The sequence below is a fragment of the Streptomyces sp. A 4/2 genome (genome assembly GCF_940670765.1).
In the GTDB taxonomy this organism is placed as follows: domain Bacteria; phylum Actinomycetota; class Actinomycetes; order Streptomycetales; family Streptomycetaceae; genus Streptomyces.
In genome coordinates this window covers 57,672-112,348 of sequence record NZ_CALNVW010000027.1, presented here as the reverse complement: position 1 = coordinate 112,348, position 54,677 = coordinate 57,672, and the positions used below count along the sequence as shown (strand labels likewise).

Below are 54,677 nucleotides of genomic sequence, written 5' to 3'. Positions count from 1 at the left end.
ACGATGGCTCACTCCGCACGCTTCCACCAGCAAGTGCGGGCATCATGTTCCTGTAATACAGGAACATGAGGGGGGTGTATATGCAGTCAAATTCGGGCGATACGGAACACCGTCACCCTCAAGGGGGGTTGTGCGAAGAGGGGAAACGCCTTTATGCCAACGCCCTGCGCACCGGCCGCATAGCCCGTTCCGAGACGGAGGGCACCGCCTGCCTCTTCGAGCTGGCACTTCTGCATCCAGACCCTGAGGACGCAGAGTGGTACCGGCCGGTTGCCCCGTCCGCAGCGCTGACTCAGCTAATACACCCCATCGAGCGGGAGATCCAAGAGCGCAGACGGCTCACCATCTCGCTGGCCGACACCTTTGAGCCATTCATGTCCATCACCCCGCAGGATCCGCCGACCACGCACGCCATCACGGTGCTCAACGGTCTCAACAACATCAACGCCACGCTGGACCGGGTGACCGCCGAGGCCCGCGAGGAGATCCTCACCATCCAGCCCGGCAGCGGCCGTAAGCCGCAGACCCTCCAGGAAGGGCTCCAGCGGGTCGCCCCCCTGCTCGACCTGGGCGTCAGGATGCGCACGCTGTACCAGCACACCGCGCGCCACCACCCGGCCACACTCGCCTACATGGAGCGGGTCGAGCCGTACGCCGTGGAGGTGCGGACGCTTGAGGAGATCATCGACCGGCTGATCATCGTGGACCGCCGGGTCGCCTTCATACCCGCCCGCAGCGACCGCCAGGTCGCCCTGGAGCTGCGTCACGAAGGTCTGGTCCAGTATCTGGTGGGCGTCTTCGAGCAGTTCTGGCTGCACGCCGTCCCCTGGGCCGAGCCCGTCGCGTACGCCCCCCAGCTCGACGGTGTCTCCGGCGCGCAGCGGGCCATCGCGAAACTGCTGGTCGAGGGCCATGTCGACGAGGCAATCGCGCGCCGGCTCGGAATGAACGTACGGACCTGCCGGGCCCATGTCGCCAAACTCTCCGCGTCCCTGGGCAGCAACAGCCGTGCCCAGCTGGGCTATCTCATCGCGCAGTCCGGAATCCTGGACCACTGACCACTGACCACTGACCGCTGCGGCCGGACAGCGGGAAGGGGGGGGCGGGCCATCACGGCCCACCACCCCTTCCTTCCGGAAATCCGGACCAACGCCCTCAGTCCGACGGCCTCTTGGGCCGCCACACCACCAGCGCGCTGGTCTGCTGCACGTCCTGGTACGGGACCAGGTCACGCCGGTACGAGGCGTGGACCTGGGCCTCGCGCTGCTGCATCGCCGTCGCCGCACCGTCCACCGCGGCGGACAGTTCGGCGACCCGGGCCTGCAACGCGGCGACCTGGTGTTCCAGTTCGATGATGCGCTTGATGCCCGCCAGGTTGATGCCCTCGTCCTGGGACAACTGCTGCACCGTACGGAGCAGTTCGATGTCCTGGGCCGAGTAGCGCCGGCCCCGCCCGGCCGTCCGGTCCGGGGAGACCAGGCCGAGACGGTCGTACTGACGCAGGGTCTGCGGGTGCAGGCCCGAGAGCTGAGCGGCGACCGAGATGACGTACACGGGTGACTCGTCGGTCAGTTCGTACCCCATTGAATTGTCACGACGCCGTCGGCCGTTCATCTCAAGCTCCCTTCGCAGCCTGGAACAGCTCCGCCCGCGGATCCTCTCCCGCAGTCGCCTCACGGTAGGTCTCCAGCGACTCGCGTGCCTTGTCGCTGAGGTCCTGCGGCACGGCCACCTCGACGGTGACCAGCAGGTCACCGCGGGTGCCGTCCTTGCGCAGCGCACCCTTGCCACGGGCGCGCATCGTACGGCCGTTGGGCGTGCCCGCGGGCAGTTTCAGCGTGACCGGGGGCCCGCTGAGCGTCGGGACCCTGACCTCGCCGCCGAGCGCCGCCTCCGCGAAGGTGACGGGCACGGTGACCGTGAGGTTGTCGCCCTTGCGGCCGAAGACCGGGTGGGCGTCGACATGGACGATCACGTAGAGGTCGCCGGCCGGACCGCCCCGCTCGCCCGGGGTGCCCTTGCCGCGCAGCCGGATCCGCTGGTTGTCGGAGACGCCCGCCGGGATCCGGACCTGCATGGTCCGGGACGACTTGGCGCGGCCGGAGCCCTTGCAGACGTCGCAGGGGTTCTCGGCGATGAGCCCGCGGCCCTTGCAGTCCACGCACGGATCGGTCAGCGAGAAACCGCCGCCGCTGCCGCGCGACACCTGGCCGGTGCCGACACAGGTCGGGCAGACCCGCGGTGTGCCGTTCTTGTCGCCGGTGCCCGAACAGGCCTTGCAGGGGGCCTGGCTGGACATCCGCAACGGGACCGTGGCCCCGTCGACCGCCTCGGTGAAGCTGAGCGTCACCTCGGTCTCGATGTCCTGACCGCGGCGGGGCTGGGTACGGGTGGTACCGGGACCGCCGCCCCGGTTGAACAGCCCGCCGAACACGTCCCCGAGCCCGCCGCCGAAGCCACCGGCTCCGGCGCCGCCCGGCTGTCCGCCGCCCGGGGTGCCCCCGAAGAGGTCCCCCAGGTCGAAGTTGAACGAGCCGCCGCCGGCCCCGGGTCCCGGCCGGTAGCCGCCGTTACCGAAGAGAGCACGCGCTTCGTCGTACTCCTTGCGCTTCTTCTGGTCACCGAGGACGTCGTTCGCCTCGGAGACCTCCTTGAAGCGCTCCTCGGCCTTGGCGTCGCTCTTGTTGGCGTCCGGGTGCAGCTCGCGGGCGAGCTTCCGGTACGCCTTCTTGATCTCGGCCTCGGTGGCGTCCTTCGGGACGCCGAGAACCTTGTAGTAGTCCTTCTCGACGAAGTCCTTGGTACTCATCCCCGACGTCCCTCCTTCCGGTTACTGCCTTCCTCGGCCCGCAGGGTGCGGGGTCCGGTTCCGCGCGGGCTCTGATCCACGCGGAACCGGGTCACGCGCTCTCCTCCGGGCCACCGCTGTCCTCGTCCGACGCATCGTCCTTGGCCTGGGCACCCGGCTGGGGCTCGGCCACCGCGACGCGCGCGGGACGGATGGTGCGCTCGCCGAACCGATACCCGGGCTGCAGGATCGCCACGCACGTGTCCTCGGTGATGTCCGGGGCGTACGAGTGCATCAGCGCTTCGTGGATCGTCGGGTCGAAGGGCTCGCCCTCCTTGCCGAACTGCTGGAGGCCCATCTTGGCGACGACGGTCTCCAGCGAGTCGGCCACCGACTTGAAGCCGCCGACCAGCTCGCCGTGCTCCCGGGCGCGGCCGATGTCGTCGAGCGTCGGGAGGAGCTCGGACAGCAGGTTCGCGATCGCGACCTCCTTGACCTGGACCCTGTCCCGTTCCACCCGGCGGCGGTAGTTCTGGTACTCGGCCTGCAGCCGCTGGAGGTCCGCGGTGCGCTCGGTGAGCGCCGTACGGGCCTGGTCCAGCTGGGCGACAAGCGCGGTTTCCTGGTTCTGCTGTGCGTCCCCGGCCGGGGCCGCCGGGCCCGACTCCTTCTCGGAGTCGGACCCGGCGGCCTTCGGCGCGGCGTCTTCGGAGGTCGCGCCGGAGGGGACGTCGGGCTTCTCCTCGAAGCCCGGAGTCTCCTCCGTCATGCGGCGCCTCCCTGACGGCCGTCCTTCTCGTCGTCCACGATCTCGGCGTCGACGACGTCGTCAGGAGCGTCGGTGGCCTGCTCCTGCGCGCCCTCGGCACCGGGGGCACCGCCTGCTGCGGCCGCACCCTCGGCGTTCGCGTACATCGCCTGGCCGAGCTTCTGCGAGACGGCGGCGACCTTCTCGGTGGCCGTACGGATCTCGGCGGTGTCCTCGCCCTTGAGCTTCTCCTTCAGCTCGGTGAGGGACTCCTCGACCTCCGTCTTGACGTCGCCCGGGACCTTGTCCTCGTTGTCCTTGAGGAACTTCTCGGTCTGGTAGACGAGCTGCTCGCCCTGGTTGCGCGACTCGGCGGCCTCGCGGCGCTTGTGGTCCTCGTCCGCGTACTGCTCGGCCTCTTCGCGCATCCGGTTGACCTCGTCCTTCGGCAGCGAGGAGCCACCGGTGACGGTCATCTTCTGCTCCTTGCCGGTGCCGAGGTCCTTGGCAGCGACGTGCATGATGCCGTTGGCGTCGATGTCGAAGGCGACCTCGATCTGCGGCACGCCACGCGGGGCCGGCGGCAGACCGGTGAGCTCGAACATCCCGAGCTTCTTGTTGTACGCCGCGATCTCGCGCTCGCCCTGGTACACCTGGATCTGCACGGACGGCTGGTTGTCCTCGGCCGTCGTGAAGATCTCGGAACGCTTGGTCGGGATCGTGGTGTTGCGCTCGATGAGCTTGGTCATGATCCCTCCCTTGGTCTCGATACCGAGGGAAAGCGGCGTCACGTCGAGGAGCAGGACGTCCTTGACCTCGCCCTTGAGGACACCGGCCTGGAGCGAGGCGCCGATCGCGACGACCTCGTCCGGGTTCACACCCTTGTTGGCGTCCTGGCCACCGGTGAGCTCCTTGACGAGCTCGGCGACGGCCGGCATACGGGTCGAGCCACCGACGAGAACGACGTGGTCGATCTCGGAGAGCTGGATGCCCGCGTCCTTGATGACGTTGTGGAACGGGCTCTTGCACCGGTCCAGCAGGTCGGCGGTGAGCTGCTGGAACTGGGCGCGGGTGAGCTTCTCGTCCAGGTGCAGCGGGCCCTCGGCCGACGCCGTGATGTACGGCAGGTTGATCGTGGTCTCGGTGGAGGACGACAGCTCGATCTTCGCCTTCTCCGCGGCCTCGCGGAGACGCTGGAGAGCCATCTTGTCCTTGGCCAGGTCCACGCCGTGACCGTTGGCGAACTGCTTCACCAGGTAGTCGACGACGCGCTGGTCCCAGTCGTCACCACCGAGGTGGTTGTCACCGTTGGTGGCCTTGACCTCGACGACGCCGTCACCGATCTCCAGGAGCGACACGTCGAAGGTGCCGCCACCGAGGTCGAAGACGAGGATGGTCTGGTCGTCCTTGTCGAGCCCGTACGCCAGGGCGGCGGCGGTCGGCTCGTTGACGATACGCAGGACGTTCAGGCCCGCGATCTCGCCGGCCTCCTTCGTCGCCTGGCGCTCGGAGTCGTTGAAGTACGCCGGGACGGTGATCACCGCGTCGGTGACCTTCTCTCCCAGGTACGACTCGGCGTCACGCTTCAGCTTCTGCAGGATGAAGGCGCTCATCTGCTGCGGGTTGAAGCTCTTGCCGTCCAGGTCGATCTTCCAGTCGGTGCCCATGTGGCGCTTGACCGACCGGATGGTCCTGTCGACGTTCGTGACTGCCTGGCGCTTGGCGACCTCGCCGACGAGCACCTCGCCGTTCTTGGCGAAGGCGACGACGGACGGCGTGGTCCTGGCGCCTTCGGCGTTGGTGATGACGGTGGGCTCGCCGCCTTCGAGAACGCTGACGACGGAATTAGTCGTGCCCAGGTCGATGCCGACCGCACGTGCCATGGTGAATCCTCCAGCTGACTTGAGTGGAACTGGCTCAAGAGTGCACGACAGATCCGGAGCAGTCAACTGCCCTGAGTCGGACAGACTCAACTTTTATCCCAACCTTATGCGCAATGGGCCATTGCCGCAGGTCAGACGGGTCGGGATCGACGAGATGGGCACCGGAGGCGCGCGACACGAGGGCGCGAGCCGGGTGCGACACGGGAGAGCCTACCGTCCGAAATGTCCGATGATTTAGCTTATTTCCGTTTGAATGCCCCTGAGGCAGGAGGGCGCTCGTCCGCGCCGCACGCCCCTGACTTTGATCGTCATCCGTTACCGCCTGTGCGCTGCGGCGTTGAACGACTCGTCAGGCTGTGAATCCTGCGGCTGACCCCCGATGTTCCAGTTACAGAGCTCCAAGGAGAACGCAATGTCTCGAATCGTGAAGGCCGCCGCCGTACTCGCGAGCGCCGGCGCCGTCCTGGCGGGCTCCGCCGGTCTGGCCGCTGCCGACGCCGGGGCCCAGGGTGCCGCTGTCGGCTCCCCCGGTGTCATCTCGGGCAACCAGGTCCAGGTCCCGGTCCACGTCCCGATCAACCTCTGCGGCAACACCGTGAACGTGATCGGCCTGCTGAACCCGGCGTTCGGCAACACCTGCATCAACGTCGACAACCACGACCACGGTCGCGGCCACGAGCACGGCCACGAGCACGGCCACGACGAGGGCGGCTACGGTCACGGTCACGGCGAGGGCGGCTACGGCGGCTGAGTGCCCCACGCGGCACCCAACGACACAAGAACGGCGGGACCCGCGTCCCGCGCCCTGCGGCCATCCCCTCCGGGGGGTGGCCGCAGACGTGTGCATGGAGGCGAGTGCGTGGAGGCGTGTGCGTGGAGGCGTGTGCGTGGAGGCGTGTGCGTGGAGGCGTGCGCCGAATGCCCGCCCGTGCACCAGCGGCTCCGCCCGCCAGGACCTGTCCGGCCGAGATCGGCCGGACAGGTTTTATGCGTAGCGGTAGATCCCCTGGTGGCTCATCAGCGACGACGGGGTGACGCCCCAGGGCGGCATCGGCTCGTCCAGGCCGAAGACCCGGCCGCTCTGCGGATCCCCGTCGGGGAGCTTCCCTGCGGGGAGGAACCCGGCCCGCGGATGCGCCTTCTGCCAGCGGTCCCAGACCAGGTCGCAGAAGGAGTGGTGCAGCCAGAAGACCGGATCGTTGGGCGAGGTCGCGCTGTTCATCATCCCGCCCACCCAGCGGTGCACCAGATTGTGGTTGCGCCAGGGCGGACCGCCGCGGAGCCCCCAGCCCTCGAAGGTGTTGCGGAACCCGTGCGGCACGGTGGAGTCCCACGGGGCCGCGTCGTAGAACGGCTCCTTCATGGCACGGGCCAGATCGGCCCTGGTGGGCAGCGGGACCGGGTTGGCGGGGCGGCCGAAGTTCCGGGTGAGGAACGGGTTGTCGGTCACCCCGACCCGGACCTCCCAGTTGCCGTTGCGGTACGCGAACGGCCCGGTCATGACCTGCTGGTCACCCCGGCGCCCGTCCCCGCCCAGGAAGTCGTCGCCCCACAGCGCGGCGGCCGGGGTGTTGTCGACGGTCCAGTCCCAGTACGGAACGGTCACCCCCGGCGCGACCGCCTGGAGAGCACGCTCGAAGTCCAGCACGAAGCGGCGGTGCCAGGGGAAGAACGTGGGCGCCATGTGGGCGACCCGCTCACCCTGGGAGCCGTCGGGCACGTAGTACTCGCCGTGCGTCCTGACGAAGTCGTCGTACTGCCCCGAGCGCTTGACCTCCAGGACCGCCGAGACGAACCGCTTCTTCTCGGCACCGGTGAGGTTCTTCTGGTTCTTGCGGACGTACACGGTGCGGCACCTTCCCCGGTCAGAACTGCTGCATGGACGTCAACGACAGCTGGGCGGTGCCCAGTTCGTCGACCGCGCCGCGCGCCACGGCGAGCGGTGTCGGGAACGACTCGTAGTGGTTCACCATGCTGAGGTAGCCCCCGTCGGCCCGCCGCATGACGTGCAGCGGCCGTCCGTCGACGGTGATCTCGACGCCCCCGGCGGACTCGACGCCCCGGATGCGGCGCCCCCGGTACATCTCGTCGAACACCTCCCGCAGCTCCGGCAGCGGACCCGCCGCCCCGGTGCGGTCGCCGTCCGCGATGCCCTCCGCGTTCACGATCGGGGCCAGCGCCCCGGCGGTCCCGCTCACGACACCTGCCCCGAACGCCGCCCTCAGCACCCCGCGGCGTGACAGATGCCGCAGCCACCCCGTCCTCGTCCTGCCGTGCGTCCGCACACTCATCCCGGCTCCCTCCGATTTCGGCCCGCTGAGCGGCGCGCCCCGCCGTGAGTGGTGCACGACGGACCGCGCCTCGTCGATGACATCGGTGACAACGAGGGCGCACCGGAACAGTTCTTCGCACCAGACCCGTCGGAGGGGCTCTGATCAGCCCTTACGGTCACGGTTCGCCCGTCCGGAGGAGTCCGCCGCCCCGTGCGGGGGAACCTCGCCCGCCCTGCGCGTACGGACGGACGGCGGCCCGCGCCGTACGCCACGATGACCGCCGGATCAGGGCCGGTCGGCCCGAGGGGAGGCTGAGGTGGAGAAGGTCCCGGCGCAGTCGGCCGTACGGCACACGGCCCGGCCGCAGCAGGAGATCGGCCTGGCGGATCCGGCGTTCTGGCAACTGCCGCCCGCCGCACGGCTCGACGCCTTCGCCTCGCTCCGGCGGCTCGACAGACCCGCGTACTTCGTGGAGCGCCCCGCCACCTGGCTCCGGCCCGAGCAGGGGTTCTACGCGCTGGTCACCCACGACGACGTGGTGCGGGCGAGCCGGCTGCCCCAGGTGTTCGCCAGTGCTCCCGGGGTCACCACGCCGGAGCCCGCCGGGTGGGTCAGGTTCCTGTTCGGCGATTCCATGGTCAACCTGGACGCCCCGCACCACACCCAGCTGCGCCGGGTCGTCTCGCGCGCCTTCACGCCGCGGCTGCTCGCCGCCGCCGACGAGGACATCCGCCGGGTCGCCGCGCGCATCGTGGACGACATGATCGCCGAACGGCCCGGCGAGTTCGTGGCATCGGTGGCCTCCCGGATGCCGTTCGAAGTCATCTGCAACCTCATGGGCATCCCGGAGCACTACCGTCCCGAGATCGCCGGACGGGTCGACCACGCCTCGGAGAACGTGGGGGTCGAGCGCGGTATCGCCACCCGCCTCCGCGTCCCCGGCCGGGGGCTGCGGGCGCTGGCCCGGATGCACCTGATGATGGCCACGCTGGGCCGCGAGCGGCGCCGGCGGCCCACCGGCGACCTCATCTCGGCCCTGGTCGGCGCGGACGTCGACGGCCAGGCGCTCGACGCCCGCCAGCTGGGGGCGTTCTTCTCGCTGCTGATGGTGGCCGGAGTGGAGACCACCCGCAACGCGATCACTCACGCGCTGGCCCTGCTGACCGACCACCCGGAGCAACGGGCCCTGCTCGCCTCGGACTTCGACCGGTACGCCGACGGCGCGGTCGACGAGATCCTGCGGCACTCGACGCCGATCATCCAGTTCCGCAGGACGGTACGGGCGGAGTACTCGCTGGGCGGGCGCACCTTCCGCCCCGGCGACAAGGTGGTCCTCTACTACGCGTCCGCCAACCGCGACGAGGCGGTCTTCCCCGACCCGGACGCCTTCGACATCACCCGCAGCCCCAACCCCCACCTGGGGTACGGGGGCGGCGGACCGCACTTCTGCCTGGGCGCCCATCTGGCCCGCCAGGAGATCAAGGCCCTCTTCCGCGAGCTGCTGAGCCGCCCGCGGGCGCTGCGCGCGGTGGGCGTCCCCGAGCTGGCCGGGTCGAACTTCGACAACCGGGTGCGCGCGCTGCGGTTCGCCTTCGACCCGCCGGCCCCGTAACGGCCCCGCCGGGGCCGGAGCACGGGCCCCGGTCCCCCGTCCGCCCGGCCGCGGAGCCGGGTCACCTCCGCAGCTGGGTGACCGGCAGCAGGCAGTGCGCGGACGTGCTGAGCATGGTCTCGTCGCCGACGAACGCGGTGAGCGTCTCCTCGGACACCTGCCGGCCCGGGGCCGCCTCCGGCCACGGCTTCGCGGCGAACATGAAGTGCACCTCGCCCTGGTCGGCGACGGCCCGGAGCCACTCGGCCGGGACGGTGCACTGGGCTTTCAGGTACGGCATGTCGAGCACCGCCTGACCGCCCTCGACGAGCAGCCGTACCGGGAAGCCGGGCCGCGAGCCGTCGGCCAGCTCGCTGCCCATCGGGATGCCCAGCTCGGCGAAGACCGCACGGACCGCGGCCTCACCGGCCTCGGCCCCGTCCTTCCCGTCGCCGAGCGAGTACGCGAGCAGATAGGGCTTGTTGTGCGTGTCGGGGTCGCCGGACCAGGCGAGCACGGAGAGCGTGCCCAACTGGGCGCGTCGGGCGGTGCTGGTGGCGGTCTGGGATGCGGTCATGGCTCGGGACCCTAGTGGCGGGCCACCCCGCCGAAGGCGGCCGTTCACCCGGATGGAGCAATCGGGCAGCCCAAAGCCATCACTTCAGGGCGTGTGTGCGGCGACCCCGTGCACCGGTCGCCCGACAGGCCCTCAGAGCTTCCAGACCGCCGTGGTGGTGTCCGCTCCGCTCCCGTCGCCGAAGTGCACCGAGGCCACGGACGCGGTCTCCGGCACCTCGAACACGAACCAGCCCTCGTCCCGTTCCCCCGCGGCGAGCGACCGGTACACGAAGGGCGCGCCGGTCGTCAGCTCACCCGTGGCGACCGGCCGGTGGCGCTGCCCCGCGCTGTCGACGATCCAGACGGAACCGGGGACCGCACGGTAGGCGGTACCGCCCACATTGACGATCTCGAACTCGATCCCCGTCCGGCGCAGCCCCGGCCCCGCGGCGGGCCCGGCCATCACGGTGATCGCCGGGTCGACGAAGGCGCCCGTGGTGACCTGGAGGTGGCGGCCTTTCCCCGCCCCGCTCCCCGCCCCCCGCAGATCGGCCGTGTCGCCGAGCCGCGCGGGGGCCGACGCGCTGCCCGGGGGTCCGGCCGCCGGACGGACGGTGGCGGTCCCCGCCGGGCCGGCGTCGTCGGTGCCGGGCGAACCCTGACAGGCCGTGAGGCCCAGCAGCAGGACCGCGAGCAGTGCGGATCTCGGAACGTTCATGTGCTCTCCATATGCCATCTGCCGAACTTGCTTCGGCAGAGCGGGAGTTGACCGGAGAGGCGACTGCGGGAGGACGGGCTGCCCAGGACCGTGCGGGCCTGGACAGCCCGGCAGGGAAACGAAGTTCCCCATGCGACGCCGTGGTCAACGATTGACGGTTGAATGTGTTACTGCCGGGACGCCGTACCGCATGCCGTACCGCACGCCGTCCGGGGGACCGGACTCACCGCACGCCTGCCCGCGACCGGACCTCCCCCGGCTGCCCGGGTACGGACCCGGACCGGCTCAGCCTGTACCGGACCCCGCGCACCAGCCGTCCCGCGGTGAAGGTGGCCCCGTGCACGAAACGCATCGACGGGCCGAACGACGGCGCGGCCAGCAGCCCCGCGAAGAACAGTCCGGGGTACGAGGACTCGAACCCCGCGCTCAGCTCCGGCGAGCGGCTGGGACCGACGGTCGCCAGCGAGCACCGCAGCCGGTCGTCGAGCATGCCCAGACGGCCGAGGTCCGGAGTGAAACCGGTGGCCGCGACGACATGGTCGGTCTCGACGGTCCGGGTGCCCGTACGGGTTCCGGCGGCGGCCAGCACGAGCCGCACCCGGCCGTCCGCCTCGGTGGCGCTCAGCATCTCGTGCCCCAGCTCCACCGGCACCCGCTGCTCGAAGCGGTCGCGCAGCCACCAGGCACCGGCAGGGCCCAGCGCGGTGGCGGCGATCCGGGCCCGGGTGCGGCCCGGCAGATGACGTACGCAGCCGGGGATCTCCGACCAGACCCAGCTGCTCCAGCCCGTGCCGAGGCCGCTGTGCGGTTCGCGGAGCGCGCGCAGCGGGCTCCGGCGCAGCGGCTGCGGCGGGGTGTTCCAGTGCAGTCGGTCCGCGCGGGCCAGCAGCCTCGGCCGGGCGCCGTGTTCGGCGAGCAGGGCCGCGGTCTCCAGCGCCGCCTGGCCCGCGCCCACCACCGTCACGTCCTGGCCGGCGAAGCGGCTCAGGTCCCGGTGGCCGCTGCTGTGCGAGTAGCGGTCGCCGGGCAGCGCCCGCAGCGGGGCGGGGATGTTGACGAACGGCAGCACGCCGATCGCGAGGGCCACCGTGCGCGTACGGAACGACTCGCCCTCGGCCGTCTCGACCAGGAACCCGCCGGGGCCCGGCACCACCCGGGTGACGGTCAGTTCCTCGGGCCGCGGCGCGGCCCGCCGGGCGAACCACAGGCCGTACTCGGTGAAGGTGCTGATGGCGAGCGGGTTGCCGTGGGTGGGGCGCAGGCCGCGGGCGGAGCAGTACGCGTCGAGGGTGTGGCGGCCCGCCGGGTCGGACAGGTTGGACGCCCAGGGCTCCGACTTCAGGAACATGCCGTGCGGCATGTGGTCGCGCCAGGACGCCATCGGCCTGCCGAGCACCCGGGTCCGCAGCCCTGCGGTCGCGGCATGGGCGGCTACGGACAGCCCGTAGGGACCGGCTCCGATGACTGCCAGGTCGTACATGATGCGGTCCTCGCTCTTTCTCATCGTGGCGCGGACGCCGGGTCGAGAGGGTGGGTGGAACTCCCGCCGGGAGAGGCCCGGGTGGCGGGCACTCCGCCGCCTCGGCGCGGCCCCGGACGCAGCCGCCGCGCGCCCTTGCGCAGCCCCTTGCCGCACCACACCGCGCCCATGGCCAGGAAGGGGGAGACGTCGTCGCCCGCGAACCAGGCCCGCTCGGTACCGGCCTTTTCGGTACCGGCCCGCCCGCCCCCGCGCGTACCGCCCGCCGCGAAGGGCCAGGGGCGGCCCCCCGAGGCGAGCAGCGAGAGCAGCGCGTAGTTCTCCGCGACGAAGACCCGGCCGGGGCGGGCGGCCGGAGGGGGCACGGTGCGGCCGGTCAGATCCAGGTACTGCGCCCGTACGACATCGAGCCCCGACCGGTCGGTGAAGAGGCGGAACTGGGCGCCGGGGCGCGGGTTGAAGTCCAGCAGGTGGAACCGGCCGGTCGACGGGTCGCGGCGGAAGTCGAGGTCGAGGATGCCGCGGTAGCCGACATGGGCGGCCAGCCGCCCGGCGGCCAGCTCCACCTCCCGGTTGGGCTGCCAGCTGCCCATCGCGGTGAGCCCGGCGCGGACCGGCCAGGACAGCACCTTGCGGCCGGTGCCGCCCATCAGGCAGCGGTCCCGGTCGGCGAAGTAGCCGTGGAAGAACCAGTCGTTGCCCGGCTCGTACGGCAGCCAGCGCTGGAGGAGCAGCCTGCTGCCCGCCGTGGTGTGCTGCTCGTACAGCCGTGCCGCGTCGGCCGCCGAGCGCACCAGCGTCGTACTGCGCAGCCCCGAACCGGTGGGCAGCAGCCAGGGCCGGCTCCACTTGGCGACCATCGGCAGGCCCAGTTCGCGGGCCGCCGACGCCGCGTCGGCGGCGCTGCCGGGGATCACCGTGGCCGGATGGGCGATCCCCGACTCGGCACAGAGCCCGGCGAGTTCGGACTTGTCGGCGAGCCGCTCCGGCAGGTCGAGCGGCTGCGCGGGCAGCAGGTAGCGCCCGGTCAGCCGCGGGGCGAGCGCGGCGACGTGGATGGCGCTGATGTCGTCCATCGCGATCAGTACGGCCGGTCTGCCGATCCGGTCGGAGATCCTCAGGAGCATCTTCCGGAAGACGTCAGGGGTGATGCGGCCCTGCGGCCGGAGGTGCGAGTGGTGCAGATGGCGCGACCTGGTGACGGGGCTGTCGGCCGACTCGACCACGGCATGGACCTCCACCCCGGCCCGCCCCAGCGACCTGACGGCCCCGAGGGTGCCGTGGTGCAGGGGATTGCGGTCGAGCCGGAGGAGCAGGGCCGGAGCCCCGGCGCCGAACGGTGGCATGCACGTCACGTCTTTCACCTGGATGGAGCTGACTGGAAGTCACCGGGCCCGCAGATGGGCTAATGCCGGGTGCCCGAGCGGCCCGTGGGTTGCACGGTGTGACCAGAGCCGATGAGTCCGCCGATTCAGTGACTCGGAACCAGTGGGATCGACGAGGAGGAGCCGTATGCCTCACCACCACCGCCGGCTGACGGGCGCGTGCATCGGAACCGTGGCCGCCGGTCTTCTCATGACCGGCGCGGGCCTCGCGCAGGGGGCGCCCCTCCCGTTGCCTCCCGGACCCGCGCCCGCCGGATCCGCACCGCCCGGACCGGCGCCCGCCGCGTCCCCGGCCCCGGCCCCGGAGCCCGCGGTGGGCGCGTACCTGGACTACGGGGCGGCCGGTGTGCGCCGCATGGCGGACCTGTCGCGCTGGCTGGGCGGCGCGGACCTGCGGGTCGGGCACACCTACCTGCCCGGCGACGACTGGTCCAACATCGAGGGCCGGCCCGCGTTCCTGGGGACCTGGGCGGCCTGGCGGCGCGCCGAGGCCGACCGGATGTTCGTGCTCAACGTGCCCATGCAGGAGCACAACGAGGACCGGGTCTCCGACTACGAGGTCCGGGACCTGATCCAGCAGGGCGCCCGCGGCGACTTCGACGAGCACTACCGCAAGCTCGCCCGGCGGCTGGTGTCCCTGGGGGTGCCCGACACGGTGGTCGTGCTGGGCTGGGAGATGAACGGGACGACGTTCACGTCCCGCTGCGGACCGGACCCCGAGGGCTGGAAGACGTACTGGAACCGGATCGTCGCGGCGATGCGCTCCGTGCCCGGTCAGAAGTTCACCTTCGACTTCGCGCCCAACCGCGGCCCGGACGATGTGCCCTGGACCGCGTGCTACCCGGGTGACGACTCGGTCGACGTCATCGGGATGGACTCCTACGACCAGCCGCCGGGCAACAGCTTCGACGACCAGGTGAAGGGGCCGTACGGGCTCCAGGCACAGGTCGACTTCGCCGCCGCGCACCGGAAGCAGATCTCCTACCCGGAGTGGGGACTGTTCAAGAACGGCGACAACACCGACTACATGCGCCGGATGCTCGACTGGTTCGACGTGCACAGACCGCTCTACCAGACCATCACGGACTACTGCCCGCACGGGGTGTGGCAGTGCGGGCAGAACCCGAGGGCGGCGGAGATCTTCCGGACGAAGGTGTCCGAGGAGGCCAAGCCTGAGGAGACGGGGTCGGCGGAGACGGGGTCGGAGGAGACGGGGTCGGCGGAGACGGGGTCGGCGGAGACGGGGTCGGCGGAGACGGGGTCGGCGGAGACGGGACCGCAGCCGAGTACGCAGCCCGGTACCCCGCCGAGCGCCCGGCCCAGCACGCAGCCCAGCACGCAGCCCACGCCCGGGACCGGCACGCCCCCCGTCGCACCGGATGCCCCACCGCAGACCAACACCAGGGAGTGGTGCCTCCCGGCCGGTCTGGGCGAGTGGCTCGGCCGGTGGGTGGATCCCCGGCAGATCTGCGTCGGTCTCCCGGGCCGCTGACAGCGCCGTGTACGGCGGGCAGGGCGTCATCTCCCGGCGCCCGCCCGCCAGTTGTCGATCCTGGTCCGCCACTCGCGCACCACGGGCACGAGTGCTCGCGCCGTCCCGGCCGCCCGCTCCCGGCCGGCCAACTGGGCCGCGTACAGGCTCAGGACCGGCGCGAGCGCGGACGGCGCGAGCAGCAGCCGCTGGTTGGTGACGACGGCCGGGCGCCAGTGGCACTTGTACGGCTCGGTGCCGCGCAGCAGGCTGATCACGCTCCGGCCGGTCTCGGCGGCGTGCCGGGCGTCGCGGCGCAGCAGCATCGTCGCGACGTCGACCTTCCTGGTACGGAGCTGCGGGTCGGCCCCGTACAGATAGCCGCCGGTGAGCCGCGCGGACTGGAGCGTGACATTGGCGGCGATCACCGCGCCGTCCAGCCGGTACTCGGTGAGCGCCGCGTCGCCGTCCCTGACCATGCGCTGGGTGGCGCGTGTCAGATGTTCGGCGAAGCGCGGCCTGAGGTGCTCGGGGGTGACCCCGCGCCCGCGCCACTGGAGTTCATGGAGCCGCAGCAACTCCCTCACAGAGCCTGGCACTTCATGCTCCGTGACGGTGCGCTCCTCGATCCGGAGCGCGTCCAGCTTGCGCAGTTTCGCCCGGACCCGCTGGGCCCTGGAGGCCGCGAGCCGCTTCATGAGCGCGTCGATGGGCTCGGCGGGAAGCTCCAGACAGACGGAGTCGTCGAGCCTGCGCCGCACCCCCGGCCAGCGGTCGAAGAGCTGCTCGGCGGCGGCCCCGGGGCGCACCTCGCGCAGGTCGATCACCGCGTGCCGCGCGGCCCGCCGGAGCCCCTCGGCCAGGGCGGACAGCGTGCCGGGCGGGTCCGTGGCGTCGACCAGGACGTCCGAGAAGTCGGAGATCCCACCGCCGAGCGGCACGAGCAGCGGCAGCGGCCGGTGCACCAGCATCAGCGGCGCGGCGCCCACCAGCCGGCCGTCGCGCCGTACCAGAACCACCCGCAGCCGGCCCGGCGTGCCGTACGACAGCCACCAGGAGTGCAGCCAGGAATGGCTCTGGAACGGAGTGGCGGTCGCGCAACCGCGGTGCAGCGCCGTCCACTCCCGCTCCAGCGCGGCGAACTGCCCGGCCTCCCGGCACAGCGTCACCACGAGGCCCGGCCGGGGCCCGGTCGCCACGGGCATCAGACGTGTTCCTTCACCTGGGCGAGTTCAGCGGGGGCCGGGACGTTGCCGGCGGGGGCCGGGACGTTACTGGCGGGGCTCCACTGCTTACGGCGCGGGCGCACCAGCAGGGCGAGGGCGCCGACGAGGCCGCCCGCGCAGCCGCCGACGGCCGCGGCCAGGGGCCGCGACGGCGAGGCGGCCGTCGAGGGGGCGACGGCCTGCGAGAAGAGGACGAGCCGGACGCCGGTGTTCTTCGCCGCGCCGTTGCCGCTGAGCGTGAGGGCGTCGGCGACCGCGTTGGCGATGTCGGCGGCCTTGCCCGGCCGGGTCGCCGTGCCGGTGATCCCGATCATCGGGGACTCCGGCGAGGTCTCCGTCCGGACGTGCCGTCCCAGCGTTCGGGCCGGGACGCCCGCGGCGGTCTGGGCGTAGGCCAGGGTGGCGGTGCTGGTGGAGATGCGTCCGTACGCCTGGGCGAAGCCGAGGGCGGTGGCCGCGTCGGAGCCGGTCTCGGGCACCGCGACGACGTAACTGGTGGCGTCGTACGCACGCGGCGCGAGCACTCCGTACGCCGCCCCGCCCGCCAGGCCGACGAGGGCGCACACCGGCAGCGGCCACCAGACCGGCGTCGCGAACCTACGGCGCCGGAAGATCCGCCGGGTGTCGAGCTCTTCCTTGGGTGCATCGGTCATGGGTCGCTCACTTCTTCGTCGGGTGCACGGAACCGTGTTCAGGGGGATGGCGATCTGGGGGCGGCGATCAGAGGACGGCGTTCAGGGGATCGCGTTCAGGGACGGAAAGGCGCGGTCGCGGGCCGGCGCGCGGGCGACGGCGCGCGTGTACACCCCCAGCAGACCGGCGGCGCTGCGCACGATGTCGTAGTGGCCGACGAGCGGCGGTGGCGCCAACCGCCTCTGCCCGGCGTCGAGTTGCCGTCGTAGCTCCGCCTCCAGCGCGTCGGCCCGGCTCTCGACCCGGACGGCGCCGGGCGTCAGCGCCGCGGGCAGGTCGTCGACGGCGGGGCAGGCGGCGTGGAGGACGGGCAGCCCGGCGGCCAGCGCCTCGACCACGGCCAGCCCGAACGACTCCTCCTCGGAGGCGGAGACGAAGACGTCCAGAGCGGCCAGTACGGCGGGAACGGTGAGGGCGGCGGGAACGGTGAGGGCGGTGGGATCGGTGAGGGCGGTGGGATCGGCCGGCGCCCCGGCATCCCGTGCCGCGCCCCCGGCCACGCCCCTCTCCTCGCCCCTCTCCACGCCCCTCTCTGGGCCCCTCTCCGCGCCCCGCGTCCCGTCCCCCGCCGCGCACTCGCCGAGGAACCGCACCCGGTCGGCCACCCCCAACTGCCCGGCCAGCGCGGCCAGCGACGCCCGCTCGGGCCCGTCCCCCGCCAGCAGCAGCCGCACCCCGGGCAGCCCCGCGACAGCCCGTACCAGCAGGTCGAACCGCTTGCCCGGCACCAGTCGGCCCACCCCGCCCACCACGAACGCACCCTCGGGCAGCCCCAGTCGGGCCCGCGTCGCGGCCCGGCGCAGCGGGTCGTACCGGTAGGTGTCCACCTCGATGCCGTTCGGTACGACATGGATGCGCCGCGCCGGAATCCCCCAGCCGCGCAACCGGTCCGCGACGGTCGCCGAGACGGCCACCGTCGCCGAGCCGAGCCGCTCGGTGCGCAGGTACAGCTCGCGGGTGGAACGGGTGAGCGGGCGCCCCTCGATGTACCGCTCGCCCAGCGAGTGTTCGGTGGCGACGACGGCCCGGACCCCGGCCGTCCGGGCCGCGATCCGGCCGTACACACAGGCGCGGTAGAGATGGGTGTGGACCAGGTCGTACCCGCCCCGCCGGACGAGCCTGGCCAGCCGGGGCAGCGCGGCGAGGTCGCGGTTGCCCTTCATCTCCAGGTGCGTGACCGGCACCCCGTCGGCGCGCAGCCCCTCGGCGACCGGGCCCGGGTTGGTGAGGGTGACCACCTCGCACTCGACCGGCAGGTGCCGCAGCAGCAGCCGCAGTTGCTGCTCGGCTCCGCCGACCCCGAGCCCGGTGATGACGTGCAGGACCTTCACCGGCCACCCCCGCGCCGCAGCCCCCCGGCCCGGTGCAGCAACTGCTTCGTGCGCAGCCGCAGCCCGCGGTCCGCGTGGCTGATGTGGGCGCGCGCCAGCGCGTGGTCGCCGCCGAGCGGACCGGGGTCGATGGCGCAGCCGTAGGTGTACCCGGCGTCCCGTACGGCGTCGACGGTCCGCCGGTCGATGGCGCCGTACGGGTAGCAGAAGCCGTCCGGCGCGCTTCCGGTGATCCGGCCGAGCAGCTCGCGGCTGCCCAGGATCTCCTTGCGCAGGACGTCCTCCGTGGTCCCGGTGAGGTCCTGGTGGCACTGGCCGTGCGACCCGATCTCCATACCCGCGTCGGCCGCGGCCCTGATGCCCGCCGCGGTGAGCAGCGGTTTGCGCGGGCCCAGCGCGTCCCAGGCGTTCTCACCGCCGAGCCTGCCGGGCAGGACGAACACCGTCGCGGTGCACCCGTGGCGCTGCAGCAGCGGCAGCGCGTGGTCGAGGAAGTCGCGGTACCCGTCGTCGAAGGTCAGCCCGACGAGCCCGCGGTCGCGCCCGGCCGCGCGGGCCCGCAGCAGCGCGCCGACGCCGACACCGGTCAGCCCGTTCCGGCGCAGCCAGCGCAGTTGGAGGTCCAGCCGCGCGGGGGCGACGGTGATGCCGTACGGATCGTCGGACGGGTCGCCCACCGAGTGGTACATCAGGATCCACGGCCGGGTGCGCGGGCGGGTTGCGAGCGGGGCGGCGTCACGGGACGCCGTGTCAGCGGACATGACGGATCCTTTGTTCGGCGAGGTCGAGCAGACCGGCGACCTCGGGCGAGCGGAGCGCCAGCGCGGCGGCGGTGAAGACACCGGGCACCAGCAGGCAGCCGAGCGCGAGACCCAGCGGCGCGCCCGGCACCAGCGGCGTGACCAGCCAGCCCGCCGCTCCGGCCGCGGTGGCGGCGACGGTCAGCCTGCCGAGCGTCGCGGTGACCGCGCGCACCCGGATGGGGACCACCCGCGAGCCGAGCCCGCGGAGCAGCAGCAGCGCGGTGACGGTGATGCCCAGGGCGTTGGCCGCGGCGATGCCGTACACCCCCCACGGCCCGACCGCGAGGGCCCCGGCGACCGTGTTGACGAGCAGCCCGGCGGCCATCGCGGCGGCCGGGAACCAGGTGGGCCGGGTCGTCGAGAAGAACGGCCTGCCCAGCGCGCCGACCAGGCACTGGCCGAGCAGCCCGAGCGCGTACACCCGCATCACGGCGGCCGTCGTCGCGGTGTCCCGGGCGGTGAACAGGCCGCGTTGGAAAAGGACTTCGACGATCTGCGGCGCGCAGGCGACGACCACCGCGGTGCCCATCAGCACCACGACCCCGGCCAGCGCGAGGTCCCGCTCCACCCGGCGGCGCGCCTGGTCCTCGTCGCCGTCCGACACGGCCTGGGCGACCACCGGGAAGGTGACCGTACAGATCATCAGGGACAGCACCATCGGCACCTGCGCGACCTTCTGCGCGTAGTTGAGGTGCGAGATGGCCCCGGCGGGCAGCGCCGCGGCGAGGAACCGCTCGATGAGGACCTGGGACTGGCGGCAGAGGGTGAAGACGATGACGGGCGCCAGCACCCCGAGGCCGAGCAGCGCGGGCCGCGCGGGCCGGACCGGCGCCGTACCACCGCGGACCAGCAGCCCTTCCGCGCCCGGGCCGGCTGCCATCTTCCGTACGAAGAACGGCAGTTGGGCCAGCACCATCAGCACACTGCCCGCGGCGACCCCGGCCGCCGCGGCCCGCACCCCCCACAGCGAGTGCAGCACCAGCATGGTCACGATGATGCCGACGTTGTACGCCAGGTAGATGGAGGCGGGCGGCAGATAGCTGCGGTGCGCGCGCAGCGCCGCGCTGAGGTAGCCGGTGATACCGAACGAGAGCACCGTGACGGCCGTCAGCCGGGTGCATTCCACGGCCAGTCGGGGATCGGCGAGACCGGGCGCCAGTACGTCCACGACCACCGGCGCACCCAGCACCAGCGCCCCGGTGGCGCACCCGAGCAGGACGAACAGCCGGGGCAGCGTGCCGGAGACCAGGGTGCGTACGGGGTCCGGGTGGTCCCCCGCCGCGCGCCGGGCGAGCGCGTGGCTGAAGGCCGGGACGAGCACCAGCGCCATCGCGTCCTCGATGAGCAGCGTGGACGCCATCTCGGGCACGGTCCAGGAGATCAGGAACGCGTCGCTGTCCGGGCCCGCGCCGAAGAGGTGCGCGATGGTCTGGTCCCGGACCAGCCCGAGCAGCGAACCGGCGATGGTCAGCGCGGCGGTGACGGCCGCCGCCCTGGCCAGTACCCGGCCGAGCCGTGGCGGCCCCTGCTCGGCGGGCGGCGCGAGCGCGGCGGCGGGAACGGCCGGGGGCGGCACGGCCGTCCGGGCTCCGGCGCGCGCTTGTGCGCCCGTGGTCGTCTCGTTCACGCCTGCTCCGGAATCCGGGCCCCGGCGAACCGCGTACCGGGACCCGGCCCGGCCAGCGCCCACCAGGCGATGAGGCCGAAGACGATGCCGGTGAGGGCGGTGGAGGGGCCGCCGATGTCGGCGTACAGGAAGTCGACGGCCTGCCAGACCGCGAGCCCCACCGCGACGAGTCCGCAGTCGGCGGCGGACCCACCGGATCCGCCGAACCCCCGGGTTCTCCGGGCGCCGAGCAGTCTGCGTACCCCGCCCACCAGCAGCGCGGCCCAGCTCCCGGCCAGCGCGGTGACGCCGATGAGGCCCTGCTCGCTGAGCACCAGCAGATACATGTTGTGCGGCGAGAGCAGCGGCTGACGCTCGTAGGCGTGGCCCGCGCCCGCGGTGTCGCTGCCCGAGGAGAGCCCGAGCGAGGCGTGCCCGTCGCGATGGGCGGGGAACCCCTTGAGGCCGACACCGGTCACGGGCTCCTGCTGCCACATGCTCACCGCGGCGGCCCACATCGTGTACCGGTCGGTGACCGACTGGTCGGGGGCGTCGGTGACCCGGGTGATGCTGCTGAGCCGCTCCGCGATGAGCTGCGAACCGACCCCGAACCCCCCGACCAGGACGACCGCCGCCGCGATCAGCGCGGCCAGCACCCGCACCGCCGTACGCAGCCCGGCGAGCAGGACGACCACGAGACCCGCGAGGACCGTGGCGATCCACGCCCCCCGGCTGAAGGAGAACACCAGGGGCACCAGGAGCGCGACGGCGACGAGGAGTGCGACGGGGCGCAGCCACCGGGGCGCGCCGGGCGCGGGACGGAGCGCCGGCGCGAGGGCGACGACCAGGCCGTACGCCACGACGGTGGCCATCCCCATGATGTCCGTGGGGCCGAAGGTGCCGACCGCCCGGACGTCGGAGCCCATGTAGGAGGCGCCGGTACCGGTGGCGTACTGGTCGACGCCGACGGCCCCCTGGACCACCGCGAGCACGACGAAGGACCCGGCCACCACCCGGAAGTCACCGGCGTCCCTGAGCAGCAGCACGACGGCGGCCGGGACCAGCACGAACAGCTGGAGGTACCGCACGAAGCCGGGCAGTGCGGCGACCGGATCGTCCGCCGTCAGGGTGGCGACGGCCAGCCCGATCACCGGGACGCCCAGCACCAGCGCGGCGGCCGGGGTCAGCGGGCGCGACCGGTGGCGCAGCAGCCGTACCGCGCAGAACAGCACGAGGAACGCCGACGCCACATCGGAGACGGAGACGTTGGTGGAGGTGCTGGAGCCGTTCCCGAACTCGACGGGGACGGCCAGCAGCAGCACCGGCGCGACGACGGGTACGACCGGCCACCGGAGGAACAACCGCCGGGCGGGCCGGTGCCTACGCGGCCGGGGCAGGGCGGTCTCGGTGCCGAGGGCGGTCATGTCAGCTCCCCCCGAGACGGAAGAGGGAGCCCGCGGTGCGGATCATGATGCAGACGTCCTGCCAGAGCGACCAGCTGTCGATGTAGTGGTTGTCGAACCGGGCCCGGTCCTCGATGGAGGTGTCCCCGCGCAGCCCGTTGACCTGGGCCAGCCCGGTGATCCCGACGGGCATCCGGTGTCTGGCCAGGTAGCCGGGGTGCTGACCGGTGAACTTCGCTACGTAGTAAGGGCGTTCGGGCCGAGGGCCGACCAGGCTCATGTCGCCGCGCAGGACGTTCCACAGCTGCGGCAGTTCGTCGAGCGAGGTCCGGCGCAGCAGGTTGCCGACCGGGCTCATCCGGTCGTCGGCGGCGATGTTCCAGAGGGTGGCGGCCTCGTGCTCGTCGGCCGGGCGCAGCGTGCGGAACTTCAGCAGCGTGAAGGCGCGGCCGTCCAGCCCGATCCGCTCCTGCCGGAAGAGGACCCCCGGCCCGTCGGAGATCCGTACGGCCAGCGCGCACAGCCCGAGCACGGGCGCGGCGGCGAGCAGCGCGAGACAGGCCAGCGAGGCGTCGAGGGCCCGCTTGGCCCAGCGGTTGGCGGGGCGGCCGGGGACCGGCAGCGGCCGGACGGCGAACCCCCAGAGGTGGTCGGCCGCGACGTCCGGGCGGCCCGGACGGCCGGTGTCGACCTGCCACAGCTGCACCCCGTGCCCGGCGAGCAGCTGGACGAGCGCGGGCTCGTCGGCACCGCCCCTGGCCGGTCCGACGAAGAGCGCGTGGCCGACGGTGGTCTGCACGACGGCCCGGCCGATGTCCTCGTGCGTGGTCAGGACGGGCAGCGCCGGGGAATCGGCGTCGGACCCGGCGGTGGACCCGGTCTCCACCAGGCCCACCGGGCGCATCCCGTAGGCCGGGTGCGCGTACAGCGCCGCACCGATCTGCTGACCGGTGGCCCCACCGCCGACGATCAGCGTGGACCGGGTCCGGCGGGCGGCCGACCGGCGCAGGAGCCGGTGAACGCCGCCCCGGACCGCGACACCGAGGACGGTCTGCGCGACCACGGCGGCGGCCAGCACCCGCCAGTCCAGCGCACGCCAGGGCCCGGCGGCAGCGAGGCACGCCGCCGTGGCGCACCACAGGATCAGCGCATGACCGAGCAGCGCGGGCAGTTCGAGGAGGGCCGAGGGCGAGAGCCGCCGCAGATAGAGACCGCTGCGGCTGTGCAGGACCAGATGCAGGACCAGCAGCGGTACGAGCACCGGGGCCGGGAGCCGCAGCCCCGGCACGACGACGCTGGTGAGGACGAGCGCGAGGGCGTCCCCCGCGAGCAGCGGCACGGCGCCGCGCCGCCGCCGCAGCCGTCCCTGGCCCACCGGCCGGGTCCGCGGCCCGTCCGGGCTGCGCGGCGGATGGATCGCGGGGGCGAGCCGCTGCACGGCGGTCACCCCGCCGCCGCCCTGCCCCGGATGGGGAGCGTGTGCACTGTCCGTCGTCATCGGCTGATGCGCTCCCTCGTCGTGGATCGGTGCATCCCGCGGACAGGTCCCTGGTCCTGCCCATCCGGCCGGTCGGGTCCCAGAAGCCGGCCGTACAGCTCCGAGACGGCGGCGGCCGTGTCCCGCACGTCGAAGTTCGCCCGCGCGTGAGCCGCGGCCTGACGGCCCAGCGCGTCCCGCAGCCGTGGGTCGGCCAGCAGCTTCGTGACGGCACCGGCCAGCGCCCGCGGGTCGTCCGGCGGGACGAGCCCGTACCGGTCGTGCCCCGGCGGCAGGCTCTCCCGCGCGCCGTTCACATCGGAGAGCACGACGGGCCGCCCGCAGGCCATCGCTTCGAGCGGGGCCAGCGCCATGCCCTCCCAACGGGACGGCAGCACCACGACATCGGCGGCCCGCAGCCAGCCGCGCATCCCGTCGACGGCGCCCGCGAACAGCACCCCGGGCGGGGCGGTCCGGGCGAGCGCCTCCCGGTCGGGGCCGTCCCCGACGAACACCAGCCGGGCATCGGGCCTGGCCCGGACGATCTCGGGCCAGGCCCGCAGGAGTACGTCCTGGCCCTTCTGCCGGCAGAGCCGGCCGACACAGACCACGAGGGGGCCCGGCCCCGGGGCGACGGGCGGGGCGTGGGTGCCGTCGGCGCGGAACTCCCGCAGATCGACACCGTTGCGGATCACGGTCCACCGGGCGGCGATCCCGGCCGCCTCACCGGCCCGGCGCTCGGCCTCGCTGACACAGAGGACGCGCGCGGCCCACCGGGCCGCGTACCGCTCCCAGGCCAGCGCGAGCCGCGCGGTCCCCCCGCCCACCGCCTCGAACGACCAGGCGTGCGGCTGGAACACCGTCGGAATCCGCCCCCGCACGGCGAGCCGCGCGGCGAGACCGGCCTTGGAGCTGTGCGCGTGCACCACGTCCGGGCGGCTCGCACGGATCAGCCGGGCCGCCGAAGCGGTCTCGGCCACCAGCCCGGCCCCGGGCGCCCGCCCGGCCCGCCAGCTGTGCACCTCGGCACCCGCCCCGGTGAGCGCCGCCGTCAGACCGGCGCCCGGCGGGCAGGCCACCACGGCCCTGATCCCTTCGAGAACTTGCGCCCGGACCAGGTCGGTGACCACCCGGGCGACACCACCCTCCACCGGCTGGACGAGGTGAAAAACCGTCAGCCGGTGATTCGCGGAACTGTTTTCTGGCAGCACGTACGGCTCTCTTAGTGCCTGGCCCGGACACCGGGCTACCGGGGGGAGCGCGGAAGAACGGAGCTCAGCGCTGCGTATCCGCCTGCACGAAGAGCGCACCGAGAAAATACCCGCGCTTTTCGGCGGAGAAATGGAAATCCAAACGGTCTCCGCCCTGGGACAGGGCAGGCTTCAGATCGAATACATCGGAATCGTAGCCAAGGGTGTTCATATAAGCGGGTTGCCGCTTCGTCACCGGACGGCCGACATCGGTGACGGTGGAATTCATCACCTGGTCCTCCGGATCGGCCGCGTCACCGAGGGAGACCGTCGCGCGCCGGTCGGCGGCGACACGCAGCGCGTTGCCCCGCCCGGTGCGGTCGGCGTCGTACGCGACCACCCCCGCCCGGCCGGAGGCACCGGCCGGGATCCCGAGCCCGGTCAGGCCCACGGACAGGTCCTTGCGGGCCGCGCCGAGCGGTTCGAAGCCCTCCAGGACGGAGAGGTTCCGTTGCGGCTCGCTGTCGTTCTCGTACGCGACGACCAGCGTCCAGCCGCCCCACGCACCGACCGCCGAGTGGCCCCTGGCCACGTTGATCTGGGCCACGGTGTACGTGCCGGACCCGCTCCGGCGCACCAGCGGGGTGACATCGGCCGAGGCCTGGAAGGCGTCGCTGCCGTCGGCCGTGCGGTGCGCGATCCGGGTGTCGGCGAGCACCGCCTTGTACGCACCGCCCGGTTCGGCGATCAGCACCCGTCCGTTGTCCTTCGGCGGCTTCTGCTCACCGACCCGCAGATTCCCGCCCCAGTAGAGCCGGGCGTAACTGACCCGCGAACGATTCGGCAGTTCCAGGTCGGCGCGGCTGGAGTTGTAGGTGTCGGGGTCCTTGTCCACATCGATGTACAGCATGTCGAAATCACTGTTGGCACCCTGCGCGCCCGCCCGGACCTTCGCGCACGAGCGGGCCGCGGGAGCGAACGGGGCCGTACAGGTGATGGCGGAGTTGGCCACCCTGACGATTCCGCCGTGCTGCACGGAGTGATAGCGCTGCGCGAAGGGAATCACAGAGGATTCGCCCACCGATGCCCGCTCAGCGGAGGCGGCGGGCGCCGAGATAAACGTGGCGGAAAGCGCCACACATGAAAATACGCCCAGGGCATACGGCACAGCGAGACCCGTCGTTTTCCTCATGACTGGCTCTCCCGTTTCGATCAAAGCGACCAAGCAGGAGTGCACTTTGTCAGAAAGCCAGTTGGAAATCTTGACTGGACGCGCGCATACCACCGTACGGAGGAATCACCACAAGGCGGAAAAACCGACGGCGGGCCCCGCGCGCACGGGGCTCACTGGCGGACAACCCGTCACACCCGTTCACACCCGCGCGCTACGGCAATCGGGTGAAGGGGCGGAACCAAACTCCGCCCACGGAGTTGATCAGGCTGCTCCACTTCCGGGCAAAGATGCAGAAAAGGGACCACAGTGATCAAGAAGATTCTGGCTACCGCCGCTGTCACCGCCTCCATCGTGGGCGCCGGCGCGGCCCTGGCCCCGCAGGCCATGGCCATCGGCGACGGTGGCGGCACGAACTCCGCCAGCGGCAACGGCTCCTCGCAGACCTACGGCAACTCGGCCACCCACGGTGACATGAGCCCGCAGCTCAGCCTCGTCCAGGGCTCGCTCAACAAGCCCTGCATCGGCCTCCCGGCCAAGGTCAACGCCGGCTCGCTGATCGGCCTGATCCCGATCGCTGTCCAGGACATCCCGATCCTCTCCTCGCCGCAGAACCAGCAGTGCACCGAGAACTCCACCCAGGCCAAGGGTGACGAGCCGCTGTCGCACATCCTCGACTCGATCCCGGTCCTCTCGGGCAACGGTGCGGGCAACCGCTGATCAGCTCCGCTCCTCCACGTGGCCGCCGCAGACAGGACGTTGCGGCGGCCACGCGTGTGACCGCACCCTTCCGCCGCGGCCCCCTCCGCCGTACGTCCCGCGCTTCCCGTCCGCCGGTTCCACCCACCAGGGCGGCGCGGGGCGACCGGTGAATTGGACAGCGAATACCGGCGAATGCATTCGAGTGGCATACGGGCGACATACGGGTGACATTCGATCAGGAAGTCACCCCGGAGTTTCCTCAAGGTGCGCCGATCGTTACAAGTCCTGCAGCGGTGCTCATGAACAGGCAACTGGACACGCGTCGCGATGGTCGTGAATGCGGAAGACGCCGCTGCAGGAAGGTACGAAATGAAGCTCAAGAAGGCTGCGGTTCTCGCTGCCGGCGTCATGTTCGCCCTGGGTGCCGCTGCGCCCGCCATGGCCGACTCGGGTGCGGAGGGTGTGGCCGTCGGCTCGCCCGGCGTCCTCTCCGGCAACGTCATCCAGATTCCGATCCACGTCCCGGTCAACGTGTGCGGCAACAGCATCAACATCATCGGGCTGCTGAACCCGGCGTTCGGGAACACCTGCATCAACCGCTGATGCGCGTTCTCCCGCGAGGGTGAAACCCCGAAAGGGCCCCGAAGAGCGTCCCGATGCTCTTCGGGGCCCTTTCCTGTGCACGCCGCACCCGTGCGCCGTAAGGAAGTTGAAGAATGTGGCGCAGAAACGTTCGCCGCGCGGGGTTTCCCCTGTGGAAAGGGATCGTTAGGCAGTGCGACGGCGGCGCATCAGCATCTCCAGGATGGTGCCGCAGCCCGAGAGTCGTGGCTGTGAACAGCGCCGCTGGAGAAAGGTATCCGAAATGAAGTACTCAAAGGTTGCTGCGGTCGTTGCCGGTTCCGTGATGGCGATCGGCGCGGGTGCGGCGGCTGCTGCCCCCGCGTTCGCCGCGGAGGGCACGGCTCTGCCGCCCATGAGCCTCAACGGCGGCCTCGCACAGACCACGCAGGCGCTCCAGGGGCAGAACTCCCCGGTGTCCTCCGCCGCCGACGCCGCGAGCAGTCTGACGTCAGGCAAGGGCGACGCCCCCGGAAAGGTCCTGAAGACCGCCGGCCAGGTCGCCCCGATGCTGGGCGGCGTGAAGCTGGGCCAGAACGGCTCGAACTGATTCACCTTCCGGCCCACGGAAGTACGCCGGTTCCGGTTCACGGAAGTACGCCGGACAGGCCAGGTACGTCGCACCAGGCTCCGTGCCGCGAAAGTGGCGGTACCCGCACCAGCGGGTACCGCCACTTCTGCTGTCCGGTCCGGGACCGGCTCACCGCGCCAAGCGTCAGGCGTTGACGCAGGTGTTGCCGAACGCCGGGTTCAGCAGGCCGATCACGTTCACGGTGTTGCCGCAGAGGTTGATCGGGACGTGGACCGGAACCTGCACCAGGTTGCCGCTGACGACGCCCGGCGAACCGACGGCGGCACCCTCGGCACCGGAGTCGGCGAACGCGGAACCAGCGGCGGCACCGGCGGCGAGACCAGCGGTGGCCAGGACGAGAGCGGCCTTCTTGGCAGTGTTCATGGGAGTTGCACCTTCTGTTCGATGTTGTGCCCTGAATCAGGACCCACTCGCTTCGCAACGAGCGGCAGAGGCACACGACACGGCCTGCGGCCCCATCGGACCTGTTCAGCTCACGGCCGGATCGCCCGTACCGGCGCCTCCGTCAACCCGCCTCACACATTCCCGTGATCATCAAGCCATACGAGTGAAGGGGGAGAACCAATCACCGGTCCGGCAGTTGGTCAGAGCGCTCCGGAAGCGGGCACTCGTGCGACAACATAAGGACGCAAAATGATCAAGAAGGCTATGGCCGCTGCGGCGGTCACCCTTACCGTGGCGGGCGCAGGCGCGATGATGGCTCCGCAGGCCATGGCCATCGGGAACGACGGCGGCACCAACTCCCTCAGCGGGAACGGTTCCTCGCAGACCTACGGCAACTCCGAGACCCACGGCAACATGAGCCCGCAGATGGCGCTCATCCAGGGCTCGCTGAACAAGCCCTGCATCGGCCTCCCGGCCAAGGCCAACCTCGGCTCGCTGATCGGCGTGGTCCCGATCTCCGTCCAGGACATCCCGATCCTCTCCTCGCCGCAGAACCAGCAGTGCACCGAGAACTCCACCCAGGCCAAGGGCGACGAGCCGCTGTCGCACCTCCTGGACAACATCCCGGTCCTCTCGGGCAACGGCGTGGCCAACCACTGACGCCCGCTCCTCCGACTGCCTGGGCGCTCGCGTCCCTGGTGGAGCACTGAAGGGGTCCCGACAGCAGCGGAAGCTGCTTCGTCGGGGCCCCTTCACGTGTCCCGGGCCCGTCACACGCCCCCGCGGCGGAACAGCACCGCGTCGCCCCCGCCCCACGCCGGAACCGCCGCGTACCCCGGTACCGGCTCCGCCCGCTCCCCGCGCGTCTGGAGCCCGACGCACTCCGTCGCGTACCGCCCGGCGCCGTACAGCAGCCGCTCCTCGTGCCCGGGGGTCCGCAGCCGTACGAAGAGCCGCTCGCCCGGTGCGGTCACCGTGTCCCACAGCTCGTCGAGCCGGTGGCCGCCGTCCGGGCCCGCGCCGTCGCCCAGCGCGTACGGCAGCACGGCCCACGCCGGATCCGCCGCCGCACGCCGCAGCAGCTGCTCGCGCAGGCCGGGCAGCACCTCGAACGAGACGATGCGCCCGCGGTACCCGGCACGGCGCAGCCCCACCGCGTACGCACCGTCGTCCGCGCCCGCGTCGAGCACCAGGTCGACCTCGGCGTCGGTCAGCAGCTGGGCGAGCTCGCGGTACGGTCCTCGGCTCCCGTACGCCTCCTTCGCCGCCGCCCGCAGAAGGCGGGAGCTTCCCCGCAGCGCCGACAGGCCCCGCTGCCACCGCTGTCGCACCGGGAGGCGCGGCACACGGTCGCAGAGGACGTCGAAGGCCGTGCCGACGGCGAGGTACACGGCGGGGTGGGCTGCGGCGAGCCGGGTGGCGGTCCGGTGCTGTTCGGCGGTGTCGGGACCGCCGATCCAGACCAGTTGGGCTCCGCTGTCCCGGATCCGGGCGGCCAGCGCCGCCCGTTCGTCGGCGGTGAGTTCGCGGCCGGGCCCCGGCTCGGCGCCCGCGACGCAGGTCTCCGGGTAGCGGACCAGCAGCTCGGCGGTCAGCTGCTCCAGCGCCTCCCGGCCGGTGCCGGTGCCCGGGGGCGCGTCCGGGTCCGTCCCGCCGCCGAGCACGTAGTGCCGCAGGCCCTCCCTCCGGCCTGCCCGGACGGTGTCGAGCAGCAGGTCGGGCCCGTACACCCGCACCGGCGGCAGCGAGGGCCCGCGCCCGGCGATCCGCCCCGCCCAGGCCGCCCCCGGTCCGGCCGGGAGGTTGAGGGCGGCCGAGCGCAGGGTCCGGCGGAGTTCGGGGTCGCGGTCGGCACGTGCGAGGGTGTGCGTCCCGCAGAGGTGGACGTCGGCCCCCGCCCCGGACACCGCGAGCCGGACGACGGCCGCCGCAGCCGCTGCCGGGGCGAGCGGGGTCAGGGGGATTCCCGCGCAGCGGACGGTGGGGTACGGCCGGTCCTGTGGGGGGTTCGCCTCGTTCATGCGCCGCCCATCGGTTGCGGTATCGGGGTGATGCCGCGTGGGCATCGAGCTCGAACGATCCACAAGCTAGTTCGTTATGCACCACTATGCGGTGAGTAACACGAGGGGACGGACTGCGACCGGCGAGAACCCTGAGCGACGTAGATCACCGCCTGCTCGGGTATATCGCGGCGGAATAAGTGGGTACTCTCAGCACGGACTGCATTAAGTTACTGCTTAGTAATTTCAGAACTCCACCTCGCAGGCCCGAGGAGCCCCCATGCAACTCGCCGCGATCATTGTGTCGCTGGTACTCACCGTGGTCGGTGTCGCGCTGTTCGCCCGAGCCATCGCCCAGATCTACCGCTATGTGCGGCTCGGTCAGGATGTACCCGCGGGCACGCGCACCGACGAACCCGCCCAGCGCACGATCACGGTGGTCAAGGAGTTCCTCGGCCACACCCGCATGAACCGCTGGGGCATCGTCGGGTTCGCGCACTGGTTCGTCGCGATCGGCTTCTGCTCGCTCGTACTGACCCTGGTGAACGCCCTCGGCCAGCTCTTCAAGGCCGACTGGGTCCTGCCGGTCATCGGGCACTGGGTGCCGTACGAGATGTTCGTCGAGTTCATCGGCGTGATGACCACCCTGGGCATCCTCACGCTGATCGTGATCCGCCAGCTCTCGCTGCCGTCGCGGGCGGGCCGCAAGTCCCGGTTCGCGGGCTCGAACCTCGGCCAGGCGTACTTCGTCGAGGCCGTCATCCTCATCATCGGGCTGGCGATCTACTCGCTGCGTGGCCTGGAGGGCGCGCTGACGGGCGTGCACAGCTACGAGGCGGCCTACTTCCTCTCGTACCCGCTGGTCGCGGCGTTCCGCGGCGCCGACATCGGCACGCTGCAGAACATGGTCTACCTGACCGCCATGATCAAGATCGGGACGTCCTTCATCTGGATGATCACGGTCGCGCTCAAGACGGACATGGGCGTCGCCTGGCACCGCTTCCTCGCGTTCCCCAACATCTGGTTCAAGCGCGAGTCCGACGGCGGTGTCGCGCTCGGCGCCCTCCAGCCGATGACGTCGGCCGGCAAGGAGATCGACTTCGAGGACCCGGGCGACGACGACGTCTTCGGCGTCTCGCAGGTCGAGCACTTCTCGTGGAAGGGGCTGCTGGACTTCTCGACGTGTACGGAGTGCGGGCGCTGCCAGTCGCAGTGCCCGGCCTGGAACACCGGCAAGCCGCTCTCCCCGAAGCTGCTGATCATGTCGCTGCGCGACCACGCGCACGCCAAGGCCCCGTACCTCCTCGCGGGTGGCGGCAAGGACATGGAGGGCAACGAGCGGGCGACCCCCGAGCAGCTGGCCGACGTACCGGCGTCCGCCCTCGCCGAGGCCGAGCGCCCGCTGATCGGGACACTCGAGGAGAACGGTGTCATCGACCCGGACGTGCTGTGGTCCTGCACCACCTGCGGGGCATGCGTCGAGCAGTGCCCGGTCGACATCGAGCACATCGACCACATCGTCGACATGCGCCGCTACCAGGTGATGATCGAGTCCGCGTTCCCGTCCGAGGCGGGCACGATGCTCAAGAACCTGGAGAAGAAGGGCAACCCCTGGGGGCTCGCCAAGAAGCAGCGCGTGGAGTGGACCAAGGAGGTCGACTTCGAGGTCCCGATCGTCGGCAAGACCATCGAGGACCTCACCGAGGTCGAGTACCTCTACTGGGTCGGCTGCGCGGGCGCCCTGGAGGACCGGGCGAAGAAGACCACCAAGGCCTTCGCGGAGCTGCTGCACATCGCGGGCGTCAAGTTCGCGATCATGGGCGGCGACGAGAAGTGCACCGGTGACTCCGCCCGCCGCCTGGGCAACGAGCCGCTCTTCCAGCAGCTCGGCCAGGAGAACGTGGCCATGCTCAACATGGCGTACGGCGAGGACGACGAGGACGAGAGCACCAAGAAGCCGAAGGCGTCGAAGAAGATCGTCGCGACCTGCCCGCACTGCTTCAACACGATCGCGAACGAGTACCCGCAGCTGGGCGGCGAGTTCGAGGTCATCCACCACACGCAGCTGCTGCAGCACCTCATCGACGAGGGCAGACTGACCCCCGTCGCCCCGGTCGAGGGCCTCATCACGTACCACGACCCCTGCTACCTGGGCCGGCACAACAAGGTCTACACGCCGCCGCGCGAGATCATCGCGAAGGTGCCGGGCCTGCGCAGCGAGGAGATGCACCGGCACAAGGAACGCGGCTTCTGCTGCGGCGCCGGCGGTGCGCGGATGTGGATGGAAGAGCGCATCGGCAAGCGGATCAACAACGAACGCGTCGACGAGGCGTTGTCGTTGAACCCGGACATCGTCTCCACCGCCTGCCCCTTCTGCCTCGTCATGCTCACCGACTCCGTCAACGGCAAGAAGAACGACGGCAAGGCGAAGGAATCCCTCCAGGTCGTGGACGTCGCGCAGCTGCTGCTCGACTCCGTGAAGGTCCCGGCGGACCCGACCGACGAGGCCGTTTCCGAGGACGCGCCGGAGCCCGAACCGGCGAAGTAGCCGTACAGCGGCTTCACTTGCACGGCAACGCGACAGCGGCCGGATCCGCCTCGGGGGCGGGTCCGGCCGCTGTCGTATGCCGTGTCCCCGTACCTCGCGTCCCGTATCCCGTGCCTCGCGTCTCACGCACCAGGCAGCGCGCGCGGCCCGCCCCGCGCACCCCCCTCAAGCGTGTTCACCACCAGGTCACGCCAACAACACTTTTCCCACGCATCCCGTACAACCATTCGACCCCGCCAGAGGTCTCTTTTTCGCCGAACGCCCATGCCCCCAGGCGTGATTGCCGCAAACTGGGCAGAGAGTTCCGCGCCCCTTCCGACCGGGTGCCACCGGCACCCCGCACGGCGCAGGAGAAGAAACCCGTATGCATCAGCGCCTCCGTACCGCCCTCGCCACCGCGGCCACCGCCGCCCTGACCGGCGGTCTGCTCGTCGCAGGCGCGGCCGTCGCGACCGCCGCGCCCTCCGGGCTGCAGGGCGACTTCAACGGCGACGGCTACCGTGACCTCGCCATCGCCACCCCCCTGGCCGAGGTCAACGGCAAGGAGGACGCCGGTGGCGTCATCGTCGTGTACGGCACCGCCAAGGGGCTCGACCCCAGCCGTCGTACCTTCATCAGCCAGGACAGCCCGGGGGTCCCCGGCGCCGCGGAGGGGTGGGACGCATTCGGTACGGCCGTCGCCGCCGCCGACCTCAACCGGGACGGCTACAGCGATCTGGCGGTCTCCGCACCCCACGAGGCAACCGCCGCCGGCCAGGACGCGGGCACGGTCGTCATCATCTGGGGCGGCGCCAAGGGCCTCAGCGGCGGCGCAACCGTGGCGAATCCGGAGCCGCTGGCGGGCAGTTACTTCGGACTGAGTCTGGCAGCCGCCGACTTCACCGGCGACGGGAAGCCGGACCTCGCCGTCGGAGCGCAGAGTTCCGCCGACCCGTCCTGGAAGATCCGGCTGGCCCGGGGCCCGTTCACCACGTCCGGTGGTCACGGCAGCCTCAGCAGCTACGCCTCACCGGTCGACAAGCCCGAGCTCACCGCGGGCCTCGTCACCAAGGATGCCGCCGCCGACCTGGTCGTACAGGGCCAGAAGATCAACGGCGACACCCGTGGCTCGTCCGTCTTCTACAAGGGCGGCAGCACCGGTCTCGTCAAGGGCGCGACCCTCCCGCCGGGCACGAACGCGGCCATCGGGGACCTGGACAAGGACGGTTACGGCGACATCGCCATCGGCAACCCGGACGAGCCCGACACCGAGCCCAGTGGTTCCAAGGGCGGCGAGGTCGCCCTCGTCTACGGCGCGTCCGCGGGCCCCAGCGCCACCCGCCGGACCACTCTCACCCAGAGCAGCGCGGGCGTCCCGGGCGACAGCGAGTACGGGGACGGCTTCGGCGCCGCTGTTGCCATCGGCGACTTCGACAGGGACGGTTACGGCGACCTGGCGGCGGGCCTCCCCGGCGAGACCATCGGCTCCGACTACGACGGCCTCATGCGGACCGGCACGGTGATGCTGCTGCGCGGCTCGGCCAAGGGGGCCACCACCACGGGCGCCCGTGTCCTCAGCCAGAACACTGCGGGCGTGCCCGGCACGGCGGAGAGTGCGGATGCTTTCGGCTCACGGCTCTTCGCCTCCGACAACGACCGGGACGGTTACCCGGACCTGTCCGTCGTCGCGTCCCAGGAGAACGACGACGCGGGCGCCGTCACGTATCTGCGCGGCGCCGCCGGTACGGGATTCCCCGCAGCCGGATCGATCGGCTTCGGCCCCGGCTCGCTGGGCCGCCCGACCGCGTACAGCGACTTCGGCGAGCGAATCACCGGCTGACCGGCTCACCCGACCGACCACGGCCCGCCACCCGTCACGCCCGAGTGCCCTTCCTCCGGCGCCTGCACCACCACCACGTACCGACCGAACCAGGGAGAACTCCCGTGCACAGACAGCTCCGTACCGCCCTCGCCACCGCCACCGCCACCGTCTCCGCGTCCCACTGGGCTCCGATGACGATGTCGCCGTAGCCCGGCGTTCCCGGCTCGGGCGAGGCCGACGACATCTTCGGTTACGAGGTCACCCTCGGCGACATCAACGGCGACGGCATGGACGACCTGGCCGTCGGCGCCCCCGGCGAGGACCTGAACGGCATCGCCGACGCCGGCATGGTCACCGTCCTGTACGGCTCCACGACCGGCTTCGCCACCACCGGCGCCCAGTCCTTCGCCCAGGACAGCCCCGGTGTCCCCGGCGACAACGAGAAGGGCGACGGCTTCGGCGGCGACGTCTTCCTCTCCGACTCCGACAACGACGGCAAGGCCGACCTCACCGTCAGCTCCCCGTGGGAGAACAACAGCGACGGTTACGTCGTGACCTTCAACTCCAACGGCTCAAAGCTCGCCCCGACCGGCAAGGGCTACGGCCTGACCGCCACCAAGATCTCCACGGCGGGCACCCCGATGCTCGGTGCGGGCCTCACGGGCTGACCGCCAGGCGTCGTCGCACTCCCTTCGGGAAACCCCTTAGGGGATGTCACAGCTCGGCCGCAAAGCCGGGCCTGATCCACCAGGCCCGGCACCCCGCCCACCAGGAACGGGTACGTTCGAAAGCGTGGCTGGATTCAGGATCGGACGCGGCCGGGACAACCGCACGTCGCAACGGCGACCCCCGCAGCAGCAAGCACAGCAGCAAGCGCAGCAGCAACAGCCGTACGGCAGGCAGACACCGCCTCCGCCGTACGGCAGTGGCCCTGCGCCGCAGCAGCATGCACCGCAGCACCAGTGGCCTCCGCAGCCCCAGCAGCCGTACGGGGAGCCGGAGTACTTCGGCGACCCGTACCAGCAGGGACAGCAGGGGCAACAGGGACAGCAGGGACAGCAGGGGCAGCCCCCGTACGGCAGCCGCCCGCCGGAACCGTACGGCTACCCGTACCAGGACAGCTCGGACAACCCGGGTCACACCCAGGCGTTCAGCATCGGCGAGGACCCGTACGGCGACGGCAACACCTACCGCGCGGGACAGACCGGCACCGCCCCGCCCGCCGGACCGCGGCTGCACTGGAAGGACCTGCTGCGCGGCATCGTGCTGCGCCCGGGGCCGACGTTCTGGCAGATGCGCGACCACAAGATGTGGGGCCCGGCGCTGACCGTCACGTTCATCTACGGGCTGCTCGTGCTCTTCGGCTTCGACAAGGCCCGCGAGGACGCCTTCCACGCGACCCTGTCCAACGCCGTCCCGTACGTCCTGACGACCGGCGTCGCGTTCGTCATCGGCAGCCTGATCCTGGGCGCGGTGACGCACACCCTGGCCCGCCAGCTCGGCGGCGACGGCACCTGGCAGCCGACCGTCGGGCTCTCCATGCTGATCATGTCGATCACGGACGCGCCGCGGCTGCTCTTCGCGTTCTTCCTGGGCGGCGAGAACAGCTTCGTGCAGATCCTCGGCTGGATCACCTGGGTCGCCGCGGGCGCGCTGTTCACCTCGATGGTGAGCAAGTCGCACGACCTGGCGTGGCCGCGGGCGCTGGCCGCCTCGTCGATCCAGCTGATCGCGCTGCTGTCCCTGCTGAAGCTGGGCACGCTCTGAGCTGAGCCGGCCCGACCCGGCATCGCAACGGAGAAGGGCCCCGTGAGGGGCCCTTCTCCGTACTTCTGCCGCCTGTGGGATCAGGCGTCCCGCACCTGTCCCTCACGCCGCACGACGGGCGGCTCGACGCTCCACGGGAAGTTGATCCACTCGTCGGTGCGCTTCCACACGTACTCGCACTTCACCAGCGACTGCGACTTCTCGTAGATCACCGCACTGCGCACCTCGGCGACCGCCCCGACGCAGAAGTCGTGCACCAGCTTCAGGGTCTTCCCGGTGTCGGCGACGTCATCGGTGATGAGCACCTTCTTCTCCGAGAAGTCGATGGCGTTGGGCACCGGCGCCAGCATGACCGGCATCTCCAGCGTGGTCCCGATGCCGGTGTAGAACTCGACATTGACCAGGTGGATGTTCTTGCAGTCCAGGGCGTAGGCGAGCCCACCGGCGACGAACACGCCGCCGCGCGCGATGCTGAGGATTATGTCCGGTTCGTACCCGTCGTCGGCAACGGTCTGCGCCAGCTCGCGCACCGCGCGCCCGAAACCCTCGTACGTCAGGTTCTCGCGTACGTCACTCATGCCTGAATCACACCTGGGTCCGATGGAAGTTGAGGAAGGACCGCGAAGCCGTCGGCCCGCGCTGCCCCTGGTAGCGGGAGCCGTACCGCTCACTGCCGTACGGGTGCTCGGCGGGCGAGGACAGCCGGAACATGCACAGCTGTCCGATCTTCATCCCCGGCCAGAGCTTCATCGGGAGCGTCGCCACGTTCGAGAGTTCGAGTGTGACGTGCCCGGAGAAACCGGGGTCGATGAACCCGGCGGTGGAGTGCGTCACCAGCCCCAGCCGCCCGAGGCTGGACTTGCCTTCGAGGCGGGACGCGATGTCGTCGGGGAGGGTGACGACCTCGTACGTGGAGGCCAGCACGAACTCACCGGGGTGCAGGATGAACGCCTCGTCCCCCTCCGGCTCGACCGTGCGGGTCAGATCCGCCTGCTCGACGGCGGGGTCGATGTGGGGGTAGCGGTGGTTCTCGAACACCCGGAAGTAGCGGTCGAGCCGCACATCGATGCTGGAGGGCTGCACCATGTATTCGTCGTACGGATCGATGCGCACGCGTCCGGCGTCGATCTCGGCCCGGATGTCCTTGTCTGAGAGAAGCACGCCCCGAGGATACGGGGACCGCGCGGTCCACCCCCAATCGGACGGCCCGCGCGCCCCGCCCCCGGGCGGCGCCACTCTCCTGCTACTGCTGCTCCGCCCCCACCGGTACGGCATGCCGCAACCGCGCACAGCGCGGACACCGGATGAGCCGGCCCGGCCCGATCCGGTCGGCCCCGAGCTGCTGCAACGGGAACGTGGCGGTACTGAAGACATGCCCTTCGGCACAGCGGACGACGGTGCGTTCCATCGGACCCATCAAGTCCCTTCCCCATCAAGCGTGGACGAGAGAAAACACCACATTAGGGGATGTACAGGACACCGCCGCAACCGGCACTCCGGTCGCCCACGCTACGCCCCAACTTCCGCGCCCGGCACCCGGATCCCCCTCCGGACCCCCACCCGGGAAGCGCGCCCGGGACCACGTCCGACCGGCGCGCCCGGACAACACGGAGGCCCCACGGCGCGGACGCCGGGGGGCCGGGCAGGCGGGAGAGCATGGGGTAGAGTGACTGCGGTGCGGATCCCTTCGGGGAGATCGCTGCGCGAGTGTAGTTTAATGGTAGAACATGAGCTTCCCAAGCTCAGAGCGCGGGTTCGATTCCCGTCACTCGCTCCAACATTTAGCCTCAGGTCAGCAGCCTGGGGCTTCTTTGTTGTCTAGACCACTCAAGCGGTGCTGTGCCCTCCGCGTGCCCCAACTGCGGGAAATGCACTGGTCAATGGCGTTCCATCGGACCCCTCGGGCGACTTGACGGCGTCACGTCTCATACATCGATACGCACTTTCTGTGGCCTGCGTCACTCGGCGCCGACGTAGTCGTGCCGTTCCATCCGCAAATCGCAGCGTCGGCCGACTGGCGACTTGTCCGGCCGGTCATGTCTCGGAGGTTCGGTGGCCAGGGCGAGGCGGTGGGCGGGCGGGCAGCCAGGCGCGGCGTGATTCGTCGGGCGATGCTTGACGCTTCCGGGGTTCCCTCTTTCCCTGTCTGCATGGTGGAAGCGGATCCGAGCGTTCTGGACGTGCTGGAGTCGTCGATGGAGGCACCGCCTACCTTCGGCATCACCTATTTCCTGCCGTGCGGGAGAGTGAAGGACAGGGTGCTGAAGCACGACCTCCTGCATGTGCTCCTGATCGACAGGGCGTGACCGGTCACCTTCAGGTTCGAGGATGAGTACCGTGCCGCTGTCCTCCAGGCCGTTCTGATGCGGGACAGTCTCGTGTCCGCACGATCGGTGGCCGTGGACGTGCCTCCCACCGCGGTCCCGGTGCCAGGCTTGGACGAAATCCGGGAGGTGACCATCCCCAGCGTGGTGGACTTCCTGAAGTACATGCTGGGCCGGTTCGGTCTGCGTGTTCCGGACGACTTCAGGCTCCCGGGCACGGACTTCGTCGCGGAGCATCAAGCCGACGAAGGTGGCCGAAGTGAGCGTCCACGCGGAACGGAACGCCCGCTCCGGCAGCCCCGGGAGCACAGCTGGGGCTGCCGGAGCCCTCGGCCATCCTGCGCCGGCCTTGCACCAAGAGCAGCGTGAGCGGCCATACTTGATGACGCCGGGGATCTCCCGCGGCGACGCGACAAGGGGGAAGACGGTGTGAACGGCGAACTGGGCAAGGTCGAGGTAAGGCTCCGGTGGGATCCGAGCCCGCTGGGGGAGGCACCGCACCATCTGGACATCATCGGCGCGGTCTACTCCGCCGACGAACCCCGTGGGCGGCCGGTGTACGTCGTCCACACCGAGAGCCGTGCCCCGGACGGCACCATCACCATGAGCCGGCACAGCGAGTCCGGCCAGGGCCTCGGCTTCGATGAAGTGATGGTCCTGGAGTTCGACCGGATACCGTCCGACTACGGCCGGGTGGTGGTGGGGGTGGCGATCCACCAGAACGCCGGGCCTCTCACCTTCGGCGAGATCGCGAACCCCGGTGTGGTCGTCGTCAAGCGGTACCGGGAACTCCTCGCGGACGACTTCGCGCAGCTTGCGGGGTCCACTGCCGCGACTGTCGCGGAGTTCACCCGGAACGGCTCCGCGGGCTGGGAGCTGCGCGAGATGCTCCGCGGCTTCGACAGCAATCCGGTGGACTTCATGGCGGAGATGGGCACCGTCGGCGAGTGACGGCGCCTGACGTGAACGGGCATGCGCCGCGTTCTCGAAGCGGTGATGACGCCCCGGCGCAGTGGGGTTGAGCGGAGCTCCCGCTGCCACCACCGCACCCCGCCCGGATCTGCGAGTACGCACCGCGGACGGGGTGCGGCGGGATAGGGCGGCCCGCCACCGGACCGACGCCCTGTTCGCAATGCTCCGCGACGGCACCTTCTACGAACCTCGACCCACCCCAACCCCTTGACCAAAGTCGCAGGGCCCCGTGATCAGCTGAGGAGTTCAACTCGCCCAGTCGTTCTCCGCCCGAAGCCGCTGACGAGCAGCCTCAAGCCGCCGGCCATAGTCCTCCGCGAACAACTCAGGAAGCGTCGTGTCCAACGTCCCGGCGATTCGATGGATCGGCGACCACACGGCCGGATCGTCGATGACACGACTGAGGTCCGTCATCTGGAGCTTCTCCAGCCAGTCCGACAACACCAATGCCTGATCGCTCGTGAGCTTGATCGTGATCTGGCTCTCGCTCATGCGCCCCCCAACCCCTTGGCACTCACCTTCGACCACACGAACTTACTGACCGTCGCCCCTTGACCGAACACATAGGGGCACCCCCGCGCTGGAGGTGCAACGCGAGGAAGTGGCCCGCTCACGTCGTGGTCACGAGCGTCTGGTCGCACCGGACACGGGCGCAAAAGCCAAGCTCACCTCAGCTGACCGGGTCCTCGCTACCGTGCTCCACCTGCGCAAACTCGCCAACATGGACCTCTTGGGCGGGGAGCAGGCCCGGCAGCACTCCGCGGGTTTCGTCCGTCCGCGCCTGCCCGCCCTCCAAGCCCTGGGCATCTACCCCGCGACGAAGGCGTCCTCGACCTGACCGAGTCGATCAGTCCACCAGTGGAGCAGCGCCTCATCCGCGCTGAACAGCTCGTCGCAGGAGAAGTCACCGCGGTCGTAGTGGAACTCCAGCTGCCAGAAGTCCGTCATCCGCTTCCACCACAGGCGACGTACACCGTCCACCAGCGCGAGCGCCTCAATGGGCACCACGGACCGATAGCCGTGCACGAACGCCGACACCCGAGGCCTGGGAGTAGCTGAGGTCGACACCACGGACGTGGCCGACAGCGACCCACGGAAACAGGCACCAGACGCTGCCGCCGACCTCGGCCACCAGTGCACCGGAGCCGGTGGCCACGGCAGCGATGACGCGCTGCACCTGCACCGGGACCTACTGGAACGCTTGCAGCGCCCTGCCGCCGACAACGACACCGATCTCCTCGCCCAGATCGACGCGGAATGTGTCCAGTTGCGCCCCCAGTGGTAGGGGCCTGACCGAAGTCGGCGGCCGAGAGGTCGGCGGGCGTGGCCACGTCCTGGCCGGCGGGCCACCTGGTGGCGCCGCGCGACCAACCGGCGTGTGCAGGCGAACGGCGGCGCCCCCCGGCGGCAGAGGCTGGTACAGCCTCTGCCGCCGGGGGCGTGGCGGTCATGGTGCGGTGATCACTTGGCGGATTCCCAGAGGAAGGAGGAGCAAGTGTCTCTAAGGACGGTGCGACTGCCGTACTCGCCCAGGCAGACGCGGTAGGTGATCCATCCGTCCTCGGGGAGGTTCATGTTGACGTCGAGCTTGGCGTACTTGCCGTAGGAGTTCCAGTCGCGTATGTAGTCGCTGCCGCCCACATCGGAGCGCTCGTACTCCACCACCACGGAATGCCCGTCGGCAGCGTTGTCCCAGACCAGCAGGTGGTCGCCGGCATGGACGAACGATGCCGAACCGGCACAACTGTTGCTCCAGGTGCACGTGTCGCCGGTGTGCGGCCCGGACGTGTAAGTCACGGTGTAGTCGGCCGCGGAGGCGGTGCTGGCCAGGGGGAGCACTGCCAGAACGGCCGCACCGGCGGCGCTGGCAAGCACATGGCGCTTCTTCATTGCGGTGATCCTTACATCGATTGCACTCGCCGGCGGCTGATTCGCCCAAGTGGACTGCCATGGAGGCGAGTTGGCATCCGGCGACCCTAGCCCCCGAATCGATCTCCGAGTAGAGGATTTTGCCGATTCGGGCGAGGTGCCTGTGGTGCCCCAGCGAGGTTCCGGCGACGTCGTCGATCTCCCACTCGACTGCGGCGATGGGGGAGGCCGAGCTGCTGCTCTTACCGTTCACCTTCGGTTCTCCAGGGTTCTGGGGATCGGAACAGGGCGGCATGGAGGACCAGATCGGCGCCCTCGGACTGGTCCTCAATGCCCTCGTGCCGTTCAACACCCGCTACATGGATGCCGCTGTCACCCAGCTCCGCGCGGACGGGTTCGAGGTCCGGAACGAGGACGTGGCCCGCCTCTCGCCGTTTGTACAAACCATCACATCAACATGCTCGGCCGGTACTCCTTCCAGCTCCCCGAACCTGCCTGGCGGCCTGCGGCCCCTGCGCAATCCGGATTCCGCCGACGGGGAGTGAAGCGCTTGTTCTGGCCGGGACCATGAACGCGGGTGATCTCCGGTCGTATCCGCCCCGTCGCCGGCGGGTGCCCCGATAACGCGAAGGGGCATGTGGGTCCGGTCCTCGATGAACTCGTTCATGTGTCTACGCGACAGCTTCCTGACCTTCGACGATGGAAGTCAGGCCGTCGAGGAGTGCCTTGAGGCCGAATTCGAAGAGCGCGTCGAGACGCAGGTCGTAGCCGTCCTCGAAGGCTCCCAGCATCCACTCGCCGTGGACCATCAGATTGGGCACGAGCAATGGGCGTGTGAGGAAGCCGAGCTGGGCCAGCCACGGGTGCTTCCGGTACAGGCTCCACAGGGTCCGGCCACCCAGCTCGATGCGTGTACGCCAGTCCTCGGGGGCGTCCGCGCGGTAGGACTCCTCGCCGAACGCAGCGTCGGCCATGTGCAGGACGAGGTCTTCCTTGCTCGGGACGTCGTCGGGGCCGTTCCTTCCGACTGCCCGCGGTGTGACGCAGGTCTCACGATGGGCGTGCAGCAAACGGGAGCACTTTCCCGTCGAGGAGGGGTGACAGGAAGGGATGGGGATGTGGACCTGGCAACCGAGCACGATGTCCGTATCGGAATCAGCACGCCCGGAACGGCCGAGTCGCAGAACGACTTCCACGGCTTTGTCGTCGCCCGGTCGGCCGTGCTGTTCCGAGGTGCCCTCGTCTTGACGGGGAACCACGAGGCCGCGGAGGACCTGGTCCAGGAGACCCTGGAGCGGGCCTGCCGCAAGTGGCGCACCATCGCCGCCAAGGACTCTCCGGAGGCGTACGTGCGGCGGATCATGGTGAACCTGGCCAACGACCGGTGGCGGAGGTTCCGCCGCATGGTCCCGCATCAGGACGGCGGCGACCGTGCCGCCCCCGGGGACCAGTACGGGCGGGTGGACACGAGGGACCAGTTGGTCCGGGCCCTCCAGGGTCTGCCGATGCGCATGCGGACGGTCGTGGTACTTCGGTACTTCCATGACCTGTCGGATGACGAGATAGCGGTCGACCTGAAGATCTCGCCAGGCACCGTGCGGTCCCAGCTCGCTCGCGGTATGGACAAGCTCAGAGGCCAGTTCCCCGCACTCTCCAACCCTTCAACACCGCAGCCCACGGAGGGAATCCGATGAGTCCACACGATTCGCCGCCTTCCGGCTGTACATCCTTCGAGCAGGAACTGGTGAATGCCATGAACGACTTCGTGAACACCACCCGGACGCCGCACTTCGATACGGCCACCATCGCGCGCGGGGCTCGTCGCAAGCGGGCCACGGCCATCGCGGGCATCGCCACCGCCCTCGTCGTGGCCGGCGCGGGCACCGCCCTGGCGGTCGGCGCCGTCGGCAGCGATTCGGACACTTCGCGGCCGGCCGCCGCAGCCGCAGCCACCGGCAGCACCACCTTGCTCGTCCGCACCAGCGACGGCGGGACCGCCACGGAGCGGCTGGCCGGCGTGAGTGCGGCGAGGGCCAGGGCGACGCTCGTCCATTTCGGCCTCACGCCCACGTTCACCCGGGTCCAGAAGGCCGACTGCGTGAAGCCGGAGGACGCGGTGGTCTCGCTCTCGCCGCATGCCCCGACGGTCGTCCACGCGGGTGACACGGTTCTCGTGACCACCTGCTACCGCTGATCCTGGCGAAACCGACAGACGTAGGACAGAGAGTGGTGGCCCCGTCGGAACCGGGGCCACCGCCCCCCTGCATTCCACCACGCGGCCACCCTGGGATCGAGTGCGTCAGGGCATCGCGCACGCACAACAGGCGGCACACGCCTACGGCTCCCACGCAGCACGCCTGATCGCGGCCAGGCAGGCCTACGGTCGTCGGCACGCCTCACATCGCTCTCGCGCGCCCCATGCGTGCCCTTCGGAGCGGCAAACAGCGGTAGCCACAGGGCCAGAAACTCTCGGCCGATCACTGATCTGCGAGAGATACGCCCAGGTCAGAAGGTATTTGGGCTCCTACCACACCTTGATTCCCAAGGGCAGAGCGCGGGTTCAATTCCCGGAACTCGCTCCACGAAGAAGCCCCAGTCCAGTGGCCCGGGGCTTCTTTGTTGTCTAGACCATTCACGCGACTTCGTGCCCTCAGCGCGCCCTGACTCTCCCGGAATCGGGCACCTGGTCGCGGTCCCTTCCTGGATAATCGACACATGGCATCACCGCCCAGTCTTTCTGATCTCCGCCGGGCCAAATTCGCTCGGCGCCTGCCCGCAGCGCTGTCCGAGCTTTCCGGCCCCGACCACGGCGCAGTGAGTCTTCCGCTCCACCTGGCGTGGTCGGGACTGACCACATTCGACCTCGACCAGCCCCGGCTCCGGATGAGCTACTACCGCATCGTCCTGGCCGAAGGCCAGCACGACGACCTGATCCAGTACCTCAACCGCGACCTTGTCACCACCATGTGGCCCGCTCTTCGCACACTGATCAGTCGCGATATCCGCGAGGTCTGGGAGCACACCTTCCACGAGCTGGCTCCCGGTACCCGGACCGCTGCGTGAACCTCACAGATCTGCACCGGCGTCTGCTCGCTGACGTACTGGCGGTAGGCGGTGCTTACCCCTTGGCTCTTACAGGTGGCTACGCGGTCCAAGCGCACGGGCTGGTGAACCGGCTCAGCCAGGACCTCGACGTCGCAACCGAGAACCCGGATCGCATGGAGGACATTGCTTCTGTGGTGCGCACCGGCCTGGAGCAACGCGGATGGCACGTCAAAGCGCTGGAGACGGATCCACTGTCCGCGCGTCTTGTCGTCACCGATCCCGCCAGCCGTGAAGAGTGCGAGGTCGACATCCTCAAGGAAGCCCTCTGGCGACCCCCTGTACACACCGAACACGGCTTGGTGCTGTCTCTTGAGGATGTCGTCGGCACCAAGGTTCGCGCACTGGCCGACCGCGGACTCGCCAGAGACCTGATCGACGTCAAGGCCGCTATGGACCACTGGAACCCCGTCGAACTCGAAGAACTCGGTCGGCGCCATGCCCGCGACTCGTTCGATCTCAGTGAGCTTCAAGCGCGACTGGGCGGAGCCGACTGGATCGACGACACCGAATTCGCCGCGTACGGGCTCGACGAACAAGCAATCACCGAGCTTCGACAGTGGGCACAGACATGGGCCGACGACATCGGGGAACGGCTCCAGGAGTTGGAGATTCCACAGGAAGACTGAGTACATGACCGCCACCCGCTCGACAAGCGTCGCGGGCTCTCCCCTCCCGGTTGCCATGCCCCAGAGACCATGCCAGCTTCTCTCACTCCAACAAACATGCAGCCGGAGCCACTTCGGCTGCACGAGAACCGGTGATTCCCAAGGGCAGAGCGCGGGTTCGATTCCCGTCACTTGCTCCATACAAAAGCCCCAGGCCAGTAGCCCGGGGCTTCCTTGGTGTCTAGATCACTTCGAGGTCGGTGCGCCCTCCGCGTGTTCGCGGGACAAAATTCGATCGGGCCTCGGCAAACGCAGGAGCCCGTCAGCATGCTGACGGGCTCTCGCGAAAAATCGGGGCTAACCTGCCATCAGGTCAGATCGTCGGTGTGTCATCGACGACCTCCTTGTGCGGTTCGACGACGAACTTCCAGCCGTCGCTGGGCTCCAGGAATCGCACGCGGGTCGGGTAGATGTCCAAGGCGCGGCGGTCACGGTTCTGGCCGTTCGTGTTCTTCCGCCCCCGGGCCGGCTCCTCGAACAGGTCGACCTTGACATCCGGAACCGCGACGACTTCCTCGCTCCAACGCTGAACGATCCCCGCGCCGAAGGCGTCCCGGGCAGCGGTGTAGAGCGACTCCAGAGATTCCTTGCTCCCGTCAGGAACGAAGAGTGCGAGGTTCAGGAGGACACCGGCACTCTGGAGAACCTCGATTTCCTCCCCCGCCTTGTCGGAAATCCAGATCCCACGCTCTTCAGCATTTTCCGGGAGAACATGAATTTTCTCACCAAAGATCGTCCTTGCAGTGAAGGACCCTCCTTCAAAATTCTTACCCGGCTCCGTGAGGAAAGCCGGGGCGTAGCAGTCGAGAGGGAGGCCATTCATCTCCGCCGAGACGAAGATTCCGTCCTGGGGGCCCAACTCCGAAACCTCTTCGGCCGTAAGACGTCGAGCCGTAACCTTCTCGGTATTCACGCCATTCCCCTTTTTTCGCGGCGTCCTGTGAATTCACTGAAACTCTACCACGAAAACGATCATCAGCTCCCGCCCAATTCCCGCCGGAGGAAGGGCAGAAGGACCCTTCTGTGTCAGCCGCGAAACGCGCAAGCGCAGCGAAATACTGCGGCATTCAAGAGCTTATCCACTCGCTTCAGTCATCCTTTCGGAAACGAAGCGGCTGGGTACCAGGGCCGGCTTCGAGAGGCCGAATCGCCCTGGCATTTGCCCGAAATGCTGGTCTTGCGTCGCCACTGCGGCGATTCGGCGGTAAGTTCTCACCCTTGCCACGGCCCCCGGCAACGGCATGGGGACCACATCTGCGCTACCGCAACCACCCAGGTGTTCGCGAAGCCCGGCGCCGCCACCGGGCTGGATGCGCTCGACAACCGCCTGGCCGTCGACGCCATCACGCTCCGGGAACGCCTCGGGAACGCTCCGGGCACTCGTGCTGCACGGTAAATTCCGTGCCGGTACGGGCACGTCGTCCTAGCGTGTACCCATGAGTGAGGACACGTGGACGGGAGTGCGGGAGCGGGTGCTCCGGCTCGCCGAACACCCCGGAGCAGAAAGAGTTTTCGGGGCACAGGGGCATGGCTTTCGCCTCGGTCCAGTCATGAGCGAGGGGCAGCTCCAGGCGCTGGAGGCGGACCTGGGCGTGGGGCTGCCCGCGCAGTACCGAAGCTTTCTCCTCCATGTCGCAGGAGGGGGTGCCGGTCCCGACTACGGCCTGATGACACCGGCCTTGAGCGAGGGCGGCTGGCAATGGCGCGGCATCGGGCTCACCTTCTCCGCACAGCCGACCACCGCCGCGTTCGCCGGACGGCCCTTCGTGGCCGAGGCGTTGCAGGGTGAACTTGCCGCGCTGGAGGCCCAGGAACCCGAGAAGGACGCCTTTGCGGCCGACGAGGAGTTCCGCCGCGCGTACACGGCCTGGGACGCACGCTACGACGAGCTGTACGACGCGCAGGAGGCGGGCGCGGTGTTCCTCAGCGAGCAGGGATGCGGCTATGTGTCGCTCCTGGTGATGACGGGCCCGCACCGAGGTGCCATCTGGGAGGACCTGCGACCGATGGACCGAGGGATCGAGCCGACCGGGCACGACTTCGCGCACTGGTACCGGAGTTGGCTCGACCGCACCGAGCGACAGCTCGAAACCTGACAGGGTGAACGCCATGCAGTACTGCGAACGCCACGAAATGCACAACTGCGCAGACTGCGCTCCGCGCGAACCCAGCGGCAGCGCACCCCGCGGCAGCACACCCACCAGCGACTGGGACGACTGGCCGGCGGCTGCGATCATCGTCCACGCCAGCGGCAAGGCCCACCTTCCCGGCTGCACGCACATCGAGCCTGCCGACATCCGGCCACCCCGCTACGGCTGGGTGATCACTCCCTCACCCGGGGCATGGCGTCGTCTTGCGCCCTCCCACCCGCTCCGCGCCACCCAGGGCAACCTCGAACGGGCGGCTGTGAGCCGCTGCGAGAGTTGCGACGCGACGCAATAGGGATGCCGTCACCGTTATCAGCGAGGACACGGAGCTCGTTGATGAGCCGCGCCGGGTTGGACGGGGGCACCGTGCCCTGCACCGTTCCGCCTCCCGCTGTGGCTCGTACCGCTTCCCGCGGCACGTCCTCACGGCGGTCGACGGCCGGAGCCGACACGGCGCCGAGGAGTTCTTACGGAGGTATGACACACCCCTTTCCTCGGGCTCCGGACCGGCAGGTGCCCTCTAACGTGGGCGTCATGCGCGTACTTGTGACCGGCGGCGCGGGCTTCATCGGCTCCCGCATCGTCGAGCAGTTGGCCCTCCGGAACCACACGCCGATCGTGCTGGACGCCTTGCTTCCCGCCGCGCACCGGAGCCCGCCGCCACGGCCCGCGGGCGTGGAGTGGATCCACGGCGACGTGCGGGATCCGGAGCTGGTGCGTCAGGCGCTGCGCGGGGTGGACGCGGTCTGTCATCAGGCGGCCATGGTGGGGCTGGGCAAGGATTTCGCGGACGCGCCCGCGTACGTCGGCTGCAACGACCTCGGTACGGCCGTGCTGCTCGCCGCGATGGCCGACGTGCGGGTGGAGCGGCTGGTCCTCGCCGGGTCGATGGTCGTGTACGGCGAGGGGCGGTACGACTGCACGGTCCACGGCACGGTACGGCCGGGGCCGCGCAGGGCAGGTGACCTGGAGGCCGGGCGGTTCGAGCCCCTGTGCCCGCGCTGCGGTGTGGAACTGGCGCCGGGGCTCGTGGCGGAGGAAGCGCCGGCCGATCCCCGGAATGTGTACGCCACCACCAAGCTGGCCCAGGAACATCTGGCGGCGGCCTGGGCGCGCACCACGGGCGGCCGGGCGGTCTCGCTGCGCTATCACAACGTCTACGGCCCCGGCATGCCGCGCGACACCCCCTATGCCGGAGTCGCCTCGCTGTTCCGCTCGGCGCTGGCCAGGGGTGAAGCACCCCGGGTCTTCGAAGACGGCGGCCAGCGCCGGGACTTCGTGCACGTACGGGATGTGGCCACGGCCAACGTGGTGGCCCTGGAGGCACTCGGCAGCCGGGAGGGCGGCGAGCTCACGGCGTACAACGTGGGGAGCGGAGATCCGCACACGGTGGGCGAGATGGCGTCCGCGCTCGCGGCCGCGCACAGCGGCAAGTCGCCCGTCGTGACCGGGGAGTTCAGGCTGGGAGACGTACGGCATGTCACGGCCGACTCCTCACGGCTGCGCGCCGAGCTGGGCTGGCGTCCGGCGACGGGCTTCACGGAGGGCATGGCCGAGTTCGCGGTGAGCGAGTTGCGGGGCGTGTGACGCGGCGGGCGGTCCGCGCCGTCGGGGCGGGGAGCGTGATGCCTCGCCCGAGCGCGGTCCATGCCGCCGCGGCGGGGCGTGTGACGCGGCGGGCGGTCCGCGCCGTCGGGGCGGGGACGGTGACGCCCGAGGCGGTCTATGCCGTCGCAGCGGGGAGGGTGACCTCGAAGCAGCAGCCGCCCGGCACATTGCGCACATCGGCCCGGCCCGCGTGCGCCTCGACGATGCCCCGCACGATCGCCAGCCCGAGACCGGCCCCGGCCGGGGGCGTACGGGCCACGGTGCCGCGCCATCCGGTGTCGAAGACCCTGGGCAGGTCGTCGGGGGCGATGCCGCCGCAGCCGTCGGTGACGGAGAGGACCACGGAGCCGGACCGGTGCTCGGCGGAGACGGCGACGGTGCCGTCGGCCGGGGTGTGCCGGATCGCGTTGACCAGGAGGTTGGCCAGCACCCGGGTCATCTCCTTGCCGTCGACCTCCACCGGGACCGTGTCCACGCGGTCTCCGACCAGTACCACCCCGTGCTCCCTCGCCAGCGGGTCGGCACCCGCGAGTGCGTCGCCGATGAGGTCGTACACGGAGACACGGGCCGGGTTCAGGGTCAGGGCCCCGGCGTGGATACGGGAGAGCTCGAAGAGGTCGCCGACCATGGCGTTGAGGCGGTCCACCTCGGTACGCATCCGGCGGTGGTAGCGGATCGGGTCCGCCACCACCCCGTCCTCCAGCGCCTCGGACATGGCACGCAGTCCGGCCAGGGGGGTGCGCAGGTCGTGCGAGATCCAGGCGACGAGTTCGCGCCGGGACGCCTCCAGAGCGCGCTCCCGCTCACGGGACGCGGCGAGGCGTGCGCTGGTGGCGGCCAGTTCCCTGCTGAGCGCCGCCAGTTCCGCGGGGGCCGGGCCGACGGGCGCCGTGAACCTGCCGCCCTGCCCGAACTCCCTTGCCGCGACGACGAGTTCACGAGCTCCGATCACCACCCGGCGGCCCAGGAGAAGCGCGGTGGCCAGGGAGACGACCGCCGCCATGGCCACGACCAGGGTCACCACGGTGAGGTCGTGGGAGGACAGGAACATCGCCCGTGCCACGGCAAGGGTCCCGGCCAGCATCGCGGCAACCGCCACCGCGGCGACGACGGCAAGGGAGCCGGCGATCGAGCGCCGCCGCAGCAGGTGCAGGGCCAGCGCACCGAGCAGGCCGGCGCCGGCCGCGCCGAGGAAGGCGTAGAGGGCGATGAGGAAGATGTCACGCATGGGGCTCAGGGCCTCCGGGGACGGGGTCGAAGCGGTAGCCGACGCCCCAGACGGTCTGGATCAGCCGTGGCCGGGCGGGATCGTCCTCGACCTTGCCGCGCAGCCTCCGTACATGGACGGTGACCGTAGAGAGATCTCCGAAGTCCCAGCCCCAGACGTCGCGCATCAGCTGCTCCCGGCCGCAGACCTGCCCGGGGTGCTGGAGGAAATAGGTGAGCAGGTCGAACTCCCGCAGGGTGAGCGCGAGATCCCGGCCGGCCTTGGTGGCCCGGCGGGCCGCCGTCTCGACCTCCAGGTCCGCGGCGTGCAGCAGCGGTCCCGGCTGCGGTGTCCGGGGAGCGCGGCGCAGCACGGATTCGACGCGCAGCACCAGTTCCCGGGGGCTGAAGGGCTTGGTGACGTAGTCGTCGGCGCCCACTTCGAGGCCCAGGATGCGCTCCTCCTCGTCACTGCGTGCGGTGAGCATGATGACCGGTACGGGGCCTCTGGCGCGCAGTTGCCTGCACACCTGGAGTCCGTCGGTCCCCGGCAGCATCAGATCGAGGACGACCAGGTCGGGCCGGCGCCGCTCGGCGGCGTCGAGTGCCGCCCGACCGTCGGCGGCGCGGTCCACGGTGAAGCCCGCGCGCTCCAGGTAGCCGGTGACCACCTCGGAGACGGTCGGGTCGTCGTCCACGACCAGAACGGTCATCGCTTTCTCCATGTCCCCCAGCTTCTCCATGTCCCCCAGCCTCGCACCGTCCGGCGCCGTGCCCGCCCGTATACCGGCACCGCAGGCGTCGACGTCCGCGTTTCGTAAGGACTCGGGACCCCGATTGTCCGCGCCGGGTTCGTACGGTGATCCCGTGACCGATGTGAGCATCTCCGCGACGGACCGGACCCCTTCCGCGGTGTCCGTGGACGTGGTCCTGCCCTGCCTCGACGAGGCGGCGGCTCTGCCCTGGGTACTGGAGCGGATCCCGCCCGGCTGGCGGGCGATCGTGGTCGACAACGGTTCGGCCGACGGTTCGGCGGACGTGGCGCGCTCGCTGGGCGCGACGGTGGTGGCCGAGAGCCGCCGGGGGTTCGGTGCCGCCTGTCACGCGGGGCTGCTGGCCTCGGACGCGGACATCGTCTGCTTCTGCGACTGCGACGCCTCGCTCGACCCCGGGCTGCTGGTCCCCTTCGTCGCCCAGGTGGCCGGGGGCGAAGCCGATCTCGTACTGGGCCGACGGCGTCCCCGGGGCAGAGGCGCCTGGCCCGCGCATGCCCGCGCCGGGAATCTGGCGCTCGCCCGGATGCTGCACCGCCGTACCGGGCTGCGGCTGCATGATCTGGGGCCCATGCGGGCGGCCCGGCGCGCGGCGCTGCTGAGCCTCGGCCTCACGGACCGGCGCAGCGGATACCCGCTGCAGATGGTGGTCCGGGCCGCCGATGCGGGCTGGCGGGTGGCCGAGCGAGAGGTGCCGTATCTGCCGCGTACCGGGAAGTCCAAGGTCACCGGCACCTGGCGGGGCACGTGGCAGGCGGTACGGGACATGCGCGGGGTCCTCGCCGAACCACCGCAGGACAAGCACGACGTCCCCGCCGAGGCACCGCGGGACAAGCACGAGGTCCCCGCCGAGGCACCGCAGGACAAGCACGAGGTCCCCGCCGAAGCACCGCGGGAGGTGGCGGGATGACGTCCGGGACCACGCTCCTGGTCATCGCCAAGGAGCCGCTGCCCGGCCGGGTGAAAACGCGGCTCTGCCCGCCCTTCACCCCGCAGGAGGCGGCCCGGCTGGCCGGGGCGGCCCTCGCCGACACACTCGACGCGGTGCTCGGCACTCCGGCACACCGCCGGGTCCTCGTGCTGGCCGGAACGCCGGGCCCCTGGGTGCCACCCGGTTTCGACGTGGTCGAGCAGAGTGCGGGCGGCCTCGACGAGCGGCTGGCCGCGGCCTTCTCCCGAACGACGGGACCGGCCCTGCTGATCGGCATGGACACCCCTCAGGTCACCCCCCGGCTCCTCGCCACGGGGCTGGACTTCTCCACGGCGGACGCCTGGTTCGGGCCGGCTGCCGACGGCGGCTTCTGGGCGCTGGGGCTCGCCTCCCCCGACCCGGAACTCCTCCTCGGCGTGCCGATGTCGACGGCGCACACCGGGACGGTCCAGCGGCAGCGGCTGGTCGGCGCCGGGCTCACGGTGCGTGACCTGCCCCTGCTGCGTGACGTGGACACCGCGGCCGATGCCGTCGCGGTAGCGGAACAGGTCCCGGACAGCCGGTTCGGCACGCTTCATGCCGCGCTCGCGACGGACCGGGTGGTGGCACGGTGAGCGTTCGGGCCTGGCGGGCCGAGCCCTACCGTGACGCGCTGCGCGCGGGGCAGGGGCCGCTCTTCCTGCGGCGGGACGACGGCTGGCTGCTGCCGCTGGACGTGGAGCGCTGGTGCGGGGCGCCCGACAGCGCCGACGTCACCGTCCTGGCGCGCTGCCGGGGCTCGGTGCTGGACATCGGGTGCGGACCGGGGCGCCTCGTCGCGGCACTGGCCGCACTGGGCACCACCACGCTCGGCATCGACGTGAGCCAGGCAGCGGTCGACCGCACGGTCCAGGAGGGCGGGGCCGCACTGTGCCGCTCCGTCTTCGCACCGCTGCCGGGTGAGGGCCGCTGGGGAACGGCACTGCTGATGGACGGCAATGTCGGCATCGGTGGCGACCCCGCCGCCCTGCTGGTGCGCGTCGCCGAACTCACCGGCCCCAACGGGATGTTGATCGTCGAGGCCGCGGGCCACGACATCGACGAACGGGTCGACGTCCGGGTCGACGACGGCCGAGGTGCCCGGGGCGCGGCCTTCCCCTGGGCGAGGGCCGGCACCCGCGCCCTGCTCGGGTATGCCGAGACCACCGGCTGGGTGGCCGAGGACCGGTGGAAGACGGCGGGGCGCAGCTTCCTTCAGCTGCGCAGGCGCTGACCGCGCCGCAGCACCCGTACGCCGATCACCGCACCCGTGACCACCACCACCGCTCCCAGGGACAGCAGCCATCCCCGGACGTAATCCAGCGGCAGCACCGAGGAGTTGGCGGGGGTGCCCGGCCGCAGCAGGACCGGCAACGCGACCATGGTCAGGCACCCCGCCACGGTGAATGCGCCGCGCACCGGTCCGCGTACCCGCCCCCGTACCGACCCGCGTACCCGCCCGCGTACCGGCCCGCGCACCGGCCCGCGCGCCCGGGTGCCTCCCCACAGCAGACCCGCGCCCAGCACCAGCGGAGCGATCAGCCCGTCGTGCAGCACGATCGCCCCGGCCAGCCACACCGCCACCGACCCCATGTCGCCGGTCCCCACGACCAGCATCACGCCGACCCCCATCAGCGCCACCCCGAGCACCCCGGACGCCCACCGCGCGTATCCGGACATCACAGCGCCTCCAGCCGGGAGACCCACTTGGTCTGGAGTACGCCCGGCCGGTTCGGCGCGATGATCCGTGCCGGATAGCCGTGATCAGGCGAGAGCACCTGTCCGTCGAGGCGCAGTGCGAGCAGCGTCAGCGGATCGTCGGCGTAGTCGCTGCCCATCTCCATGACCCGGTACGCGCCGTGCCGTTCCAGCGACACGACCCGCAGCCTCGTACCCGGGGGCGCCCCGGCACGCTCCCGCAGATCCCTGATGCGCACACCGCTCCAGTGCGCGCTCCTGCTCCAGCCCTCCACACAGGCGATGGGCAGCACCACCGCGTGCTGCTCCAACTCCCGGAGCGCCGCCAGGTCCAGCGAGAAGGGACGGGGCCCCGTGACCTCCAGGCGCCACTCCCGCACCCGGCTCAGCGCGGGCAGCACCCCTGCCGCCGCGGCGGTCCGGTTGACCGGGAGGCCCTGCGGACCGTGGTCGGGGTGGCGCGGTGCGAGCAGGTCGAAGCGTTTCAACGGCGTGAAGGACTGCCCCACGGTCGTCAGCGTGACCGCGCCGACCGCCGCTGTGAGCCCCAGCAGCAGCGACCGCCGGTCCGCTCCGTCGCCCTGCGCCGAAAGCGCGGCACTCGCCTGCGACGTGCGCCGCCAATGGGCGGTGATGTCGGGCCACTTCACCGCTACGTGCAGCAGCAGAGCCCCCACCAGCAGCCAGGCCACCGCGAAGTGCACCGGTACGAAGGAGAACGGCCAGGGGTACCACTGGACCGTGTTGAGCAGCCCGCTGAACAGCTCGAACGTCGTGGCCCCCACCAGAACCGCCACCGAGAGGCGCTCCAGCCCGTGCCGCACCGACCGCACCGGCGGCCACACGAACAGCCTCGGATAGACCGTCCACAACTTGACGAGCAGCAGCGGGATCGCCGCGATGCCGCTCGCCACGTGCACCCCCTGACTGAACCGGTATCCCCACACCGGCCGGCTGGGCAGCACGTCCACCGCCCAGCCGGGGGGATGCTGCAGAAAGTGGCTGATCACCCCCGTGGCGAAACAGATCCCGACCGCCGCGCCGAGCAGCCGGCCGGCCGAGACCGCCGTACGAGGATCGTGCAGGCGGCCCGAGAACGAAGGCAGCGGGGAGGAAGGCAGCGCGGACGGAGGCGGCGGAGAGGGCGGCTC

58 protein-coding genes, 1 tRNA gene and 1 pseudogene (1 of these 60 only partly in view) are annotated in these 54,677 nt (G+C 70.8%); 28 read left to right on the top strand and 32 right to left on the bottom strand.

Annotation, left to right across the window (positions count from 1 at the left end; all coding sequences use genetic code 11):
• Positions 1–80: 80 nt before the first annotated feature.
• A complete protein-coding gene (locus NBY69_RS20855) occupies positions 81–1,058 on the top strand; it encodes a helix-turn-helix transcriptional regulator (protein WP_250302561.1) in 978 nt (325 codons plus the stop codon).
• Between the two features lie 97 nt (positions 1,059–1,155).
• Here the strand turns inward: NBY69_RS20855 and NBY69_RS20850 are convergent, their stop codons facing one another.
• From NBY69_RS20850 to dnaK, 4 genes are all read right to left on the bottom strand, one after another.
• Positions 1,156–1,614, bottom strand: a complete 459-nt coding sequence (locus tag NBY69_RS20850; RefSeq protein WP_250302560.1) for a heat shock protein transcriptional repressor HspR — start codon at positions 1,612–1,614, stop codon at positions 1,156–1,158.
• Position 1,615: 1 nt separating this feature from the next.
• Positions 1,616–2,809, bottom strand: coding sequence for a molecular chaperone DnaJ (dnaJ, locus tag NBY69_RS20845; protein ID WP_250302559.1), 1,194 nt, complete (start codon positions 2,807–2,809; stop codon positions 1,616–1,618).
• Positions 2,810–2,900: 91 nt separating this feature from the next.
• Entirely contained in the window at positions 2,901–3,557 is a 657-nt protein-coding gene (grpE, locus tag NBY69_RS20840; RefSeq protein WP_250302558.1) for a nucleotide exchange factor GrpE, read from the bottom strand.
• Positions 3,554–5,419 carry a molecular chaperone DnaK gene (gene dnaK / locus NBY69_RS20835; protein ID WP_250302557.1) on the bottom strand — a complete coding sequence of 622 codons (1,866 nt, stop codon included), beginning with the start codon at positions 5,417–5,419 and terminating at the stop codon, positions 3,554–3,556. The genes grpE and dnaK overlap by 4 nt, the downstream gene beginning before the upstream one ends.
• 412 nt (positions 5,420–5,831) lie before the next feature.
• On the opposite strand from dnaK, the gene NBY69_RS20830 reads away from it, so the two are divergent.
• Complete coding sequence (locus tag NBY69_RS20830; RefSeq protein WP_250302556.1) at positions 5,832–6,170, top strand: chaplin; 339 nt, start codon at positions 5,832–5,834, stop codon at positions 6,168–6,170.
• Positions 6,171–6,404: 234 nt separating this feature from the next.
• On the opposite strand, the gene NBY69_RS20825 is transcribed toward NBY69_RS20830, so the two are convergent.
• Both NBY69_RS20825 and NBY69_RS20820 read right to left on the bottom strand, forming a co-directional pair.
• On the bottom strand, positions 6,405–7,265 hold the full coding sequence (locus NBY69_RS20825) for a tyrosinase family protein (RefSeq protein WP_250302555.1): 861 nt from the start codon (positions 7,263–7,265) through the stop codon (positions 6,405–6,407).
• Between the two features lie 19 nt (positions 7,266–7,284).
• Positions 7,285–7,710 carry a tyrosinase cofactor gene (locus NBY69_RS20820; RefSeq protein ID WP_250302554.1) on the bottom strand — a complete coding sequence of 142 codons (426 nt, stop codon included), beginning with the start codon at positions 7,708–7,710 and terminating at the stop codon, positions 7,285–7,287.
• A gap of 298 nt (positions 7,711–8,008) precedes the next feature.
• On the opposite strand from NBY69_RS20820, the gene NBY69_RS20815 reads away from it, so the two are divergent.
• Entirely contained in the window at positions 8,009–9,304 is a 1,296-nt protein-coding gene (locus tag NBY69_RS20815; protein ID WP_374211307.1) for a cytochrome P450, read from the top strand.
• A gap of 61 nt (positions 9,305–9,365) precedes the next feature.
• On the opposite strand, the gene NBY69_RS20810 is transcribed toward NBY69_RS20815, so the two are convergent.
• The 4 genes from NBY69_RS20810 to NBY69_RS20795 all read right to left on the bottom strand — a co-directional run bounded on the left by NBY69_RS20810 (position 9,366) and on the right by NBY69_RS20795 (position 13,385).
• Entirely contained in the window at positions 9,366–9,860 is a 495-nt protein-coding gene (locus tag NBY69_RS20810; protein WP_250302553.1) for a DUF5949 family protein, read from the bottom strand.
• 132 nt (positions 9,861–9,992) lie between these two features.
• Positions 9,993–10,559, bottom strand: coding sequence for a hypothetical protein (locus NBY69_RS20805; RefSeq protein WP_250302552.1), 567 nt, complete (start codon positions 10,557–10,559; stop codon positions 9,993–9,995).
• A 223-nt stretch (positions 10,560–10,782) separates the two neighbouring features.
• Positions 10,783–12,039 carry an NAD(P)-binding domain-containing protein gene (locus NBY69_RS20800; protein ID WP_250302551.1) on the bottom strand — a complete coding sequence of 419 codons (1,257 nt, stop codon included), beginning with the start codon at positions 12,037–12,039 and terminating at the stop codon, positions 10,783–10,785.
• Between the two features lie 20 nt (positions 12,040–12,059).
• A complete protein-coding gene (locus NBY69_RS20795) occupies positions 12,060–13,385 on the bottom strand; it encodes an ATP-grasp domain-containing protein (protein ID WP_250302622.1) in 1,326 nt (441 codons plus the stop codon).
• 166 nt (positions 13,386–13,551) lie between these two features.
• Between NBY69_RS20795 and NBY69_RS20790 the strand changes: the two genes are divergently transcribed.
• Positions 13,552–14,916, top strand: coding sequence for a glycoside hydrolase family 26 protein (locus tag NBY69_RS20790; RefSeq protein WP_250302550.1), 1,365 nt, complete (start codon positions 13,552–13,554; stop codon positions 14,914–14,916).
• A gap of 26 nt (positions 14,917–14,942) precedes the next feature.
• On the opposite strand, the gene NBY69_RS20785 is transcribed toward NBY69_RS20790, so the two are convergent.
• From NBY69_RS20785 to NBY69_RS20745, 9 genes are all read right to left on the bottom strand, one after another.
• Complete coding sequence (locus NBY69_RS20785) at positions 14,943–16,100, bottom strand: GNAT family N-acetyltransferase (RefSeq protein WP_250302549.1); 1,158 nt, start codon at positions 16,098–16,100, stop codon at positions 14,943–14,945.
• On the bottom strand, positions 16,100–16,774 hold the full coding sequence (locus tag NBY69_RS20780; RefSeq protein ID WP_250302548.1) for a lipopolysaccharide biosynthesis protein: 675 nt from the start codon (positions 16,772–16,774) through the stop codon (positions 16,100–16,102). The genes NBY69_RS20785 and NBY69_RS20780 overlap by 1 nt, the downstream gene beginning before the upstream one ends.
• Before the next feature lie 81 nt (positions 16,775–16,855).
• A complete protein-coding gene (locus NBY69_RS20775) occupies positions 16,856–18,145 on the bottom strand; it encodes a glycosyltransferase (RefSeq protein ID WP_250302547.1) in 1,290 nt (429 codons plus the stop codon).
• On the bottom strand, positions 18,142–18,906 hold the full coding sequence (locus NBY69_RS20770) for a polysaccharide deacetylase family protein (protein WP_250302546.1): 765 nt from the start codon (positions 18,904–18,906) through the stop codon (positions 18,142–18,144). Before NBY69_RS20770 ends, NBY69_RS20775 begins: the two co-directional genes overlap by 4 nt.
• The gene (gene murJ, locus NBY69_RS20765; RefSeq protein ID WP_250302545.1) at positions 18,896–20,575 is read right to left on the bottom strand and encodes a murein biosynthesis integral membrane protein MurJ; all 1,680 of its coding nucleotides are present in this window, start codon (positions 20,573–20,575) and stop codon (positions 18,896–18,898) included. The genes NBY69_RS20770 and murJ overlap by 11 nt, the downstream gene beginning before the upstream one ends.
• Entirely contained in the window at positions 20,572–21,978 is a 1,407-nt protein-coding gene (locus tag NBY69_RS20760) for an O-antigen ligase (RefSeq protein WP_250302544.1), read from the bottom strand. The genes murJ and NBY69_RS20760 overlap by 4 nt, the downstream gene beginning before the upstream one ends.
• A 1-nt stretch (position 21,979) precedes the next feature.
• Positions 21,980–23,455 carry an exopolysaccharide biosynthesis polyprenyl glycosylphosphotransferase gene (locus NBY69_RS20755; protein WP_250302543.1) on the bottom strand — a complete coding sequence of 492 codons (1,476 nt, stop codon included), beginning with the start codon at positions 23,453–23,455 and terminating at the stop codon, positions 21,980–21,982.
• Positions 23,452–24,645, bottom strand: coding sequence for a glycosyltransferase (locus NBY69_RS20750; RefSeq protein ID WP_250302542.1), 1,194 nt, complete (start codon positions 24,643–24,645; stop codon positions 23,452–23,454). Before NBY69_RS20750 ends, NBY69_RS20755 begins: the two co-directional genes overlap by 4 nt.
• 64 nt (positions 24,646–24,709) lie before the next feature.
• Positions 24,710–25,816 carry a DUF3344 domain-containing protein gene (locus tag NBY69_RS20745; RefSeq protein WP_250302541.1) on the bottom strand — a complete coding sequence of 369 codons (1,107 nt, stop codon included), beginning with the start codon at positions 25,814–25,816 and terminating at the stop codon, positions 24,710–24,712.
• A gap of 288 nt (positions 25,817–26,104) precedes the next feature.
• On the opposite strand from NBY69_RS20745, the gene NBY69_RS20740 reads away from it, so the two are divergent.
• The 3 genes from NBY69_RS20740 to NBY69_RS20730 all read left to right on the top strand — a co-directional run bounded on the left by NBY69_RS20740 (position 26,105) and on the right by NBY69_RS20730 (position 27,668).
• Complete coding sequence (locus NBY69_RS20740; protein WP_250302540.1) at positions 26,105–26,515, top strand: rodlin; 411 nt, start codon at positions 26,105–26,107, stop codon at positions 26,513–26,515.
• 351 nt (positions 26,516–26,866) lie between these two features.
• The gene (locus NBY69_RS20735) at positions 26,867–27,100 is read left to right on the top strand and encodes a chaplin (RefSeq protein ID WP_250302539.1); all 234 of its coding nucleotides are present in this window, start codon (positions 26,867–26,869) and stop codon (positions 27,098–27,100) included.
• Positions 27,101–27,362: 262 nt separating this feature from the next.
• On the top strand, positions 27,363–27,668 hold the full coding sequence (locus tag NBY69_RS20730; RefSeq protein WP_250302538.1) for a hypothetical protein: 306 nt from the start codon (positions 27,363–27,365) through the stop codon (positions 27,666–27,668).
• Between the two features lie 165 nt (positions 27,669–27,833).
• On the opposite strand, the gene NBY69_RS20725 is transcribed toward NBY69_RS20730, so the two are convergent.
• Complete coding sequence (locus NBY69_RS20725; RefSeq protein WP_250302537.1) at positions 27,834–28,073, bottom strand: chaplin; 240 nt, start codon at positions 28,071–28,073, stop codon at positions 27,834–27,836.
• A gap of 270 nt (positions 28,074–28,343) precedes the next feature.
• Here NBY69_RS20725 and NBY69_RS20720 point away from each other — a divergent pair, with 270 nt between their 5' ends.
• The gene (locus NBY69_RS20720) at positions 28,344–28,754 is read left to right on the top strand and encodes a rodlin (protein WP_250302536.1); all 411 of its coding nucleotides are present in this window, start codon (positions 28,344–28,346) and stop codon (positions 28,752–28,754) included.
• Between the two features lie 110 nt (positions 28,755–28,864).
• Here the strand turns inward: NBY69_RS20720 and NBY69_RS20715 are convergent, their stop codons facing one another.
• Positions 28,865–30,115 (bottom strand): WecB/TagA/CpsF family glycosyltransferase, encoded by a 1,251-nt coding sequence (locus NBY69_RS20715; protein WP_250302535.1) that lies wholly within the window; start codon positions 30,113–30,115, stop codon positions 28,865–28,867.
• A 259-nt stretch (positions 30,116–30,374) separates the two neighbouring features.
• Between NBY69_RS20715 and NBY69_RS20710 the strand changes: the two genes are divergently transcribed.
• The 4 genes from NBY69_RS20710 (at position 30,375) to NBY69_RS20695 (ending at position 36,210) form a co-directional block, all read left to right on the top strand.
• A complete protein-coding gene (locus tag NBY69_RS20710; RefSeq protein WP_250302534.1) occupies positions 30,375–32,642 on the top strand; it encodes a (Fe-S)-binding protein in 2,268 nt (755 codons plus the stop codon).
• A gap of 364 nt (positions 32,643–33,006) precedes the next feature.
• The gene (locus NBY69_RS20705; RefSeq protein WP_250302533.1) at positions 33,007–34,461 is read left to right on the top strand and encodes an FG-GAP-like repeat-containing protein; all 1,455 of its coding nucleotides are present in this window, start codon (positions 33,007–33,009) and stop codon (positions 34,459–34,461) included.
• Positions 34,462–34,685: 224 nt separating this feature from the next.
• The gene (locus NBY69_RS37395; protein ID WP_284348771.1) at positions 34,686–35,111 is read left to right on the top strand and encodes an FG-GAP repeat protein; all 426 of its coding nucleotides are present in this window, start codon (positions 34,686–34,688) and stop codon (positions 35,109–35,111) included.
• Positions 35,112–35,235: 124 nt separating this feature from the next.
• Positions 35,236–36,210, top strand: a complete 975-nt coding sequence (locus NBY69_RS20695) for a Yip1 family protein (protein ID WP_250302532.1) — start codon at positions 35,236–35,238, stop codon at positions 36,208–36,210.
• An 80-nt stretch (positions 36,211–36,290) separates the two neighbouring features.
• Here the strand turns inward: NBY69_RS20695 and NBY69_RS20690 are convergent, their stop codons facing one another.
• Positions 36,291–36,788, bottom strand: a complete 498-nt coding sequence (locus NBY69_RS20690; RefSeq protein WP_250302531.1) for a phosphoribosyltransferase — start codon at positions 36,786–36,788, stop codon at positions 36,291–36,293.
• A gap of 7 nt (positions 36,789–36,795) precedes the next feature.
• Positions 36,796–37,371 carry a dCTP deaminase gene (gene dcd / locus NBY69_RS20685; RefSeq protein WP_250302530.1) on the bottom strand — a complete coding sequence of 192 codons (576 nt, stop codon included), beginning with the start codon at positions 37,369–37,371 and terminating at the stop codon, positions 36,796–36,798.
• A 542-nt stretch (positions 37,372–37,913) separates the two neighbouring features.
• On the opposite strand from dcd, the gene NBY69_RS20680 reads away from it, so the two are divergent.
• The 3 genes from NBY69_RS20680 to NBY69_RS20670 all read left to right on the top strand — a co-directional run bounded on the left by NBY69_RS20680 (position 37,914) and on the right by NBY69_RS20670 (position 39,485).
• A tRNA-Gly gene (locus NBY69_RS20680) sits at positions 37,914–37,987 on the top strand.
• 373 nt (positions 37,988–38,360) lie between these two features.
• Positions 38,361–38,516 (top strand): hypothetical protein, encoded by a 156-nt coding sequence (locus NBY69_RS20675; protein ID WP_250302529.1) that lies wholly within the window; start codon positions 38,361–38,363, stop codon positions 38,514–38,516.
• A gap of 447 nt (positions 38,517–38,963) precedes the next feature.
• Positions 38,964–39,485 (top strand): TerD family protein, encoded by a 522-nt coding sequence (locus NBY69_RS20670; protein ID WP_250302528.1) that lies wholly within the window; start codon positions 38,964–38,966, stop codon positions 39,483–39,485.
• A 267-nt stretch (positions 39,486–39,752) separates the two neighbouring features.
• Here the strand turns inward: NBY69_RS20670 and NBY69_RS20665 are convergent, their stop codons facing one another.
• Positions 39,753–39,998, bottom strand: coding sequence for a hypothetical protein (locus NBY69_RS20665; protein ID WP_250302527.1), 246 nt, complete (start codon positions 39,996–39,998; stop codon positions 39,753–39,755).
• A gap of 109 nt (positions 39,999–40,107) precedes the next feature.
• Between NBY69_RS20665 and NBY69_RS20660 the strand changes: the two genes are divergently transcribed.
• A complete protein-coding gene (locus NBY69_RS20660; RefSeq protein ID WP_250302627.1) occupies positions 40,108–40,344 on the top strand; it encodes a hypothetical protein in 237 nt (78 codons plus the stop codon).
• Here the strand turns inward: NBY69_RS20660 and NBY69_RS20655 are convergent.
• Positions 40,314–40,511, bottom strand: coding sequence for a hypothetical protein (locus NBY69_RS20655; protein WP_250302526.1), 198 nt, complete (start codon positions 40,509–40,511; stop codon positions 40,314–40,316). The two genes, NBY69_RS20660 and NBY69_RS20655, sit on opposite strands and share 31 nt — an antisense overlap.
• A 70-nt stretch (positions 40,512–40,581) precedes the next feature.
• Here NBY69_RS20655 and NBY69_RS20650 point away from each other — a divergent pair, with 70 nt between their 5' ends.
• Entirely contained in the window at positions 40,582–40,791 is a 210-nt protein-coding gene (locus tag NBY69_RS20650; protein ID WP_250302525.1) for a hypothetical protein, read from the top strand.
• A 176-nt stretch (positions 40,792–40,967) separates the two neighbouring features.
• Here the strand turns inward: NBY69_RS20650 and NBY69_RS20645 are convergent, their stop codons facing one another.
• Complete coding sequence (locus NBY69_RS20645; RefSeq protein ID WP_250302524.1) at positions 40,968–41,396, bottom strand: hypothetical protein; 429 nt, start codon at positions 41,394–41,396, stop codon at positions 40,968–40,970.
• A gap of 269 nt (positions 41,397–41,665) precedes the next feature.
• Here NBY69_RS20645 and NBY69_RS20640 point away from each other — a divergent pair.
• Positions 41,666–41,946 (top strand): annotated as a pseudogene (locus NBY69_RS20640) (Tn3 family transposase); the annotation flags it as partial.
• Positions 41,947–42,046: 100 nt separating this feature from the next.
• On the opposite strand, the gene NBY69_RS20635 reads toward NBY69_RS20640, so the two are convergent.
• Positions 42,047–42,349 (bottom strand): hypothetical protein, encoded by a 303-nt coding sequence (locus tag NBY69_RS20635; protein WP_250302523.1) that lies wholly within the window; start codon positions 42,347–42,349, stop codon positions 42,047–42,049.
• Positions 42,350–42,499: 150 nt separating this feature from the next.
• Between NBY69_RS20635 and NBY69_RS20630 the strand changes: the two genes are divergently transcribed.
• The 4 genes from NBY69_RS20630 (at position 42,500) to NBY69_RS20615 (ending at position 45,106) form a co-directional block, all read left to right on the top strand.
• The gene (locus NBY69_RS20630) at positions 42,500–43,069 is read left to right on the top strand and encodes a SigE family RNA polymerase sigma factor (RefSeq protein ID WP_284348769.1); all 570 of its coding nucleotides are present in this window, start codon (positions 42,500–42,502) and stop codon (positions 43,067–43,069) included.
• The gene (locus NBY69_RS20625; RefSeq protein ID WP_250302522.1) at positions 43,066–43,569 is read left to right on the top strand and encodes a hypothetical protein; all 504 of its coding nucleotides are present in this window, start codon (positions 43,066–43,068) and stop codon (positions 43,567–43,569) included. Before NBY69_RS20630 ends, NBY69_RS20625 begins: the two co-directional genes overlap by 4 nt.
• A 521-nt stretch (positions 43,570–44,090) precedes the next feature.
• Positions 44,091–44,438 carry a transcriptional regulator gene (locus tag NBY69_RS20620; RefSeq protein WP_250302521.1) on the top strand — a complete coding sequence of 116 codons (348 nt, stop codon included), beginning with the start codon at positions 44,091–44,093 and terminating at the stop codon, positions 44,436–44,438.
• Entirely contained in the window at positions 44,435–45,106 is a 672-nt protein-coding gene (locus NBY69_RS20615) for a nucleotidyl transferase AbiEii/AbiGii toxin family protein (protein ID WP_250302520.1), read from the top strand. Before NBY69_RS20620 ends, NBY69_RS20615 begins: the two co-directional genes overlap by 4 nt.
• A gap of 352 nt (positions 45,107–45,458) precedes the next feature.
• Here the strand turns inward: NBY69_RS20615 and NBY69_RS20610 are convergent, their stop codons facing one another.
• Positions 45,459–46,058, bottom strand: a complete 600-nt coding sequence (locus tag NBY69_RS20610) for a hypothetical protein (RefSeq protein WP_250302519.1) — start codon at positions 46,056–46,058, stop codon at positions 45,459–45,461.
• 637 nt (positions 46,059–46,695) lie between these two features.
• Between NBY69_RS20610 and NBY69_RS20605 the strand changes: the two genes are divergently transcribed.
• From NBY69_RS20605 to NBY69_RS20595, 3 genes are all read left to right on the top strand, one after another.
• The gene (locus NBY69_RS20605) at positions 46,696–47,241 is read left to right on the top strand and encodes an SMI1/KNR4 family protein (RefSeq protein ID WP_250302518.1); all 546 of its coding nucleotides are present in this window, start codon (positions 46,696–46,698) and stop codon (positions 47,239–47,241) included.
• Between the two features lie 4 nt (positions 47,242–47,245).
• Complete coding sequence (locus NBY69_RS20600; RefSeq protein WP_250302517.1) at positions 47,246–47,587, top strand: hypothetical protein; 342 nt, start codon at positions 47,246–47,248, stop codon at positions 47,585–47,587.
• A gap of 239 nt (positions 47,588–47,826) precedes the next feature.
• Positions 47,827–48,879 carry an NAD(P)-dependent oxidoreductase gene (locus NBY69_RS20595; RefSeq protein ID WP_250302516.1) on the top strand — a complete coding sequence of 351 codons (1,053 nt, stop codon included), beginning with the start codon at positions 47,827–47,829 and terminating at the stop codon, positions 48,877–48,879.
• 136 nt (positions 48,880–49,015) lie between these two features.
• Here the strand turns inward: NBY69_RS20595 and NBY69_RS20590 are convergent, their stop codons facing one another.
• Together NBY69_RS20590 and NBY69_RS20585 are read right to left on the bottom strand one after the other, a co-directional pair.
• Complete coding sequence (locus NBY69_RS20590; protein ID WP_250302515.1) at positions 49,016–50,128, bottom strand: sensor histidine kinase KdpD; 1,113 nt, start codon at positions 50,126–50,128, stop codon at positions 49,016–49,018.
• Complete coding sequence (locus NBY69_RS20585) at positions 50,121–50,849, bottom strand: response regulator transcription factor (RefSeq protein ID WP_250302514.1); 729 nt, start codon at positions 50,847–50,849, stop codon at positions 50,121–50,123. Before NBY69_RS20585 ends, NBY69_RS20590 begins: the two co-directional genes overlap by 8 nt.
• A gap of 124 nt (positions 50,850–50,973) precedes the next feature.
• Here NBY69_RS20585 and NBY69_RS20580 point away from each other — a divergent pair, with 124 nt between their 5' ends.
• The 3 genes from NBY69_RS20580 to NBY69_RS20570 are packed head-to-tail and all read left to right on the top strand — an operon-like array spanning position 50,974 to position 53,062.
• On the top strand, positions 50,974–51,789 hold the full coding sequence (locus NBY69_RS20580) for a glycosyltransferase family 2 protein (RefSeq protein ID WP_374211306.1): 816 nt from the start codon (positions 50,974–50,976) through the stop codon (positions 51,787–51,789).
• On the top strand, positions 51,786–52,424 hold the full coding sequence (locus NBY69_RS20575) for a DUF2064 domain-containing protein (RefSeq protein ID WP_250302513.1): 639 nt from the start codon (positions 51,786–51,788) through the stop codon (positions 52,422–52,424). Before NBY69_RS20580 ends, NBY69_RS20575 begins: the two co-directional genes overlap by 4 nt.
• The gene (locus tag NBY69_RS20570) at positions 52,421–53,062 is read left to right on the top strand and encodes a bifunctional 2-polyprenyl-6-hydroxyphenol methylase/3-demethylubiquinol 3-O-methyltransferase UbiG (RefSeq protein WP_250302512.1); all 642 of its coding nucleotides are present in this window, start codon (positions 52,421–52,423) and stop codon (positions 53,060–53,062) included. Before NBY69_RS20575 ends, NBY69_RS20570 begins: the two co-directional genes overlap by 4 nt.
• On the opposite strand, the gene NBY69_RS20565 is transcribed toward NBY69_RS20570, so the two are convergent.
• A complete protein-coding gene (locus tag NBY69_RS20565; RefSeq protein ID WP_250302511.1) occupies positions 53,044–53,508 on the bottom strand; it encodes a hypothetical protein in 465 nt (154 codons plus the stop codon). The genes NBY69_RS20570 and NBY69_RS20565 overlap by 19 nt on opposite strands.
• A protein-coding gene (locus NBY69_RS20560; protein WP_374211305.1) for a molybdopterin-dependent oxidoreductase crosses the window boundary here: on the bottom strand, positions 53,508–54,677 show its 3' portion. It continues 24 nt past the right edge of the window; 1,170 of the gene's 1,194 nt are visible here — the last part of the coding sequence; its start codon lies off the right edge, out of view; its stop codon occupies positions 53,508–53,510. Before NBY69_RS20560 ends, NBY69_RS20565 begins: the two co-directional genes overlap by 1 nt.

What these genes read in the sequence shown, in the direction of transcription:
- NBY69_RS20710 (WP_250302534.1), top strand. Translation starts at nt 30,375, where the DNA reads ATGCAACTCGCCGCGATCATTGTGTCGCTGGTACTCACCGTGGTCGGT.
- NBY69_RS20785 (WP_250302549.1), bottom strand. Translation starts at nt 16,100, where the DNA reads ATGCCCGTGGCGACCGGGCCCCGGCCGGGCCTCGTGGTGACGCTGTGC.
- NBY69_RS20705 (WP_250302533.1), top strand. Translation starts at nt 33,007, where the DNA reads ATGCATCAGCGCCTCCGTACCGCCCTCGCCACCGCGGCCACCGCCGCC.
- NBY69_RS20645 (WP_250302524.1), bottom strand. Translation starts at nt 41,396, where the DNA reads ATGAAGAAGCGCCATGTGCTTGCCAGCGCCGCCGGTGCGGCCGTTCTG.
- NBY69_RS20795 (WP_250302622.1), bottom strand. Translation starts at nt 13,385, where the DNA reads ATGCCACCGTTCGGCGCCGGGGCTCCGGCCCTGCTCCTCCGGCTCGAC.
- NBY69_RS20585 (WP_250302514.1), bottom strand. Translation starts at nt 50,849, where the DNA reads ATGGAGAAGCTGGGGGACATGGAGAAAGCGATGACCGTTCTGGTCGTG.
- NBY69_RS20665 (WP_250302527.1), bottom strand. Translation starts at nt 39,998, where the DNA reads ATGAGCGAGAGCCAGATCACGATCAAGCTCACGAGCGATCAGGCATTG.
- NBY69_RS20575 (WP_250302513.1), top strand. Translation starts at nt 51,786, where the DNA reads ATGACGTCCGGGACCACGCTCCTGGTCATCGCCAAGGAGCCGCTGCCC.
- dnaK (WP_250302557.1), bottom strand. Translation starts at nt 5,419, where the DNA reads ATGGCACGTGCGGTCGGCATCGACCTGGGCACGACTAATTCCGTCGTC.
- NBY69_RS20810 (WP_250302553.1), bottom strand. Translation starts at nt 9,860, where the DNA reads ATGACCGCATCCCAGACCGCCACCAGCACCGCCCGACGCGCCCAGTTG.
- NBY69_RS20745 (WP_250302541.1), bottom strand. Translation starts at nt 25,816, where the DNA reads ATGAGGAAAACGACGGGTCTCGCTGTGCCGTATGCCCTGGGCGTATTT.
- NBY69_RS20850 (WP_250302560.1), bottom strand. Translation starts at nt 1,614, where the DNA reads ATGAACGGCCGACGGCGTCGTGACAATTCAATGGGGTACGAACTGACC.
- NBY69_RS20855 (WP_250302561.1), top strand. Translation starts at nt 81, where the DNA reads ATGCAGTCAAATTCGGGCGATACGGAACACCGTCACCCTCAAGGGGGG.
- NBY69_RS20830 (WP_250302556.1), top strand. Translation starts at nt 5,832, where the DNA reads ATGTCTCGAATCGTGAAGGCCGCCGCCGTACTCGCGAGCGCCGGCGCC.
- NBY69_RS20620 (WP_250302521.1), top strand. Translation starts at nt 44,091, where the DNA reads ATGGCATCACCGCCCAGTCTTTCTGATCTCCGCCGGGCCAAATTCGCT.
- NBY69_RS20635 (WP_250302523.1), bottom strand. Translation starts at nt 42,349, where the DNA reads ATGGCCGACGCTGCGTTCGGCGAGGAGTCCTACCGCGCGGACGCCCCC.
- NBY69_RS20590 (WP_250302515.1), bottom strand. Translation starts at nt 50,128, where the DNA reads ATGCGTGACATCTTCCTCATCGCCCTCTACGCCTTCCTCGGCGCGGCC.
- NBY69_RS20595 (WP_250302516.1), top strand. Translation starts at nt 47,827, where the DNA reads ATGCGCGTACTTGTGACCGGCGGCGCGGGCTTCATCGGCTCCCGCATC.
- NBY69_RS20715 (WP_250302535.1), bottom strand. Translation starts at nt 30,115, where the DNA reads ATGAACGAGGCGAACCCCCCACAGGACCGGCCGTACCCCACCGTCCGC.
- NBY69_RS20730 (WP_250302538.1), top strand. Translation starts at nt 27,363, where the DNA reads ATGAAGTACTCAAAGGTTGCTGCGGTCGTTGCCGGTTCCGTGATGGCG.
- NBY69_RS20725 (WP_250302537.1), bottom strand. Translation starts at nt 28,073, where the DNA reads ATGAACACTGCCAAGAAGGCCGCTCTCGTCCTGGCCACCGCTGGTCTC.
- NBY69_RS20755 (WP_250302543.1), bottom strand. Translation starts at nt 23,455, where the DNA reads ATGACGACGGACAGTGCACACGCTCCCCATCCGGGGCAGGGCGGCGGC.
- NBY69_RS20800 (WP_250302551.1), bottom strand. Translation starts at nt 12,039, where the DNA reads ATGTACGACCTGGCAGTCATCGGAGCCGGTCCCTACGGGCTGTCCGTA.
- NBY69_RS20735 (WP_250302539.1), top strand. Translation starts at nt 26,867, where the DNA reads ATGAAGCTCAAGAAGGCTGCGGTTCTCGCTGCCGGCGTCATGTTCGCC.
- NBY69_RS20820 (WP_250302554.1), bottom strand. Translation starts at nt 7,710, where the DNA reads ATGAGTGTGCGGACGCACGGCAGGACGAGGACGGGGTGGCTGCGGCAT.
- NBY69_RS20780 (WP_250302548.1), bottom strand. Translation starts at nt 16,774, where the DNA reads ATGACCGATGCACCCAAGGAAGAGCTCGACACCCGGCGGATCTTCCGG.
- NBY69_RS20625 (WP_250302522.1), top strand. Translation starts at nt 43,066, where the DNA reads ATGAGTCCACACGATTCGCCGCCTTCCGGCTGTACATCCTTCGAGCAG.
- NBY69_RS20790 (WP_250302550.1), top strand. Translation starts at nt 13,552, where the DNA reads ATGCCTCACCACCACCGCCGGCTGACGGGCGCGTGCATCGGAACCGTG.
- NBY69_RS20605 (WP_250302518.1), top strand. Translation starts at nt 46,696, where the DNA reads ATGAGCGAGGGGCAGCTCCAGGCGCTGGAGGCGGACCTGGGCGTGGGG.
- grpE (WP_250302558.1), bottom strand. Translation starts at nt 3,557, where the DNA reads ATGACGGAGGAGACTCCGGGCTTCGAGGAGAAGCCCGACGTCCCCTCC.
- NBY69_RS20565 (WP_250302511.1), bottom strand. Translation starts at nt 53,508, where the DNA reads ATGTCCGGATACGCGCGGTGGGCGTCCGGGGTGCTCGGGGTGGCGCTG.
- dnaJ (WP_250302559.1), bottom strand. Translation starts at nt 2,809, where the DNA reads ATGAGTACCAAGGACTTCGTCGAGAAGGACTACTACAAGGTTCTCGGC.
- NBY69_RS20805 (WP_250302552.1), bottom strand. Translation starts at nt 10,559, where the DNA reads ATGAACGTTCCGAGATCCGCACTGCTCGCGGTCCTGCTGCTGGGCCTC.
- NBY69_RS20770 (WP_250302546.1), bottom strand. Translation starts at nt 18,906, where the DNA reads ATGTCCGCTGACACGGCGTCCCGTGACGCCGCCCCGCTCGCAACCCGC.
- NBY69_RS20720 (WP_250302536.1), top strand. Translation starts at nt 28,344, where the DNA reads ATGATCAAGAAGGCTATGGCCGCTGCGGCGGTCACCCTTACCGTGGCG.
- NBY69_RS20760 (WP_250302544.1), bottom strand. Translation starts at nt 21,978, where the DNA reads ATGACCGCCCTCGGCACCGAGACCGCCCTGCCCCGGCCGCGTAGGCAC.
- NBY69_RS20675 (WP_250302529.1), top strand. Translation starts at nt 38,361, where the DNA reads ATGGTGGAAGCGGATCCGAGCGTTCTGGACGTGCTGGAGTCGTCGATG.
- NBY69_RS20690 (WP_250302531.1), bottom strand. Translation starts at nt 36,788, where the DNA reads ATGAGTGACGTACGCGAGAACCTGACGTACGAGGGTTTCGGGCGCGCG.